A 57671-nucleotide genomic window follows, 5' to 3' on the forward strand; every position below is an offset into this window, starting at 1 on the left:
CTGATGCTGATGTACCTTCTAACCAAGGAATTCTCCTTCTTACTGGTGTGAAGTTTTCTTTCTAACCAGCCAGTACACACCACAGTTAACTGTGGTGTATTCTTGTCTGTTAGTGTTTATTTGTCGATCAAATAAACATATGGTGTCCTCTCTCCTGTCATCCCAGTGCGTGACACACAACTGTACGAACATTGTGATTTGAGGACACTCCACCAAGAAGGATGTCATCCCAGTGCCCAGACACTGGGATCCAGCTTTCCATGCAACTTCATCAAAAGCGTTTATTCAGCATAAGATCAGCCACTTTTTATGCTCACCAAATCAGTTTGCTTACTTATACCAATTCTCATTGTTGTCCAGTCAAATAGGAAACATTGCAGAGTTGTTTAATTGTGGAGCTGGCAAGAGAAGTAATAAATTTGCACAAAGCACCCTCAAGTAGAGCAATTGTATCGTATATTTTATTGCGCAAAATGTTCTGTTTTATATATAACCAAAGCCTCTCAACAGGATTTAGCTCAGGTGAGTATGGAGGTAGGTATATAATGTCGATATTTTTAGGTACCTTTAAATTTTTTGACCTATGCCAACTAGCACAGTCCATAACGAGAAAAGCCTCTCGTGTTTCTAGATATTGCGAAATTTGCTCAAGAAATATGTTCATGCAATCAGTGTTGACATTTGGTGCAAATAAGCTAGAACTCTCTCCATTTCTAGGATTAACTGCACTATAGAGATAGAAATTTTGCCTACCTAATTTTGTTTTAACCTGTGTTCTAATCCCCTTTTTAAACCACCCATGTCCAACTTTTGAATGTGTGCCAAACCGTGATTCATCAAAGAAAAATAGCTCTTTTTCTGGATACTTGCTAATAGCTCCATTGAGATTTTTTTTTGAATTCCTCTTGTTTGCTTTTATCTTGTCCATTATGAACTGGTCTTGGTGTAATATATGAGAATTTCATCTTTTGCATATGGCGGTGTACTGTAGATTTGCTGATATTTAATCCGAACTTTTCCTGGATTCTTATTCTCATTTCTTTAATGGTGATATTAGGATTTTCTTCTATCCACTCTTCAATTTGCTGTAGTTGAGCCTGATTTAATTTAGTTTTTCTACGACGTTGTGAAGGAGCAAACAGTTTTTCTTCTCTGCCAATTTTCAAGAGTTTTACCCACGAAGTTAGTGCGCTTCTTGAAATGCAATATATTTTTGCTACAGCCGTTATACTGTACTTTTTTGCTGCAATTACAGCATTTAGTTTTTTTGAAACATATGCATTATTCATTACTTTCTTCAGCATTTCTTTTGCTGATTCTACTACTTTTTCATCCAATAATTTTGATCTTAATGCCATTTAAACCTCGCTATTTTACTTACTTCAGTATGGCTTTTCTTCCATCATTGTCCATCTGTTTGCCCTGTAATGGGAATTGGTATTACAAGCAAAATTTCCTGGATTCCAGTGGGCTTTGTTGCATCGCTACTTATGAAAGGCTAAGAGGTTGTCCGGAAACTAGTAAATTCAAGCATATTCCCTCTTTAACATAACCCTACTCATAGCTAGGTATATGAAATTCTCAGTGGATGTTGTGAGTAAATCATACTCCTTCGATAGCCTTCTATTCCTATTAACCCAAGCAAAAGTCCTTTCTACAACCCATCTTCTTGGCTGTACTTTAAACCCTTGTTCTCTTGTTGGTAGTAGCTCAGGTGGCGTATCTTTGTGCACCCAAAATCTACATGGAGGCCTTGTAACAATTTCAATATCTATGTCATATTCTTCCTTTATGTGATTCTTTGAATTTCTTCCTTGGTATCCCATGTCAGCCCACATTTTTTTAACTTTAGTATATTTTGTTCTCATATTGTTTAATGCTATTTTAATACCATCTCTATCATTTTCGTTAGCAGCGCCTACGTAACAACCTAGTATAAAACCCTGAGTGTCTGTAATTATATGCCTTTTTCTACCCTTTACTTTTTTTACTTCCATCATAGCCTTTGATCCCCCCTTTTCTGTAGTCTTTACAGATTGACTATCTACTATACAGGCACTCGGCTGCTCATTCCTTCCTATTTTTCTTCTACTATATTTTGTAATTTCATAATTCATTTTCTCAAAAATTCCCTGCTTCTTCCATTGCCTGAACTGCTCATACACAGTCTTCCATAGCGGAAAATCATTTGGTAAATACCGCCATTGACACCCTGTACGCAATACATAGAAAATTGCTTCTAATATTTCTCTTTTGCTATACTTTGGCGGCCTTCCTCCTTTCTTGTATGATACTCTGAAGTGTTTTTCTATTCTTGCCCATTCCCTTTCGCTTAGATCTGTTGGATACTTTTTTCTCATCTTTACCCCGTACTAAAATTTCAGATATTATAGCCTTTTACTTGTTTCCGGACAACCTCTAAGTAAAATAGCGAGGTTTAAATGGCATTAAGATCAAAATTATTGGATGAAAAAGTAGTAGAATCAGCAAAAGAAATGCTGAAGAAAGTAATGAATAATGCATATGTTTCAAAAAAACTAAATGCTGTAATTGCAGCAAAAAAGTACAGTATAACGGCTGTAGCAAAAATATATTGCATTTCAAGAAGCGCACTAACTTCGTGGGTAAAACTCTTGAAAATTGGCAGAGAAGAAAAACTGTTTGCTCCTTCACAACGTCGTAGAAAAACTAAATTAAATCAGGCTCAACTACAGCAAATTGAAGAGTGGATAGAAGAAAATCCTAATATCACCATTAAAGAAATGAGAATAAGAATCCAGGAAAAGTTCGGATTAAATATCAGCAAATCTACAGTACACCGCCATATGCAAAAGATGAAATTCTCATATATTACACCAAGACCAGTTCATAATGGACAAGATAAAAGCAAACAAGAGGAATTCAAAAAAAAATCTCAATGGAGCTATTAGCAAGTATCCAGAAAAAGAGCTATTTTTCTTTGATGAATCACGGTTTGGCACACATTCAAAAGTTGGACATGGGTGGTTTAAAAAGGGGATTAGAACACAGGTTAAAACAAAATTAGGTAGGCAAAATTTCTATCTCTATAGTGCAGTTAATCCTAGAAATGGAGAGAGTTCTAGCTTATTTGCACCAAATGTCAACACTGATTGCATGAACATATTTCTTGAGCAAATTTCGCAATATCTAGAAACACGAGAGGCTTTTCTCGTTATGGACTGTGCTAGTTGGCATAGGTCAAAAAATTTAAAGGTACCTAAAAATATCGACATTATATACCTACCTCCATACTCACCTGAGCTAAATCCTGTTGAGAGGCTTTGGTTATATATAAAACAGAACATTTTGCGCAATAAAATATACGATACAATTGCTCTACTTGAGGGTGCTTTGTGCAAATTTATTACTTCTCTTGCCAGCTCCACAATTAAACAACTCTGCAATGTTTCCTATTTGACTGGACAACAATGAGAATTGGTATTACCACCGCTACGTGCTGGAAATTAAAGCTCGCAGGTGGAGAAGTAATGGGATTCACTGACTATGATGAAGATTTAAATATTGATAATATACTCTATAAATCTTCAAATGGATTTACAGCCAGTAGTATAATATTAAACAGCGATTTAAAAACTGATAATCTAGAAATTGAAGGGATATTAAATAGTGCTGATATTAAAGAAGAAGATGTTTTATCAGGAAAGTACGACTTTGCAAATATTGAAATATTTCTTGTGAATTATAAAGACTTGACCCAGGGAACAATGAATCTACATTCAGGAATTTTTGGTAAAGTGACATTAAGTAGTGGAAGATTTATTGTTGAAATTAGAGGGCTTTCAGCAAAGCTTGAGAGAAGCATAGCAGAATTATACTCTCCTGCATGCAGAGCACAATTTTGCGATGATAAATGTAAAGCCGATACTAAAAAATTTAGTAAAATAAGTACAATCACTAAAGTAATAGACGAAAGAAGATTTGAAGACACGAATTTAACTGAGAGTGATGAATATTATAAGCACGGAGTAGTAAAATTCTTTGGCTCAATAGCGTTTGAAGGTGTAGTAAAAGAATATAAAAATAAAGTAGTTACGTTGTTTACTTCGCCTCCATACCAAATTTTTGCTGGAGATAAATATTCAATACTCGCAGGTTGCGATAAAACATTTCCAACTTGCAGAAGCAAGTTTAACAATACTGTGAATTTTCGTGGTGAACCCTATATACCAGGTTTTTATATTGTTTAGCAGTACAATTTTCAATATTATGAATAAGCATGGAAAGGTGGCTGAGTGGTCTAAAGCACACGCTTGGAAAGCGTGCACATATGAAAATATGTCGGGGGTTCGAATCCCCCCTTTTCCGTATGTTACTTCTAGAATAGTATAAAACCCCCGGTCGCGCACACAACTGTACGAACATTGTAATATGGTACAATGTTACAACTATGCGGTGGTAATTTACGATAAATTCATGTAGCCATTTCAAATTTAGCCATACCAATGTCAGTAAATTGATTAAGCAAATAACACTTGAGTAGCAGTTCCTTCCCACGATTAATTTCAGATTTGTTCCGAAAATTAAACCCGAATGTTTGTTTCAGTCGCGAGAAAAAACTTTCTACATAAGATCTTTTTCCGTAGTTTGTTTGCCTTTTCCACCTCTTCATTCCATCTTCGCTGTATGACTTTATTAGTCTAATTGCAGCATTTCTCTCTGCCATACTTTGGATGCTCTGCTGCATTGTTTTTTTGGAGGAATTTTTGTCTTTATGCCGCATTCATCACACAATTTATAGAGTTTATGTCTGTCATATGCTCTGTCTGCATATAGTGCTTTTATGGCATGCTGAAAATTAACTCCTTTAAGTAAATCGCAAGCTCCATAGTGATCAGACCGTTACTGTATTCTGCAGCTATGGCTTTTTTGCTGTTTATATTCAACATTACATGCAATTTTCTTGTCTGTTCATAGCCACGATATTTTCTGTCAGCGCTATTTTCCTTGCTGTGTGTTGTTATAAATGCTGATGCTTGTGCTATCTATGGCAATTTCGATATCTTCCATATTATTTTTATCAATTCTGCAATCATTGATCTTAATATTAAGTTTTTTTTGAAGCTTGCGAATAGCTGATAACTGCCAAATCTCTTCCTATTTGTTGCAAATATCCTTTTATAAACCCGACTGTTTGTCTTAAGCCAATTCTAAAAAGATTAACGATTATATGCACTAAAATCACAACTTTATCACTATAAATATAGTTGCCGCCCTGCATTTTTGGACTATTTTCATACCAATTTTCGATAGCTTTATCGATGTAACGAAAAATATTTCCTCTTTTTTCTAGAAATTTGTTATATTCATGGCAGTTACTAACTCTCATTTTTTGTGGCATATTTTTCCTTAAGCGGTTAAATGGCTATTTTATAATGAATTTTGTCAGTAGCCACCAGATTTTTTCAGTTGCGATGCAACAGAGCCATCCCAGTGTCAAGCACTGGGATGACAGGAAAAGAGGCTATTTGGATGACATCTTTCTTCTTGGTATAAATTACTTTTATATCTCAATGTTCGTACAGCTATGCACGTTGCCGCATAGTGGATGAGGTGTACTACCTCTAAGAGTATACATTATCTCACATAATAATATAATATTTCGTTCATAAATCAACGTTTTTAACATGCAGCAAGAACATTTCCGTTGTAATTAAGGTTCTTAAGATGTATATTAATGAATCTTGTTTTCAATAAATAATGAAAGTAATAATTGTCATGATAATGTTATTGTGTAGCAGTTACACAATGGCAAGCGAGAGAATAAGTCTAGTGGATAAAAAACTATCTCAAGGATATGTAGCTCCAGTGCTTACAGAAAATAGCGTTATTTTATCAGACAAGCACGGCGCTTTATATTCCTTTGATATTGATAACTCAAAGGCTATGAATTGGAAATTACACCTCTCACACAGAAAAAAAATTAGTAACATGAGCCTATTGCGTCACAGAGGAAACGTTTTCTTTATAGTGGATAACGTTCTACACACAATAGATGCAAAAACCGGCAAGATTCAGTGGGAAAAAGAATTGAGAGCTCCAGTAAGAGAGAAAGCAGCAGTAATAAACAATAAATTGGTAGTATTGACTATTGATAATTATCTGTACGTGTTTGATATAAAAGATGGCAGCTTCGTTTGGGCTTATCAAAACGGTATCAATGAGGTTCGAGGTTTGTATTCCATATCGCCAGCAATTTCTAACGATAAAATAATAGCGCCATTTTCAAATGGTGAGTTAATAGCTTTTAATGAAGACGGTAAAAAATTGTGGAGCCAAAAATTGGCTACAAACCTTTTGGATACACAGCTCACAGATGTAACTACTACACCGAGAGTGCTTGGCGATACTTTAATAGCTACAAACAATTCTTATATTTATGGTATTGACGTAAAATCAGGGAATATTTTATGGTCAAAGTCACTGCAAGTAAAAAGTGTATCAGACATTGAATCATATTACAGTCCTCTTATTCCTCCAAAGGAGCAAAAAGAAGGCGGAAGAATTTTTATAGTTACTAAAGACGATAAAATAATTGGCCTGGATATAAAAAATGGAGAAACAGTCTGGGCATCTGATTTAATAGAAAATACGCAATTGTTTGCTCCAATTATGCATGCCCATACACTGTGGGTGACAAGCAATAAAGGTTCAATGTTTGCTTTTCCGGGATCTGAAAATGCAGGAAAGGTAGTCAAAGTACCTGGCAATGTGTTTCACACTCCAGTGTTTACTCACGATAAAATATATGTAACAACTGAGGGAAAAGGTGTTTATTCTTTAGAAAATAGGTTTGTTCTTTATGATTGATTATGACCTGATTGTTATAGGTGGTGGTCCAGGTGGTTATAAGTGTGCTATCGCTGCTGCAAAACTTGGATTGAAAGTTGCCTGCATAGATAAAAATAGCATTTTTGGTGGTACGTGCCTGCGGGTTGGGTGCATACCCTCCAAAGCATTGCTCCATTCTTCCTATCAGTATGCTCACACGAAAAATGATCTGTCGAAGTTTGGCATAAAAATTAAGGACGCAAGTTTCGACTTAAAAGAAATGCTAGGCTATAAGGATGCCAGAGTTCAGGAACTTGGAAAAGGTATAGAATATCTGTTTAACCTTCACAAAATCACTAAAGTCAATGGGCTTGGGGAAATTACTTCTTTTGACCAAGGTAATCTTGAAGTTTCAGTTGAAGGTAAGGTGCTGAAGACAAAAAATATAGTAATTGCAACCGGTTCTGACGTTATTTCTTTGCCAGGAATTAATATCGATGAGAAAAGTATTATTTCTTCCACCGGTGGACTATCTTTAACTGAAGTACCAAAAAAACTTGTCGTAATCGGAGCCGGGGCAATAGGGCTTGAAATGTCTTCTGTATGGAGGAGGCTAGGGTCTGAAGTCACTGTAGTAGAATTTTTTGACAGAATCGCTGCAGCAATGGATGGAGAATTAAGTAAGTCTCTATTTTCTAGTCTACAAAAACAAGGAATAAAATTTTTACTTAGCACTAAAGTTGAGGAGATAAAACAAAGTAGTAACTCTTTGACTGTGAAAGTTTGCTCTGCTCAAGATAACCAAACAAATACTATAGAAGCAGATAAGGTGCTGGTTGCAGTAGGTCGCAAACCATGCACTGAGAATCTTGGTATTGATGAAAAAATAGAAAAAGATAATCGCGGTTTCGTTCAAGTTAACAACAGATATGAAACTAATGTGAAAGGAATATTTGCTATTGGTGATGTGATCGGTGGAGCAATGCTTGCTCATAAAGCAGAGGAAGAAGGGGTAGCAGTTGCAGAGATAATCGCTGGGCAAGTACCTCACGTTGATTATGGAATCATACCATCTGTCATTTACACTCACCCTGCGGTTTCTTCGATTGGTAAAACCGAAGAGGAACTCAAAAATGCTGGCCGTGAATACAAAGTGGGTAAGTGTCAATTTGCTGCAAATGGCAGAGCAAAAATCACTGATGATGCTGAAGGATTCGTGAAAGTGCTGACTTGTAGCAGAGCAGATACAATACTAGGTGTACATATCATAGGAGCATACGCTGATACGCTAATCAACGAAGCAGCGGTTGCAATGGCATATGGCGCAGCAGCAGAGGATATATACAGAATTTGTCACTCTCATCCTGATATAAATGAAGCCTTTCGAGATGCGTGCATCGATGCTTTCTTTAAAAAATAATTGTGGACCTCGGTTCAATCATTGAAAAATGGTATGAGTGGCTGAGGTGCAACAGATCTTATTCACCAAACACTTTAGAGTCATACATGAGGGACTTGAAGGATCTTATAAGTTTCCTAAATACTCACATTGGTGGAGAAGTAAATGTCGGCACTTTGGAAAAATTGAGCGTACCTGAGTTAAGAAGTTGGCTTACCTCTCGTTACGCAAGAGGTGTGAATGCAAGATCTAACGCTCGTGCATTGTCAGTAATCAGAAATTTTTTCAAGTACATAAAAAACAACTACAATATAGACAATGAAGCTGTATTTTCCTTATCAAGGCCAATTCAGAGAAGAACTTTGCCCAAAGCATTATCAATACCTAATATAAAAACTTTATTGAAAGAAATGAAACTATCCGATCTGGGCGAATCTTGGGTGGTAAAAAGAGAAATTGCGATTATCGTCCTGCTATATAGTACAGGCTTAAGAATCAGTGAAGCGTTGAACCTTAGGGTTAGTGATATTAACAATGAAAGTTTAATAGTAACAGGTAAGGGAGATAAACAAAGGCAGGTATTCATTCTTCCGGTAGTAAAAAAATGTATACAGGAATATGTAAAAACCTGTCCTTATCTTGGCATTAATGATGAAGCACAATATCTTTTTTTAGGAGTAAGAGGAAAAAAATTGGGAAGAACTTATGTGGCTAATCGTTTGCAGAAAATAAGGAGAATATTAAATCTGCCAGAAATCTTATCTCCACATGCATTTCGTCATAGTTTTGCTACTCATTTGCTTCAGGAAGATATTGACATAAGATCAATACAACAACTGCTTGGTCATTCGAGTCTTGAGACCACTCAAGTTTACACTCACCTCAATTATCAAGATGTTTTTAATATGTATAAGAATTTCCAACAAAGTTTGGAGAAGAAGCCAAAACCCTTGTAACTCGAGGATTATCTGTGGCACTACCAGGTCCTATGTCTTTTTCATCTCCTTTGTATAAAAAATATCCTACTAAAAGAAGAACCAGTGCAACTGCTGTAAGACAAGCACCTATTACTGGATAATCGTATAAAACTGCTAAACATGCACCAACAGCAAACGCTCCAGATAATACAAAAGCAGCAGAAGCGTAGTTGCTTTGTTTTTTACCAGGAGAAATTGCTTGCGAGGGTTTTTCGTTTTTATTACTCAGACTTTCAGTACAGAGCCGTCTATTTTCTGATGAAAGCCTATCTCTTTCTTCAGTCAGTCGAGCTACTTGATTAGTAAGAGCGCTAATCCTTGCTTGCTGACTTAATTTCTCTTGCTTTGCACTATCCAGCTCTTGCTCTGTTTCTGCAAGTTGAGCTTTTATTTTTTCAAGCTCAATTACAACTTCTTGAAAAGCCCGCTCAAAACCTGCTGGTATATTATTCGTATTTGCCACAGGTTGTTCCACACTTGCAGGAAATTTTTCATTTAGATAATTTTTAATGGACTCGATTGGATTATCAACATTTCTCAATGCAGCAGTAACAATTGCACGATTTATGAAGCAATTATCCTTTACCAATTCTTTTACATCATCTAGATCTTTTCTATTAATAGTACCGGTTAATCGCTCTTTAATGGCTTGTTCAATTATTTGCTTCACCCATGGATTTTTCTCTATATCTTGTATTGGCTTTATTTGACTAAAATCTAGGTCTTTATGTTTTAAAAGTTTAGTCAATACTTCTTCGTTATCTTGTGTTATTCCTCGTAAACACGATTCGATAATTAAGCTAAGCGGTGTTTCTATTTCTTCATTGTAGGTTCTTTTCCAGCAATTAGGGTTAAGCTCTTGATTTAATAGTCTTTTCGCTTGGTAAATATTTCCGCTAGAAAGAGCATCTAATAATTCTTTTCCTTTTCGTGCTTTTGTTATTTCCATTGTAAGATGCGAAAAATCTTTCCTCTGCTCTCTCCCAATTTGTTCAATATATTCTTTAGGAGTATAACTTCTGTGTGTCCCATAACGATCTCCATAAGAATTTTCAGTGCCTAGACCTAATTCAGGATGTCTAAGTAACATCTGTACAAAATTCCTATTTTCCATGCGAAAGGCTAGATGTAGAGCTGTACTGCGTTCTTTAGTTTCTTGAGCATTAATATTTAAACTTTGATGTTGTAAAAGCAACATCATCATTTTTAAGCATATAGGGCTGTCATCACCATTCATGATAATAGTCATTAGTGGTGTATATCCCTCATCAAACGCATTAACATCCGCATCTCCTTCCAAAGCTTGTCTAAAATCTTCTAGATTTTCATCATCAATAGCTTTAAATAACTTTTGTGTCGGTGCATCTAGAGTTCTCTGATATCTGTAACCATTAGTATTTGTCCTATTCTCTCCATAAAGCATATTAAACCCATCTAATAATTTACTAACATAATTATGTAAAAGAAAAGGAAAATTGCAAGCAATTTATCTAAAATCCTAGAATTAACTACGACTCCAAAAACTTTTCTGCATCAAGCGCAGCCATGCATCCTGTTCCTGCTGCAACTACTGCCTGACGATATACCTTATCTTGAACATCACCTGCAGCAAACACTCCTGCTTTACTAGTTAAAGTTGTTCCAGGTTTTGTAATTATGTAACCCTGTTCACCCATTTCAACAAAGCCTTTAAAAATACCCGTATTTGGTGCATGCCCAATTGCAATGAACACTCCATCGACTTTCAATTCTTGAGCTTCCGTTGATTTAACTATAATACCAGTAACTTTCTTCGGATTTTCTTCTCCAAGAATCTGCTCTACGGTATGGTTCCACATTACTTTTATTTTATCATTTTTAAAGAGTCTATCTTGCATTACTTTTTCCGCTCTTAATTTATCACGCCTGTGTATTAATATCACTTCTTTGGCAAATCGAGTTAAAAATATTGCTTCTTCAACAGCAGTATTTCCACCACCAATCACGGCTACAACTTTATTCCTAAAAAATGCACCATCACAAGTTGCACAAGCCGAAACTCCGTAACCTTGAAATTCCTTTTCACTCTTGAGACCAAGCCATTTTGCTTGCGCACCGGATGCAATTATAATTGCATCCGAGTAGTAGTCATTGATATTACCCGAAGATCTAAATCTATACTCATTAGAATCCTCAAGTTGTTCAACGCTTTTTATCTCATCATCTATTATTTTTGCTCCAACCTTTTCTGCATGCAACCTCATCTGCTCCATTAGTTCTGGACCCTGTATTGAAACAAAACCAGGATAATTTTCAACATCTGTAGTAATTGTAAGCTGACCACCAGGCTGCATTCCCGTTACTACAATTGGCTCTAAGTTTGCACGTGCTGCATATATAGCGGCAGCATAACCCGCTGCCCCAGATCCAATAATAAGAACTTTTGTACTAAATTTATAATTCTTCACTGTATGAGTTTAGATAATCAGCTACTCCTTCATCGCTTGCCTGCATTGCTGGCTTACCTTTTTTCCACCCTGCTGGACATACTTCACCATGCTCTTCATTATGTTTAATTGCATCAACGATTCTAACGAATTCATCGATATTACGCCCTAAAGGCAAATCATTTATCGATTGATGACGTACAATAAATTTATCATCAATAACGAAAGTTGCTCTCAGCGCAATTGAGTCATCATATAAGACCCCATAGTCTCTTGATATAGACTTTTTGATATCAGACACTAAAGTGTAGCTAATCTCTCCAATACCACCATCATTAACTGGAGTGTTTCGCCATTTATAATGTGAAAATTTTGAATCTACACTTATTCCTATCACTTCAACACCACGCTTTGCAAACTCATTTATTCTATTATTGAGCGATATCAATTCAGTTGGGCAAACGAAAGTAAAATCAAGTGGATAGAAAAAAAGGACAGCATACTTATTTTTTATGCGCTTACTCAGACAGAAATCATCAACAATTTCTCCGTCAGAGAGAACAGATGAAGCAGTAAAATCGATAGCAGATTTTGTTACAAGATTCATAATTAACCTATTCTTTTAAAATAACTTCAATTTTACATCTTGATAAACTTATATGCAAGTTTTCTTTGGTTTTAGTCCTATAAAAACTTCCTAAAATAGCTCTTCTTTTTTACCGATAAGATACAATCCAGGTTGGAATACTGAGTTGGTGAGTATAAAATTCTACGTCATGCCAGCGCGAACCGTCATACCGCGATTCATTCGCGGTATCTCTAGATCCCGCTAACAAGTAGTGGGATGACGGTTGTCGTTTAGCTATAAATGTTAAAAAATTTACCAAACAAAAAAAAGGCAAAAGAAACCCTAGGGTAGCTAGTTATTCACTATCCATTTTTTAAGTTGGCGTTTTTTTATGTTTTAAATGCTTTATAAGCGCATTTTAGCTTATATTAGGTAAAAACCTAGAAGTTTTATAAAGACATAAGGTGCACATAGTGCAAAAAATTAAACATGGGACGCCAGATACGTGAGTTTTTTTGTCATTTAATCTGTACAGAGAAGATAAATAAATAGCTTCAGTTTCATGATAAGGGAGTTGGCGGAGTTTGTCAAGTAAGTTTTTCGCTTCTGCGGGCTACTTGAATAACGGCTACAATGTTCATACAGCTATGTACATAGCTGGAACCCAAAAAAAGAACCAAGTAGCCAAGGCTACTTGGATGACAAAAGGTAATACAAGAAATCTATTGGCTCTCGTATATCTTAGTGAAACTTAACAAGTTTATCTATAGTTTTAGTGATGATTCTTGGAGTATCCGGAGAAACTGCTGAGCTCAGCCTATTTAACCGCTCTATAGCGAACTCGCTATTCTCATTTGCTATGAAATCACATAAAATATTTTCTATATCCTTAGTAACACTTTCATGCTTTCTCAGAGGATGATTATGTGGATACCTACTGATGGTTTTGATACTGGAATACTCAACAAAAGCTTGATCCTTAAAAGCAAGTTGTCTCAATTTCTCTTTGAATTTTCCTTCTTCCTCTTTTGCTAAAAGGCGAGACTTTATCAGTGATTTTATAATCAAATTTATAGCTTGATGTATTTCAGAATGCACTATAACTTTAATGGTATTTTCTTCTACTATACAATCATAAATATTTTTTTCGCTCTGTAACGACTCTATTAATTTCTTGCTACTTTGTGAATTCAATTCCAAATTCTCCTCACTCATAGGAGTTATTATGAAGGTGTTCTTACTCACTCTGATGTTAAATTGTGGAGAGCCTTCAGAAAAGGAAAATGCTACATCCTTAAATTCAAGTGCATGATTGTATGCAGCAAAAAGGGTGTGTGCTATAACACTGCTGGGCACCTTCATTCCATGTTTACTCAGGTGGTTCAATACATTTTCAACCTCATGATATGTAAAGTCTGTATCTTTTAGCAATTCAACAACTTCTATGCCGTTGTGTTGTTTATACTCTATTCTCACTTCTTCTGTAAAAAGTGTTTTAGCTGCTATATGTTTATCAAGCACTGTGAAAATCTTGATGAAATTCTCTAAATCTTGTTTGTTAACTAATTCGATACTAATTAAGTTTCTGCTAATAATTGAAATATTTTTTGTCATTTTTTCCCACTAAAAAAACTCACTGAATGAATTGTATTTTTAATTCATTAAGAATTGTTTAAAGTGAGCATACTAGTTTTCATTTACGTATTACACGACAAAACAAGATAAAAAGTTACATAAAATCATCATGTGGTATAACACACTCTCCACATTCATCATTGCTGTTTGTGTAGGTTGTGACATCAGTGTGATTGTCATTATTATTTAGCATATCATCCAACTTTCCTTCTTTTTCAAGATCCATCAATTTGTCACACCCCCCAATGTGCTTATCGTTGATAAAAATCTGTGGAACTGTTCTAACGTTATACTTTGATTTTATGTCGTTAAATAGATCTGAGTTTTTGAGCACATCAATTTCTTCATACTTCACACCTTTTTTATCTAGTAAATCCTTTGCCCTTATGCAGTATGGACAGCCCTTCTTTACATATATCACAACATTTTTCACAATTTATCTCCGTAGCTTACTAAAATATAGTTATTATATATAAGAAACATGTAAAAACATCAAATTGTATGAAAATTATTTATAATTGTGAGCAAGGGATAGAAAATAATATAGCACTAACCTTCGGAAATTTCGATGGCATTCATTTAGGACACGAGTTTGCAATTTCTACTCTAAAGAAGGTAGCACAAGAAAGAGGATTACCCTCTGCAGTTTTAACTTTTGAGCCTCACCCATCAACTGTTTTATTTGGTAGAAACAATTTTAGGTTAATAGACCAAGAACAAAAAAAGGAACTAATCAGCAGCTATGGTATAGATTACTTATATATTATTAATTTTAATAGAGGTTTTTCTGAGGTTAGCTGCGATGACTTTATCAGTGAGATTTTAATAGATAAATATGGCGCTAAACACATAATTGTCGGAGAAAATTGCACTTTTGGTCATAAACGATTGGGTAATATATTAACTCTAGAGAAATATTCTGAAATATATGGATACTCTTTGACTAAATTAGAGCCATTAACAATTGACGGCAAAATTTGCTCTTCTTCTTCAATAAGGGAGTATGTACAAAGGGGCGAAATAGAAATTGCTAATAAATTGCTCGGCAGGCCTTATCAAGTTTCTGGTGTTGTGACAAAAGGTGCATGTAGAGGTAGAGAAATAGGATTTCCAACCATAAATATTCCTATAGAAGATTGCATGATAAAACCTAAGTTTGGCACATATTACGCTAGAGTGACTTTTCCTGATAGTAATCCAAATTGGTTATATGGAGTAGTCAATATTGGTATGAGACCTACTTTTAAGGATCTGAAAAAGCCTATAATAGAAATGCACATATTCGATTTTGATGAAGACGTATATAGTCATAAAGTCAATATACAACTTTTAAAATTCATAAGGTCAGAAAAAAAATTCCATAGTATTGAGGAGTTAACAAAACAGATAAATTATGATATACTTAAAGTTTATAGGTTAAAGGCAAATTTATGAAAAAGTTATGCTTAGTTGTTATATTAATTATAGTATTGATTGACCAAACGAGCAAATTGTACATAAACTCATTGATTGATGAAGGAGAATCAATTGAGATCGCTAGTTTTATAAAACTAGTTGAAGTTTGGAATTCAGGTATTAGTTTTGGAATGTGTAGCGCTTTACCACATGGCGGTTTCTTTTTTTCAGCATTTTCAATACTAATAATTGGTATACTTGCATATTTGATATACAAGTCTGACGATCAGTCAACTTACCTTGGTTTTTCTCTGATGATTGGTGGAGCAATCGGAAACGTAGTTGATAGGATCTATTGGGGAGCTGTATATGATTTCATATATTTTCATATTGATGATTGGTATTGGCCAGCCTTTAATTTAGCAGATTTATCTATAGTTTGTGGAATGTTTACATTGTTATATAAGTGGTATATATACGATATGCTTATTTCTAAACAAAATGAGGAATAAAATAATTGTTTTTATATTAGGTCGAAATAATGCTTCATAAGTTTTTTAGTTTTCTTATACTACCTGTACTTTTTTTTACTTACCCAATTTCTTCGAATGCTTTAAACATAGAGCACAACATAAAATATACTAAACTCAGTAACGGACTAGATGTTTATGTTGTTTCTAATCATCGGATTCCAGCCGTTTTACATGCAGTAATATACAAAGTTGGGGGAATGGATGATCCAATCGGCAAAGCAGGATTGGCTCACTACTTTGAACATTTAATGTTTGAAACTACAGGAAAGTTCACAGATATAGAAGCCACTATGAGTAGCATTGGGGCTCAATTTAACGCGTTTACCACTAAAGAGTATACTTGTTATTATGAGTTAGTCCCCAAAAAAGATTTACCACTGGCAATGGAAGTTGAAGCAGATAGAATGGGCAGCTTTAATGTTACTCAAGACAAAATAGATAGAGAAAAAAACATTGTACTGGAAGAAAGAAAAATGAGATTTGATAACCAACCTCATAACTTGTTGTGGGAAGAAATGGATAGTGCATTTTACCGTAATGGCTATGGTAGATCTGTTATTGGCTGGGAGAGCGATATCAAAACTTACAATCAGGATGACATAGTGAGGTTTCAGGATAGTTATTATCACCCTGGTAATGCAATATTGCTGATTGTGGGTGATGTGGAACTTGATGAAGTAGTGAAATTAGCAGAAGAAAAATATGGCGAAATTAAAGCTAAGCCTGTAATGAGAAATTACCCAAATCAGGATCCAGTGCATAATGCAGGTCTATCGGTGACCTTAGAGAGCACTGAAGTAAAAGAACCAGTTTTATATTTTCGTTATCGTGTACCCTTATTTGAGCATATAAATGAAGCTTCCGCTGCTCATTTAGCGGTTGAAATTTTAGGTGGCGGCAAATCCAGCAAACTGTATAATGATCTGGTTTTAGATGAAGATGTGGCAGTATCAGTGTTTGCTTATTATAATAGCCTAGCTTTTAGTGATGGCTACATTGATATTCAGGTCATTCCAAAAAGCGGAGTTAATTTAGATATTGTTGAAAGAGAGTTAGATAATGCTATTAATAACTTCATGTATAAAGGAATAACGGATGAGGAGTTGCAAAGCTCGAAATATAGATACAAAGCAGCACAGTTTGATAATCTATCTGACTTAACTCATATAGCGATGTTCTATGTGCCACACCTTGCACTTGGTATTCCACTTGATGAAATAGATATTTCATATAGCAAAATAGATGATGTTAATTTAGAGGATGTAAATAACAAAATTCGTACTATCTTTTCTTCCAATAAGTTAATTGGTCGTTTATTACCAAAAGGAGATAACAATGAGAATAAGTAAATTTGTACTTCTGTTTTTTTTCTGCCTAAGCTTTAATTTACAAGCAAGTGGTAGCTTAAATATAGAGGAGGTCACTACCCGTAAAGGATTTAAGTTTTTATTTGTCGAAAACTGTGCTTTACCAAAAGTTTCACTGAATATATCATTTAAAGATGCAGGTTATGTGTATGAGAGTGCAGAAAAACAGGGGCTTGCTTGGTTTACTTCTCTTGTAATCCAAGAAGGGGCAGGAGAAAATGACGCTAAGGATTTTGCAAAAAAACTGAAGATCAAAGGAATAAATTTACTTTTTTACCCCGATTTAGAAAGTTTCGGAGTGTCATTAGAAACTTTGTCTGAAAATTTAGAAGAAAGTATTTCACTACTTAGCGATGCTATAATACGTCCTAAAGTTGACCCTGAAGGGTTGAATAGAGTTTTCGAGAAAGCCAAAGTTGATTTTAATAATCTTGAAAAAAATCCTTATTTTGTTGCTGGAAAAGAATTAGATACGTTATTGTTTAAAAAACATCCTTACTCAAAAAGTGTGTACGGTACTCTTGATACTATAATGAGCATTACTAGAGACGATGTTTTAACATACATAAAGCGTAATTTTGCTAAAGATAACATAGTTATCAGTGTTGCTGGTTGTGCAAAAAAAGAAGAAATTATTACGCTATTAGATAAATATTTATCTAAATTGCCGTCAAAAAGATCAAAAGTGAGAAAAATACCTGTGAAAAATGATTTTGGTTCTGTAGAAAGTAAGAACATTTTTATGGATATACCACAAAGTGTGATACTTTTTGCTCAAAAAGGTATAGCTTATGAAGATCCAGACTACTATAATGCTCAAGTTTTGGTTAATGCGCTTGGTGGTATGGGGCTGAATTCAGTGCTGATGAAAGAGCTAAGGCAAAATCTTGGAATTACTTATGGTATTAGTGCCTCTATGGCTAGTTATACGCATGCAAATATTATAGCCGGAGGTTTAAGTACTGATAGCTCTACTGCCAGTCAATCCATATCTGCAATAAGAGATACATTGAGCAGGATAAAAAAGGAAGGAATTGATGAACAATTATTTAAAGATACAAAAATTAGTATGGTAAATAATTTTATCTTTTCCCTATCTAATAACGCAAACACAGCAGTGTTCTTGGCTAGTATGCAGGTACGTAATCGCGATATTAATCGTCTAAATAATTTTGTAAGTCTCATTAATGACGTAAAGCTAGAAAAAGTAAACGAGCTGGCAAGTTCTTTACTGGAACCCGAAAATTTATTTTTCGTTGAAGTTGGAAAAAACGCTCAGGGTCAATAATTAATACTTTCTGCTATTGATCTTACTGCTTTTACATAGCACTTATGCTCCTCAGCTAGAATGCGTTCTGAGAGGCTTTGAATATCATCAGCTAGTAACACTGGCACAGCAACTTGAGCAATTATGGCTCCAGCATCAACTTCAGGAGTGACATAATGTACAGTACAACCTGTAATTTTTACACCTGCTTTTAGAGCTTGCTCTTGAGCGTTTAGGCCTTTAAAAGACGGAAGTAAAGAGGGATGAATATTTATCACCTTGTTATGCCATTTACTCAGAAAATCAGCTTTGAGAATTCTCATAAACCCTGCAAGGCAAATTAAATCAACCTTATGTTGAACAAGTATTTCGTGAATTTTACCAGCATCAAGCGGTTTATCTTTAACAATAAACGCTGAGATTCCTGCTTGCTCTGCTATTTTCAGACCAGCAGCTTCGCTATTATTTGTGATAACACATGCAACTTCTGCGGAAAAATTCTGATCTTGACATGCTTCTATTAAGGCCTGCATATTCGACCCCCCACCTGAAATTAGTATTCCGAGTTTTATCTTTTTCATTATAGCACAGTTAGTTTATAATTTAGTTAATACTAACAAAACAGCTCAAAAGGAAAACTTATTTTATAGCAAAGAAGGCAGACTAAACTCTTTATATAAGTGGACCTCTAATTTTGGACCTCACTGGACAACACAAAATAACGAATAGCCCCATGTATCCAGCTAAAACTAGCTTTAATGCTTAGATATTGTGCTATTTTTGTATAATATACCACTATAAGTATATATTTTTGTAATCGCGTTATTATTTATTTAACAAAGTATTAGTATAATTTATTACACTGGATTAAATGGAGAAAGTTCAATGAGTAAATTACCGAACAATGCAAAAATAGGTAAATCTCAGGTTACTCAGTGGGAGGTAATAAAAAATTGTGAATATGCTGATAATTGCTTGTCAAAAATAGTAACTTTGTACGTTATTAGAATAACTCAGCTATCAGATTTTTATACGAGTGACGAACCTGAAATTAACACTGTTTTAGCAAGAATAAGCGTGACAAGTGAAAATGTATTTTTAAACAAGGCTACTACTATTGAAGTTATGGAAGGTATTTTTCCGTATAAATTTAACAGCAAGAAGAGAAATAACATATTAAGGTTAGAAGATTTATATAATTATTTATGTTCTATTGTTAATAATAGCCTTCCAAAAGAAATGCTTGAAAGTCTTGTAAGGGAATATAAGGATGCTGTTAACTTATTTAAAGCAATTACTTAACTGAACGTAGTATTTTTAAGATTTTGTTTTCTATTTCAGAAATGCCGCTTTCAAGGTTTTTATCTATCAAGCATATGGTAGACAAATACGTTTTTTGCTTGCTTTCAACATTGATAGTTAAAGTTCCGGGAGTGATTGTGACTGAATTGGCAAATAACGCAATGCTTTCGTCATTATGCCCTTTGCATTTTCTTAGGATAATAATCGGTTCAAGCTTAGATTTGAGTTGTAGCACCTTTTTTGTTACATAAACACTTGATAAAATGATTTGGTACATTAACCACGGTATATAACTTACTAACTTATAAAACGATAGTCTACTCGTACTATTTAAAATCTGGCTAAGAGCTCTTTCAGCGTTTATCAGCCTTCTAAAGATAAACGATGTGAATATAGAGGAAAACACTCCACAAAAAATAAAAAACGGCTCAAAATAACCAGACAATACAGTCCATAGAACAAATAAAATTATAAATGACAGAGAAAAAAACTTGATTTCCTTCCTAAAGTTGAGGTTTTTCATAGTCTGTAATATAACTTAAATGACTCTTTAAGGAAAGATAATAACGAATATTTAGGTTCTTGACTTCTATGTTGAAAGATATAACAACTAAGTTATGTTTTTTAAGTGAGGAAGTTATGAAATATGACAAATTTATGGAAATATTAAAAAAAATAAATGACCTTTCAGATTTGAGCAAGGACAATATAGTTGAAAAAATAAAAGCTAAGTTACAAGAAGAAGATCCAGATTTATGTCAAGAGTGGGAAAAGAGTAAACCTGACAACGATAGTGGATCTGACATAAATTACATATTTACTATATCTTGTGGTCAAAATTCTAAGAAAGTCAAATTGTTACATCTTGCTTCTTATTGGAACTATGCAAATGTAGCAAAAGCTCTGATTGAAAACGGGGCAGATATTAATGCAGAACATGATAATAAAATTACTCCTTTACATATTGCTGCTCACTATGGCCACAAAGATGTAGTAACCATTCTAACTGGAAAAGGAGCAATTGTTGATGCAAAAAATGGTGATGGATGGACTTCTTTACATTTTGCTGTTGAAAAGAACCACGAAAATGTAGTAAACACTCTAATTGGAAAAGGAGCAAATGTTAATGCAGAAAATGATAAAGGATGGGCTCCTTTACATCTTGCTATTACAAATGGCCACAAAGAGATAGTACAAGTTCTATCAAAAGCAGAAGGAATCAACGTTGATGCAAAAAATAGTGATGGGTGGACTCCTTTACATCTTGCTGCTGCAAATGGCCGCGAAGATATAGTAGAAACTCTAATTGAAAAAGGAGCAGATGTTAATGCGAAAGATCATTATAAATGGACTCCTTTAACATTTGCTTCTCAAAAAGGCCATGAAGTGGTAAAAGGAGCTCTATTAAAGGCACAAGAGAACATCAAAGCTTTGCTTTCAGCTGTTAAACATAATAATGAGGAGGAGGTGAAAAACCTATTAAATAAAGGAGTAAACGTTAATGCAAAAGATGATGATGGATGTACTCCTTTACATCTTGCTGCCAGAGAGGGCTGCGAAGATGTAGTAAAAATTCTCATTGCAAAAGGAGCAAATGTTAATGCAAAAGATGATGATGGATGTACTCCTTTACATCTTGCTGCTGAAAATAACCACATAGAGGTAGTAAAAATTCTAGTTGAGAAAGCAGATGTTAATGCAGAAGGTATTGTGGACGAGACTCCTTTACATCTTGCAGCCAGAGAGGGCCATAAAGATGTAGTAGACATTCTAATCAAAAAAGGAGCAAAGGTTAATGCAGAAAATGATGATAGATGTACTGCTTTACATCTTGCTGCTGAAAATAACCACATAGAGGTAGTAAAAATTCTAGTTGAGAAAGCAGATGTTAATATAAAGGATGCTGATAGATGGACTCCTTTGCATGTTGCTGCTGAAAATGGCCACGAAGATATAGTAAAAACTCTAATCGCAAAAGGAGCAAAGGTTAAGGCAAAAAATGGTGATAGACGTACTCCTTTACATCTTGCTGCTAAAAATGGCCACGAAGATGTAGTAAAAACTCTAATCGCAAAAGGAGCAGAGGTTAATGCAAACAATGGTGATAGACGTACTCCTTTACATCTTGCTGCTGAAAATGGCAAAATAAAAGTGGTGGAAGTTCTGCTACACACTGAAGCAGACCCTTCATTAAAAGATGTTGATGGAAAAACGCCAAGAGACCTTACTAAATATCAAGGTATAATTCAGCTTTTAGAGGAAGCGGAAAAAAAGCAAACGTTAAAAAATGAGAATAAAAAAACGCCAAAGGATCTTACTGAAAATAAAGATGTAATGCAGCTTCCAGAGAAAAAGGAAGAAAAACAGGTTGGAAAAAATGCAATTGTGAAAGAAAAAGAACAATCTGCAAAAAATGCAATTGTAAAAGGCGTTATTGTGTGTTTTGTAACTGCAGTGATAGTTGGTGTTGCACTTGCATTTGCTACTGCCCTATCTGTACCAGCAATAATTGGACTAGCTGCAGGATCTGCGCTCATAGTTGGTGCTGGTCAATATATAATGTCAAAGCCTAAAACTGAAATGAAAGGAGTAAAGCAGGAACTTGTATCTGGAAAGGCAAAAGAAGTACTTACTTGATTTTTGTTATCCTGTTGCTATCAGACTAGCCTGGCACCTTATATTTATTGGGATAACTGTTTTATTATGAATTAAGTCAAAAACTCTGTAATATATTGAAGCTTAAAGATATCTTTAAATATGGAAGTTATTGCAGAAAATAGGAAAGCAAGGTTTGAATATTTCATCTTAGAAGAATTTGAAGCGGGTATGGTCTTATTAAGCAGTGAAGTTAAATCGCTAAGAGAAAGAAAAGTAAATATTTCCGACGCCTATGTTGTTGAAAAGAATAGCGAAGTATGGCTGCACAATATGCATATTGCAGAATATAAAGCTGCGAACCGAAAAAATCATAAACCAAAAAGGGAACGTAAATTACTCTTGCATAAACAGGAGATAAATAAACTAATTGGTCAAATCAAGACTGCTGGGATAACTGTTGTGCCGCTTTCGGTCTATTTTAACGATAAAGGATTTGCAAAAACTAAAATTGCCATTGTAAAAGGAAAAAAACTCTACGATAAGAGAGCAACCATAAAACAGAGAGAGTGGGATCGTGAAAAAAGTAGATTGTCTAAGAATAATTTATAGCAAAATATGTCTTTAAATCCAGTAATTTTCAGCATCGGTCCTGTTTCTATATATTGGTATTCCTTAGCCTACGTTTTGGGTATAGTGTTTGCATATTGGTATTTACATAAGCTAGATGACCAAAAAATATTTACTAAGAATTTTTACGATTCGTTATTAACAGCCACTATTGTAGGTATTATCCTTGGAGGTAGACTTGGCTACGTATTGATATATGATCCAGTTCTTTATATAAGCAACCCTATTGAGATATTGAAGACCTGGGAAGGAGGGATGTCATTTCATGGTGGTGCTATAGGAGTTTTGCTTGCAGTAATAATTTCGTGTAAAAGACATAATATCCCTACATTTTATGCACTGGACCTAGTTTCTTGCGGAGTTCCCATAGGTTTATTTTTAGGTCGCATAGGCAATTTTATAAACGGAGAGTTATTTGGCAGAGTTACAACTATGCCATGGGGTATGGTATTTCCAGAGAGTGGTGATAATTTGCTGCATCATCCAAGCCAGCTTTATGAGGCACTTTTTGAAGGACTGCTACTTTTTGCAGTTGCAAATTCACTGTTTTTCTTAACTAGAATAAGACTGTATCACGGTGCGTTAACTGGTATTGCAGTTATGTGGTATGGAATAGCACGTTTTTTCGTTGAGTTTTTTCGCGAACCAGACTATCAAATTGGCTATTTGTGGCTTGATTTAACTATGGGGCAGTTGCTTTCTATACCTATGGTTTTGCTAGGAATGCTTGTATATCTAGGCGCATTAAATTTAAAATTTAATACGAAATCTGTCACATAGAGAAAAGGTGAGTTCAATAGAAAAATGTAGCCAGAAGCCCCACATTATGCACAATTGTACGAATTTTCTGCGTTGCAGTAGAATGAATCGGCGGGCTTTGTTGCATCGCTAGCTATGATGGGTTAAAGATAAAAAAGGTGGAGAATATCAGTAGCTTATTATTCTGGTATTTACAACAAGAACGGTCAGTGAATACCTAAATTTGAGTAAAAGAAATTTCACTACCACTCACTAATCCGGCTAAAATTCAAGAATTTCAATGCTTTAGCTATTTTCAATAGAATTAAATTTATTAATATAAATAACAAATTACTATTCTTAAATTTGATCAGATTGATTGCAAAAAAACAAGATTTTCAATAAGTTGCTTATAATCCTAATTATAGTTAGCCTTTCATAAGTAGCGATGCAACAAAGCCATCCCAGTGTCAGCTACTTTCATGACACCATTTGCTGTGCAGTTTACCTTCAAAAATGAATGTTCGTACAGCTATGGAATGAATCGCGGTATGACGTAGCTTCGCTATAGGCAATGAAGGAAATATTAACTATACTTCTTTTTACCATTGTTTATATTTCCTATTCACATATATTAATATTTTACTCACTTAAAGTAAGCTAACTACCGTTATTAATATTTTTGTAATAAAAATTGTATATGGTGCATGTAATCAAATTAAGAGGAAGATTGTGGAAATTACGCCATCAATAAAAAAAGAATTGAAGCAAAGTACTCTATATATTTGCCTAGAAAAATGCAAAAGTGCATTTTGGTTTATCTTTTGGTTTAGTGCGGGAATCAATTTATTAATGTTATTCCTACCACTTTATACCTCTCAAGTGCTTGATCGGGTGATATCGAGCGAAAGTGTATCAACACTAACTATGCTGACAATTATCACTTTATCTGCATTTGCATGTTCTGCAATGCTTGAAACTTGTCGATATTTAGCCATGGCAAAAATAGGTGATTGGATCGATAAAACTGCAACACCAGATCTGATAGTAAGGTCAATCAGGCTAACGTCAGTGCAGAGCTCAACTTCAAGTGGTGAAGCAATACGAGATCTCGGAGTGATAAAAAATTTCATTACAGGAAATGGTATATTCTCACTGTTTGATACTCCATGGTCGTTAATTTACCTTGTTGTGATTTTCATGATACATACCTCCACGGGGTTTATAGCTATTACTGGAATTATTATATTAGTCTCTATGGCAATATGGAATGAACTTGCCACTAAACGAATATTACAAGAAACCAACGAAGAAACTATACGGAATATCAATGCTATAGATGTTGCAACAAGAAATGCAGAAGTGGTTGAAGCTATGGGCATGTCAGAATTCATAGTCTCTGATTGGTGTAAACGAAATGATCAGAACCGAGCAATGCAAATTAAAGCACAAAATCGCTCTAATGTAATTACTGGAATCACTAAATTTTTGCGCTCAACTCTGCAAATATCAGTGATTGGAACAGGTGCATTACTTGCAATCACAGCTCATAAGACTGCCGGTAGCATCATCGCTGCTTCAATTTTAATGGGTAGAGTATTAGCACCATTTGATGCTGCGGTTCATACTTGGAAGTTTTTAAATCAGGCTAGAATGTCATATGGAAGGCTACAAAGACTTATATTAACATCGCCAAAAAGAGAGCAAACGATGGCTCTACCAGAACCTGAAGGAAAATTGGAATTTGATAGAGTATTTTTTACTCCTTATGGAAGCAATAAGCCGACAGTAAAAGGAATATCATTCATTATAGATCCTGGAGATGTAGTTGGTGTTATTGGTGCAAGTGCTTCTGGTAAATCCACTATCGCAAAATTAACTGTTGGTGTATGGAAGCCAATATCTGGTGTAGTCAGACTAGATGGCGCTGATGTATATACTTGGAATCGAGAAAATTTTGGTAATTATGTTGGCTACTTACCTCAGGATATTGAGTTATTTAACACTAGTGTCAAAGCTAATATTGCTCGCATGAGGCCAGATCCAAATCCTGAAGAAATAATCAAAGCAGCAAAAATTGCAGGAATACATGAACTAATACTAAGCTTACCAAATGGATATGATACAACAATAGGAGGTCCTGGAGGAGTAACGCTCTCTGGCGGCCAAAAACAGCTTCTTGGACTTGCCAGAGCTTTTTATGGTCACACAAAACTTTTAGTACTTGATGAACCAAACGCTAACTTAGATAGCAATGGAGAGGCATGCTTAATTAATGCAATTGGCATTGCAAGAAAACAAAATACTACTACTGTTATCATCACTCACAAGCTACCGTTATTGTCCGTAGTTGATAAGGTGATCCTCATGTCAGATGGTGTCATTTACGCTATGGGACCAAAAGATGAGATTTTGAGCAAATTAGTTGCTCCATCATCAAGTACCACAGAAGATGAGCGCTCTTCAGCAAATGGTTAGTTTACTTACAATAAATTCTGTATCTGAAATAACAACTGTTCCAGAAAAATATATATTTCTTTACCATTAGAAATAATATCACAAGAATAGTAAATAGATTAATAACTCTTATTAATTAAAGTCAATCGGCAGATATAGCTAAAGTGGCTTAGGTTTACCTACAATTTGAAAAACAACAAATTCGTCTTAATGAGTTTTCTTAATTTGTTATCTAAACAACTTAATATTAGTGGTAATTTTATAAAAAATTATAATATAAATAATGTTGCTGCGAAAATTTATAACAATATTTCCCTCTAACGTTTAATGAATTTCAATAAATTGCCTTTTTAATTCTAGATAAGTATATGCTTTGTTAATATGTTTAGTTCAAAATCCAAAAGTAAGTTTATGCTTTCTATTGGAGAAGAAGGCATAATGTTACTATATTTTAAAAATAATACTTTAAATAAAAGGTATTTTGTTAAGGGCAAAAACGATAAAGCAGTTTCCGATTTAATTTCATGTCTTTCGTCAGATAAAAAAGCACCTTTATACCTGGTGCTTAATCATGCAGATCAAAATTACTCGCTACAGTTTATTACAAGGGCAAACAAGATTAGTGCCTATCTATCAGCAAAAACAAAGATGGAGCATTTTTCTCGTAATAATGACATAAGTTCAGTTTTTTTGGTTGAGAAGCCAAACAAATTCAATCAAAACTGGTGCTATCTTCTTGTTTCATCAAAAGCAAAGCATTTAGTAGAATATTGGTTGAATGTGTTTATTGAGATAGGCTCCAACTTTAAGGGAATATTAATGTTTCCTATAGAAATAAGTAATATAACAAAAAAGATTCTACATAAAGATCCTAATAATTGGAAAATTATAGTTGCTGCAACTAAAACGGGAGGCTATAGACAAGTGGTTCTTAAAGAGAATAAAATGGTATTTACGCGCTTAACATCATTTACTAATGATAATTTACCAGGAATTATCGCTGGTGGAATATATCAGGAAGTGCAAGATACTATTCGATCCTTAACTAAGTTTGGGTTTGAAAAAAATAACCCTATCGACCTTTGTATCATAGTGTCAGAAGATATCAAAGCTAGTTTATCAGTCATAAATTTTTCAGAGAACAGTGTGAACATATTAACTCCATATGAGTTAGGCAAACTATTAGGAGCAGAACTAGCTATAAGTGAAAAAGATAACTTTTGCGATACCATAATTTTGTTTCATAGCTTTAAGAATAAATTAGCAGCTATTTTTAATACAAAGGAAACTAAAGAATTTTATCTATTCAATTACCTTTATTTAAACTCTCCTCGAATTTTTCTATACTTCGCCCTGGTTTTAGTTATAACAAACACCCTTTGTTTGCTAAATTTGTATTCAAATTTCAATGTCGCTGATAATTTATCAGCAAAGCAGAACACCTTAAATAACCAATTAACAAAACTTAGCCAAAGCTATAATGTAAAAAAAATAGATGAAATTTATGATTTTATTAATATCAATAATATTTTATCAAAAATAGAATACTCTCCTCTTACACAAGTTAAGTATGTAGAAAAGTTAAAAATACCAGGTATAGAGCTTCGATCATTTGAATGGAATTATAATGAGGCAAAAAGTTATATTACCACAACTTTAAAGTTTAATTTTCAATCCGGTAAAAATATTTCTCATCAATACGAGAAACTACGAAAAAATTTAAACGATAATTTTCGTACCTATGACATTAATATTTCTAGCTTACCTGCTGCTAAAGAGCAAAATCTATCTATTGATGTTGAAATAGGAGAGGCAATGTAGATTAATGACTATCTCTCAATTAAAAAGAAAAGCTACAATTCAGTTTATATCGTATTTGTTATTATCTGTTGGATTAATAGGGTTATTAACATATGTTGTTATCTATAACGAAAAGATTTATAATAAAAACCAAATTGCGATTGATAAAATACGTTCTATTAATTTACAGATTACTGGAATTCAAAAAAAGGAAGTTGTTCTAAATAAAAACCTAGATTTATGGAAAAAAATTTCTTCTTCAAATTTACATAGTAGCAGATACATTGCAAATTTAAATTTCGAGCTTAGCAAGTTATATAAAAAGCACTATATATTAGAACCTGAAATATCAATTTCTATACCCGAAGAAGTTGAGCTCCACAACAAAAGTGAACGCACAAAAGTAATAAAAAGTGAAGTGGTCCTAAATTTAAGCTCAATCAGCGATAAGCATATTTTTTTATTTCTACAGTCTATTCCAAATCTGCCCGGTTATGTTATGATCAAATCTCTTATTTTAAATAAGCAGAGAAATATTGATGCTGCAACTATGAATCAGATTTTGAATGGTAATATGATAGAGATAGTGAGAGCTAATATAGTCTTTGATTGGTATACTATATTAAGTAGATAAGGTGATGAACATAAAGCTGTTTTTTATTTTTACGCTACTCATTTCCAATGTTAATGCATATTGCAGTTGTGAAGATATCATAGAAAGCATAGAAATTTGTAAGGAGTATTCTTGCCGACAATATATTGGCAATGAAGATTTTATTGAGCATAAAATATTAGGATTAAATAGTGGAAATTTATGCGTATATATAGAAAAACAAGGTAATGATGAAATGGTTTGTCATCATTCTCAGTATGGAATGATGATAGAAAAAAGATATTTTGAAAGTATTCTTAAAGTTGGTAATCAAGAAATCGACGATTTTATTGATATAGCAAATTTGCGTGCAAAAGAGTGTTTCTTTATCAACAATCAAAAACTAAGCTATACAGATCGGGACGATATAATAAGAGAAGCAGTGGAAAGTGACTTTGACGTTTTGTCACAATATAGTAACGTAAAAAGCATTTTTTTTGATGAAGAGCCAGTTAATAGAATGGTCAATGAAATGGAAAAGTTCAATTTACGATCTTCAAGAGCTGTAAAAGAGGAGGTATCAGATAATTTCAACTGTAAGGTAGTGAGTTTAGACTCAATTTTATATCTTTCTCCCGATACATGGAAAATATGGGTAAATGGAAAACTGTTTATAAATACCAAGGATTTAAAAGTGCACTCAGTCACTGAAAATTATGTAACTTTTGTATGGACCGTAGATCAAAAAGCAATAAAAAAGCATGCGAATGATTCTCAAAATGTATATTTTGGATATGGGAGTATTATGTTTACGCTTTATCCAAAACAAAAATTTGACTTGGATGGCTTATCTATTAAATAACTTAAATATATATGCGCTTGTAGCTCAGTTGGATAGAGCGTTGCCCTCCGGAGGCAAAGGCCGTGGGTTCGAATCCCTCCAAGCGCACTTTTAATTAAATTTGACAATAGTATTTTCACATAAGATAATAAAAGGATTTATTTAGAGCATAATTATGTCTGGTGGTACCATAAACAAAGTCATACTAGTTGGTAATTTAGGAAAAGATCCTGAAATTAGGACTACACAAAATGGAAAAGAAATGGCAAGTTTTTCAATAGCCACGTCTGAAAGTTGGACTGACAAACTTTCCGGTATGCGCTCTGAAAAGACAGAGTGGCATAATATCGTAATTTTTAGTGAAGGATTAGTAAAAATCGTCAAAGATTTTGCACGCAAAGGCAGTAAAGTTTATGTTGAAGGTTCTTTGAGAACTAGAAAATGGACTGACCAAAACGGTGGTGAAAGATACACAACAGAGGTGGTTCTATATAATTTTAATAGCGCTCTTACTCTCCTCGATTCACGACCAAACTCTGATTACAAGCCGAGTGAATACAAACAAGGTGAAACAGGACAAAAAGATAAACACGAAAGTTTTGACAACGATATAAAAGATGAACTACTCGACGATGAAATACCATTTTAACAATTTAAATTGAAATCTACATTTTTATGGACTGCTTGTGTTACTCCTTTTAATTGCAATGGAGATAGTATAGATTATAGCAGTTTGCAGCGTTTACTGACAATGCAAGTTAAAGCTGAAAATGGCGTAGTGTTGCTGGGTAGTACAGGTGAGAGCCTATCGCTTACTGATTCTGAAAAGCGTACATTAGTTGAATTCGTATGTAAGCTAAAATTAAATACGAAAATTATAATTGGCGTACCAGGAGTGAATCTATATCAGACTCTTGAATGGCTTGATTTTTGCAAGGGTATGCCTATTCATGGCTATCTAATGACAACTCCCATTTATGCAAAGCCCGGAATTATGGGGCAGACTTTATGGTTTGAAAAGCTGCTTGAGAAAGCACATGTGCCGGTTATGTTTTACAATATTCCATCAAGAGCAGGAATAAATCTTCACGCTGAAACTGTACGCAACTTATCCAGCCACGAAAAATTTTGGGCTATCAAAGATTCAAGTGGCACTGTTGATACTTTAGCTCAGTATAAGAAAGTTGCACCAAATATTGAGGTCTTTTGTGGAGATGATAATATGATATCCGATATGGCCGCTTATGGTGCGGCTGGCCTGGTTTCCGTTGCTTCCAATGTTTGGCCATATGTAGCACATGAATATGTTAAGAAGTGCCTCAATGGCAGGAACCCTCAGGCAGATATCTGGCAACAGGCTTGCGAAGCGTTATTTACTGCCAGCAACCCAATACCTACTAAAGCACTTTTGCATGATATTGGTCTTATAGAACATCAAACTGTCCGCCTACCGCTCAGCACAGAAGACTTGCCTTCTGTTGAAAAATTGAGGCAAGTCAATAAAATGATTCTTGGATGGAAAGAATTGGCTACTCTCTAAATAGTCTTGCAACTTTGATTTAATATACAATCCAAGTTTCATTTGAACACTCCCAAACTTATCACTTTATGCCACTGGTCTTCATCTAAAATTTCTACACCTAATTCCACTGCCTTTTTATATTTGGATCCTGGTTTTTCTCCTGCAATTAGGTAGTCAGTTTTAGCAGAAAGATGTGAGCTGACCTTTGCTCCTAGAGTTTTGGCTCTTACTTTTGCCTCTCCTCTACTCATAGCAAGTAGCTTACCAGTAAACACTATAATTTTATTATTTAAAACAGAGTTACTAGAGTTGGAGCTCACAGGAAGAATTTGAAGACAAGCAGTAAGATCATTTAACATTTTGATGTTATGTTCCTTAGAAAAAAATGATTCCAAAGATTCAGCTACTTTTTTTCCTATGCCGTCTATACCTACTAGCTCAGTATTATCTGATGACAGTTCAATCATCGAATTATACCAATTATCATAAGAAACATAATAATCTGCAAGCAATTCTGCTGCAACTTGGCCAATAAATCTAATACCTAAAGAAAATATAAACCTATCTAGAGTTATTACCCTTCTGCTTTGTATAGCATTTAATAAATGAGCTATTGATTTCTTGCCCCAACCAGACTGTTCTTCCAGATTAAATTCATCCAATCTTTCTTCTAAAGTAAAAATATCGGGAATTTGTTTTATCAGACCAAGGTCGTAAAAAAACTCTATCTGCTTATCACCAAGGCCAACAATGTCAAATGCATCTTTCGATACAAAATGCTTTAGTTTTTCTATTATTTGAGCTTTACAGGCAAATTCCTCAGGACATCTTACTGCAGCCTCTCCCTCAACCTGACGTACTTTACTACCACATTCAGGGCATACTTCAGGAAACACAAATTCAGGTGTATTTGGAAGACGAGAATCTCTGCTTACTTCAACGATCTGGGGAATTACATCCCCTGCCCTTTTGATTGTTACAATATCTCCCTCTCTTATGTCTTTACGTTTTATCTCATCTTGGTTATGCAGACTTGCTCTACTAACTAGCACCCCACCAACATTGACTGGCACTAAATCTGCAACTGGAGTTAAAACCCCTGTTCTGCCCACCTGTATAAATATCTTGTTTAACTTTGTTTTTGCATAAACCGCAGAAAACTTGTATGCAAGTGCTGAGCGCGGTGCTTTGTGAGTATTCCCTAGACGATTTTGTAGTACCAAATCATTTACTTTATAGACTATTCCATCAATATCATAATCCAAGTTATAGCGACAGTTATAGACTTCATTATAGAACTTCAGCATTCCATCTAAACTACTCGTTAAGGACTGATGCTCATTTACGCAAAAACCAAGTGCCTCAAGCTTATTTAGTACCTCACTTTGACTTTTCTCTGCTCCACCAATCAAAGAATAAGCAAAATATCTAAGAGGTCTGCTTGCTGTAATGTTTGCATCCAATTGCTTTAGAGAACCAGCGGCTGCATTTCGAGGATTGGCAAATTCATCGTTTTCATTTAACTTTAAAAAGTCGCTGTTACTGATGTATATTTCACCTCTTACTTCTAGTCTTCCTTGCACACCTTGCAAAAACTTAGGAAAGCCTTTTATTGTTGCAACATTGTGAGTGACATCTTCCCCTACAAAACCATCACCTCGAGTTGCAGCTTTAACAAATCTTCCATCCTCATAAATTGCAGAAAACGACAACCCATCAATTTTTGGTTCACATAATATCTCTATTTTGTCCTCAATTAAAAACCTCTTTATTTTAGACAAAAATTTCTCTACACCTTGTTCATCATAAGCATTCTCAAGGGAAAGCATAGGTTCTTGATGTTCCACCTTAGAAAACCTCTCATCAGGTGGAGCACCAACACTATCTTGTGTTGCATAAATTTCTGGCTCTATTTCAGCTAACTTTTTCTTCAGTTCATCATATTCAGCATCACTTATTTCTGGCTTATTTTTTTGGTGATACAAAACATTATGATAATTTATTTGATCTTGCAGTTTTTCTCTCATCTTTTCTAAGTTAGTCATGATACCAATATAATGCTACATTAGCCTTTGTCGTCAAGCTGTGAATTTTCTTGAATTTATCATATGGTCTTAATCCATCAAATATCAAAGGTGCCACAATGCTATAGCCATACTTATTCTTCTCTTGCTCAATTGTATTAGCAGATCTCGCTTGCTCTAGCCATATATTTATATAAAATTAAAATAAATTAGAGTAAACAATATTGCTATTTAAATGCTAACAAGATTCGCTCCAAGCCCAACTGGCTACCTCCACGTAGGAAACGTACGAACTGCCTTGGTTTGTTGGATGTACACACGCAATCAAAATGGAAAATTTTTACTCCGTTTTGATGATACTGACCTTCAGCGTTCAGATGTCAAATATATAAATGATATCATACAAGATTTGAAATGGATTGGTATCAATTGGAATGCAAGTTTCAAGCAATCAGAGCGCTTTGAGCGTTACAATGAGGTGTTTTTGCAGTTAATAAAAGAAGGGCATATTTATGCATGCTATGAAACAAGAGAAGAGTTAGAAATTAAACGAAAATTGCAGTTAAAACAAGGACTTCCCCCGGTATATAACAGAAGCGCGTTACTTCTAACTGAGCAAGAGAAAATTCGTTATGAGCAAGAAGGAAGAAGACCACATTTTAGATTTAAGTTGGATAGAAATGAAGTTGTTAAATGGAATGATGAAGTTAAAGGTGAAATAAATATTGCAACCAGTAGCATAAGTGACCCCGTGGTAAAGAGAGAAGATGGAATGTACACATACATGTTACCTTCTGCTATCGATGATGTTGACTTTAATGTAACCCATATTGTACGCGGGGAAGATCATGTAACTAATACCGCAGTGCAAATTCAAATGATTAAAGCATTAAAAGCGAAAATCCCTACATTTGCTCACCTTTCTCTGCTACATTTTGATGATAGCAAGATATCCAAGCGAGTCGGTGGGCTGGATATCAAATCTATAAAAGAAGATGAAATTGAACCGATGGCACTAGTTAGTTATTTAGTGAAGCTTGGAACATCCAATCCAATTGAAGCTTGCGCCTGTATGCAATCTTTGATTGATTCATTCGACATTAAAAAATTTAGCTCAGCATGTACGCAATTTAGCTTGAGTGAAGCATACAAGCTAAATAGCAAAGTGCTGCAACAAATGCCATTTGAAATGGTGCAAGACCGTTTAAGTCAAATTGGAGTGGACTCCTCAGAGTTTTGGTATTTTATAAGGAACAATATAGAAAGGTTTTCTGAGGTGGCCAAGTGGTGGAAAATATGCAAATCCGATATAGAGCCTGTGATTCTTGATAAGGAGCTTATAAAAATTGCGTTCAATGCATTGCCCCAAGGTGATTGTAATGAAAACACGTTGTCAGAATGGGTCAAAACTATTCGACAAACAGTGGATATAAAGGCAAAAGACCTATTTACGCAGTTGCGCTTAGCTTTAACAGGAACAGAAACAGGCCCAGAGCTCGCTAAACTATTAATTTTTATCGGCAAAGAAAATATCATTGCAAGGTTAAAAGAAAAGTGAAAACTAAAGAATTATAGCTAATGCAATCCCTACGTCATACCGCGATTCATTCGCGGTATCCCTTAGCCGCTAACAAGCAGCGGGATGACGATTGTCAGGGTGTCATCCAAGTAGCCTCTTTCTTGTCATCCCAGTGCCCAGACACTGGGATCCAGCCTTTCCATAATCATTAAAACATTGTATTTTAACTAAAACAGCTATTTTTATGCTCACCAACTTAATAAAATTCCTGGATCCCAGTGTCTGGGCACTGGGATGACAAAAAAAGGAGCACTGACCTCTCTTGGGCTCTTTTAGCTACAAACGTTAAGAAATTTACCAAATGAAAAAAAAGGCAAAAGAAGCCCCGTGGTTATTATCCGCTTTAAAATATTGGCGTTTTTTATGTTTTAAACGCTTGACAAGCGAGATTCAGCCGCTTTTAATTGCAACTAACTTACGCTGCAAATGTTTAAGAAATTTACTAAGCAGAAAAAAAGACAAAGAATCCCCGAGTTAGCTAGTCTTTTACTATCTCTGTCGAGTATTGGCATTTTTTGATGTCTTGTAACGCTTTATAAGCGCGTTCAGCTTATTTAGATAAAAATCTAGATGTAGATGAAGTTTTGTAAAGACATACAGTATCTATATACTGCAAAAAATTGAACATAAGACGCCGATACATTAAGTAATCCTTACCTTTTAATCTGCAGATTGGCGAAAGCAAATACAATAGCTTCACTATCATGATAAGGGAGCTGGCGGAGTTTGTCAAGTAAGTTTTTGTATTTTAATTTTAGAATTTTATAGGCTTTTGTTCTCATGAAAATTATGTTCTCATGAGTAAATTAATGTTATCCTTTTTTGTTGATCTGAAGTTTCTTATGTTCATACACTTACGTGTTCATAGTGTTTATTCGCTGCTTGAAAGCTCGGTTAAAATTGAGGAGCTGATCGGCCTTTGTTTGCGAAATAAAATGCCAGCGGTTGCAATTACTGATTCAGGTAACTTGTTTGGCTCACTTGAATTTGCAGAATATGCGGCAAGTAGGGGAATACAGCTAATAATAGGATGCAATATTATAGTTAAACATTCAGAACAAAATTTACCTATATTATTGCTTGCAAAAAATGAGCAAGGGTACACTAATTTAGTCACTTTGGTGAGTGAGTCTTTTAGAAAGCGCAAGAATAACAGCGATATTCCTTACGTTGATTTTGATGAGCTATTGAATTTAAGTACGGGTCTGATCGCTTTAACCGGTGGATGTTTGGCTCAACTATTGTTGGGGCAAGATAAAGAAACGGTTGAAAAACTGCTTTCAGCATTCAATGGTCATTTATATGTTGAATTGCAGCGTCATGGGTTGAATAAAGAGCTAGAGCTTGAAGAAGCTTTGATAGACTTTGCTTATCAGCGCAATATACCACTAGTTGCAACGAACGATGTGTTTTTTCCAAATAGGTCTGACTATGAGGCTTATGATATATTAACGTGTATATCGGAGGGGAGTTATGCTCTGGAGAATAACAGAAAGAAGTTAACTACCGAGCATTACTTCAAGTCTGTGGCAGAAATGGAGGGGCTGTTCAGCGACATTCCCGAAGCAATTCATAACACTTTAGTGATAGCTAAGCGGTGCTCTTACATGCCAAGAAGCAGGCAGCCTATTTTGCCTAAATTTCCTTGTCGAGAAAATAAAACTGAGAATGAAGAACTGAGGGAGCAGGCAGTTGCAGGATTAGAATTCCGTATTGCGAATGAGACAGACATAGACCTTAAACAATACTACGATCGGCTGAATTACGAACTGAGTGTGATAACTTCGATGAACTACGCTGGCTACTTTTTGATAGTTTCTGATTTCATTCGTTGGAGCAAAGCAAATGGCATTCCAGTTGGTCCAGGAAGAGGCTCTGGTGCTGGATCAATTGTTGCTTGGGGCTTGCAGATTACAGACCTTGATCCAATAAAGTTTGGCCTAATATTTGAAAGATTTTTGAATCCTGATCGTGTATCGATGCCTGACTTTGATATCGATTTCTGCCAAGAGAAAAGGGACCTGGTTATTGATTATGTTCAGAAAAAGTACGGTTATGTTGCTCAAATAATCACTTTTGGTAAATTGCAGGCAAGGGCAGTATTGCGTGATGTTGGTAGAGTATTGCAAATGCCTTACTCTCAAGTGGATAAAATATCTAAAATGGTTCCATTTAATCCAGTAAATCCTGTAACTTTATCACAAGCGATAGAGTTTGATCAAAACCTGCAGAAAGAGCGGGATAGTGATGAGGTAATTGCAAAGCTTCTTGATATATCTCTTAAGCTTGAAGGAATATATCGTCACGTTTCAACCCATGCTGCTGGAATTGTAATATGTGATCAAAAGTTGGAAAATTTTGTTCCTGTGTATTATGATCCAAATTCAGCTTTGCCAATCACTCAATACAGCATGAAATATGTGGAGAAAGCTGGGCTAATAAAATTTGATTTTCTTGGGCTTGGTACGCTAACGCTAATAGATCATGTATGTCGTTTAATTAATCGTGATGGAAAAAAGATTGATATTTCTTCAGTTCCTTTAAATGACCAAAAAACCTATGAGATACTCTCAAGCGGTGATTCAATTGGAGTGTTTCAGCTTGAAAGTTCGGGAATGAGAGAAGCTTTAATTAAACTAAAACCGGACTGCATTGAAGATATTATCGCTTTAATTTCCCTTTATCGTCCAGGACCTATGGATAACATTCCAACTTATGTTGCAAGAAAACACGGACTTGAAAAGCCAGATTATATTCACCCGTTACTTGAGGAAGTATTAAAAGAGACATTTGGGGTAATAATTTACCAAGAACAAGTGATGGAAATAGCCCGTATTCTTTCCGGGTATAGCTTAGCGGAAGCAGATCTGCTGAGACGTGCCATGGGTAAGAAAATCAAGGAAGAGATGGATAAACAACGTGAACTTTTCATCCAAGGGGCAACGAAGAATGGCGTTGATTATGACAGGGCAAGTTATATTTTTGACCTTGTTGCAAAATTTGCTGGTTATGGGTTCAATAAATCTCATGCTGCAGCATATGCGGTGATATCTTATCAAACGGCTTACCTTAAAGCTAATTATCCATTAGAATTTTTTACAGCACTAATGAATCTGAATATTGATGATAGAGATAAACTGAATTTATTTTATCATGCAGCAAAGTTTAGTGGCGTTACCGTTCTTTCACCTGATATAAACAAGTCTCAAGCTGAATTCTCAATAGAGGATGAACGCATACGTTATGGTATTGCTGCCTTGAGGAATGTTGGTTTTTCTATAGCGGAAGGAATAGTGAACGTACATTCAAGCGCTTGTAAGGACATATGGGAATTCATTCAAAATTCAGGTCATACAATAAATAAGAGAGCGCTAGAAAGCCTGATTAAATCCGGAGCATTCGATAGCGTGCATAAGAACAGAAAGCAGCTATATGAGTCAATGGACACGCTGATTTACTTTGCAAATAAAAACAAACAGGATAGAGAATCAAGTCAAGCTGCTTTGTTTGGTAGTCTTGATGTCCTCAAACCGAAACTTGAGAATGTGGAAGATTTTGATGAAGAGGAAAAATTAGAACATGAGTTATTTTCACTAGGATTTTATTTAACTAATCATCCGCTTGAAAAATTTAGAACTCTTCTGGAAAAGTTAAATATTGGGTTTATCGGAGAAAATAGAACAGCAAAAACTGCTGGGGTAATATTAAATGCACGTATGAGAACTTCAGAGCGTGGAAGGTTTGTTATCCTCACACTTTCTGATCCCCATAACGTTTCTGAAATAGCATTCTATAATAATGAAATAATAGAAGAAAAAAGAGATTTATTTTCACCAGGAACATTTGTGATAATTGGTCTTGAAGCTTCGGAAAATACAACAAGATTGGCAGGCAAAGATATATCTGAGTTTACAAAAAGAATCACTTCTACAATAAAAGAATTAGTTCTCACCACTGAGTGCACGGATTCGCAAAAAGCCGCTATGGAATTAAACGCAATATTGAAAGATGAAGGCAGAACCAAAATAATGCTAAAACTTCTTCTCGAAAAACATAAAGTGAGCATCTTATTACCAGGTGCATACTCAATTGCTCCTCAAGTAATTTATGAAATATCTAACTTAAGCTGGATTAAAGGCGTAGAAATTAATACAAATAACTTGCTTATATAAAAAAGCTTTATATAATGAAATATTTAATCGGTATTAAAGGAAGATATAGTGAATCTTTATGAATTTACTTTTATAACACAACAAGGATTATTACAGCAAGAAGTAGAGGAGATGGTCCAAGAGCTAGCTGTTTCATTGAAAAATATTAAAGCAGATGTTATGTTCCAGCAAATCAGGGATATTCTGAAAAAAGGAAATGACAAGCTTACAACACAAGAGTTAGAAGTGCGTGCTGAAAACATTAAAGAAGGTCTAGTTGCTTACTCTGATTTCTTGGAAGATCTTACAAAAATTTTATGGGTTGAATTGGAAGAAGATCTTTCAAATTTGAAAGAAGTGAAGTCAAAAATCGATAAAGAGTTGAAAGATGACCTAAAAGATTTAGGAATGACGCAAGATTTTACAAAATTTCTAGGAGGCAGTACTAAAAGTGCGTTTATCCATAACGCAGTAAATGCTTTGAAGAGAAATATTTCAGAACATCTAATAAAGATTTTTCAAGATATTTTGAAAGATTTTAGAATAAACGGTCCAACTCAATCGAGCAAAGCGTTGGAAATGCTTTTGAAAAACATTGAAGCATCAGGATTAATCAAGTATGAACATTGGGGTCTTTTGGATTTTGCATATCACAAAAATAAAATGAAGAGCGGTCATTATTGTATAATGTGCATAAGTTCTACTGCAAGCATTCTGGATGAATTTATGCGTAGAATGAAACTTAATGAGAACGTTATTCGCCACTTTCCTGTGCAGGTTGATAAAATTTTTGAAGGTAAATCTCATATGATGAATAAACAAATTGAGGAGCAAAGCGCATAATGATGAAAAGACGAAATAGTTTTAATAATTCATACGTATCTGTAAATAATAGGACTGGCTTTAGGCGTTCTAAAGTTTGCCCTCTTGCTGCGTCTAAAGATGAAGACATAGATTATAAGAATATAGATTTATTATCCAAGTTTACCTCTGACTATGGTAGGATATTACCTAGAAGATTAACAGGCGTATGTGCAAAAAAACAAAGGAAGTTACGCTTAGCGATCATAAGGGCACGTTTTTTAGCTCTTATTCCTTACTGTACTAAAAAAGTTTAGGTAATTTATGTTGATAATTTTAAAGGAAAATATAAGGACTTTAGGTAAGCTTGGTGAAGTTGTCAAAGTTAAGCCAGGTTATGCACGTAATTTTCTTTTTCCACAAAGAAAAGCGGTGAAAGCTACCAAGGAAAATTTAACAAAGCTAGAGGAGCAACGTTTATTACTGGAAGAAGAGAATATAAAAAGATTAAATGTAGCAAAAGAGCTTGCATTGTCACTACATGATAAGTTTGTGATATTGATAAAGCAAGCTTCAGAGGATGGTAAAATTTTTGGTTCTGTAACAACACGTGAAATTGCGAAAATTTTACTACAAGAAGGACATGTGATAGATCACCGTAGTTTATCTTTTGGTGGAGTAAGCATCAAAAACTTGGGTGAATACCAAGTAAACGTAGAATTATATAGTGAAGTAGTAGTACCAATTACTATATACGTCGTGAAATCCGAAACAGATGCAAATGAGCTAAGGCAAGTAAAATTGCAAAATCAGAAGTCTGAGCAACAAGAGGCAGAGCAAGATGCGAATAAAGAAGCTACTGATGGTGATGATAGCTGATCAAAGATGATCCCTTGTTATAGTCGTAAAGAAATGTCTGCCATGGCTAAGCTGGTGTCATCCCAGTGCTTCCCTCATGTCATCCCAGTGCGTGACACTGGGATCCAGTTTATTTCATCATGGACATTATTTTATGCTTCTAGAATCCGTTGTCCATTGAATAATTTGCAAATACTTTTATACCTGGATTCCAGTGTCACGCACTGGAATGACACCATTATTGGAATAAATCAAAAATGATTCCCCGCTATAGCAGAAAAGAAATGTCTTCCATTTGGGAGGAAAATAATAAATTTAATATATGGCTTAAAATAGAAAAATTAGCGTGTGAAGCTCAAGCAAAGTTAGGAGTGATTCCGAATAATATTGCTGAGAACCTCTCTGGTGCTATTGAATTTGATGTTGAATGTATCAACGAAATTGAATCCATTGTAAAACATGATGTTATAGCTTTTCTGACATATATTGCTAAAAAAGCGGGAGTTGATGTTCGTTATCTTCATTATGGAATGACAAGTTCTGATGTTTTGGATACATGCCTTGCGGTGCAACTGAAAGATTCCTGTGATATTTTGCTCGAGAATCTAAAAAATTTACTTGCAGCATTGAAAAAAAAAGCTGAGGACTATAAAGATATTGTTTGTGTTGGACGCAGTCACGGAATGCATGCAGAACCAACAACTCTTGGAATAAAATTTGCCAGATTTTATGCTGAATTTAAACGCAATTATCAGAGATTAATTAGCGCGCAAAAAGAGATCTCAATTTGTAAAATATCAGGTGCAGTAGGCAATTTTGCAAATGTTGATCCGTTTGTTGAAGAATATGTAGCGAAAGAAATAGGACTCATACCTGAAATCATATCGTCTCAAGTCATTCCTCGTGATAGACATGCTATGTTCTTTTCAGTTTTGGGAGTGATTGCAAGCTCAATAGAAAATGTTGCTGTTGAAATTCGTCATTTGCAAAGAACTGAAATCGGCGAAATTTCTGAGCATTTTTCCACTGGGCAGAAGGGAAGCTCTGCTATGCCACACAAATGTAATCCTATTTTAAGTGAAAATCTGACTGGACTCTCACGTTTAATACGCAGTTATGTTTTTCCTGCGTTAGAAAATGTTGCATTGTGGCACGAACGTGATATATCACACTCGTCTGTGGAAAGATGCATTGCTCCTGATGCTTGTATAACAATGGATTTTGCTTTAGTGCGATTAACAGATTTGATAGATAAATTGGTGATCAATAAGGAAAACATTGAAAAGAACTTAAATTCTTCAAAAGGTTTAGTTTTCTCACAGCGTGTATTGCTTGAGTTAGTAAATAGTGGTTTGGCGAGGGAAGAGGCGTATAAAATTGTTCAGAGCAATGCAATGAAAGTGAAACAAAACAACAGTGATTTTCTGGCCGAATTGAAACAAGATAAACCCTTACTTAAGGTTATTAACTCGGAAAAACTTGAATCTTTGTTTGATTTGAAGTATTATACGAAACATATAGATCGTGTATATAATAAGGTTTTTAATTAGGCTGAGTAGCTCAGTTGGTAGAGCAGGAGGATCATAATCTCTTGGTCGGGGGTTCAAGTCCCTCCTCAGCCACTCGAACTAAACTATGTTTAGCAAAGCAGTGCTATTGGTGAAACCCAGTGTCAGTTACTTGGAATGAGTTGTATATCCACTCAGGTGAGGAGACAATGGATAAGAGATTGTGAAAAGGGTTTAGCTTTTGGCCTATGATCTCTTTAAATGACAGAATTTCACTACAAAACTTAACTTTCTTCTATGCAGTTAGCTAAGTCAAGAAAGGTGAATCTATCTCTTGTTGTAAACGCAAGATCGACCACTTTACAATATTGTTCTTTATTCCAACTGAGGTGCTCTGGTAAGTGTGGAATTGATAGATCTTCAAATATTTTTTGCAGGTGTTTTGCAGGTAGTAAATTTTGCTTAATTAAACTGGAAATATTATGCCATTCTTTACAAATAATCTCTTGGATTTTTTGCTGCATAATTTGCTTCTGTTCAAAAGTTCTTACAAATTCGATATTATCAAAGCACTGAGTTATATGTTTTACATCTAAAGTGGTCGGTTTGATAATCGGGTTTTGTATTGATAATATCTTTTCCTGCAAATTAGCCATGGTAATCGTCGTAACAGCAATTTTTTCGCCATGTAGTAAGGAATGATCTCTTGTTACCATTTCCATTGCGTGAGCTATCATATGCTCTCCTTGGCTTGCAGAATAGCTGCCTTTTGATATTACCATTCCAAGTCCTGAAATTAGTAGAACTTCCATAAGTAATAGGACCACTTTTCTACTTCTTTTAGTAAGCGCCGTATACTCTCTTAGCAAAATTTGCTCCAAATCGCGAACAAGTGTAAAAGGTAATTCATTGTATTCTGTGCCAAGCAACAAATGAGATAGTAGCCAGTCAGCCTGAACTGTTGAACGACAAATGAAATCTGCAAATCCGCTTAATGTGAGACGCAGTGGTGCATTGGCAAGTATGTCTATATCTATATATACTGCTCTTGGAAGATGTGCTTTGAACGATTTTTTATATCCATTTACTAATATTGAAGCATTTGCAGAGGTATATCCATTCATAGAAGCGGCTGTTGGGAACGATATATAATCTTTTTTCTCGAGGTAGCTTGCATATTTGCAGATATCGTTAACAGTGCCGCTACCAAATGCAACTATTAAGTCACTGTCTTTTGCTTTGTTTCTAACTAGATTTACGGTTTCAAGAGAGGCAGCTCTGCTTGGTGTCATGCAAGTAGCTGACACTGGGATCCAGGAAAACAACTTATGGATTCCAGTGTCACGCGCTGGAATGACAGGTGGAGCTGGAATAATTAAGTTAGGAATTTTATTAAGTACGTTTTTGTTTAAAAGTTTTGCTGTATTTTTATCTGCAACTAGAAAGACGTCATTTCCGTGTCGTGTGCATATTTCATAGATATCATCAGCAAGGTAGTAATCTGTTATTACTTCCCTTAGAAAAGTTTGTTCGGTTTGATGTAATATTTGTTTTAAATAGTGCATAGAGTGTTTACAATATAGCAGTATAAGTATTTTAAGATTGACATGAAAATTGACCCTGTAGAGCTAACTAGGAAATTGATCTCTTTTGAGAGTATAACACCAGAAGACAGCGGGGCAATAGAGTATATAGCAACAATCTTCAAGAAGAGCGGCTTTGATTGTGAGATTTTAGAATTTGGTGATAAAGTTAAAAATCTTTATGCGAAATATATAAATGGAGTACCAAATTTGTGCTTTGCTGGGCACGTTGATGTTGTACCACCGGGTCAGTTAAAAGATTGGGCATTTGGTCCATTTAATCCAGAAGTGAGGGATGGAATGCTATATGGAAGAGGGGCCGCTGATATGAAAAGCGGAGTAGCTGCATTTATTGCTGCTATGGTAAATTTGATTGCAGAGAAGTTTCAATTTAATGGTTCGATAAGTGCATTGATTACCAGTGCTGAAGAAAGCATGGAAGAATATGGAACAAAGGCAGTTTTGGAATGGATGAAAAATAAGCAGAAAAAGATAGATTTTTGTGTGGTTGGCGAACCAACCAGTAGTAAGAAATTAGGTGATACCATAAAAATAGGCAGAAGAGGTTCTGTAACATTTGAATTAATTTGCCATGGAAAACAAGGGCACGTTGCCTACCCAGACCTAGCAGACAATCCAATATATAAGGTAATATCGATATTGAGTAAGGTAAAAAATACTACTTTTGATCATGGTAATAAATATTTTCAGCCTTCACATTGCGAAGTTACTACTATCGATGTTGGAAATAATACTAGCAATCTAATACCTGGCTCAGCAACTACACGTTTTAACATTCGATATAACAATGAACAAACACCGGGTGGCTTATATAAGCTGATTGATGAAATATGCTCTAGTGTAACTAACGATTATAAGCTTTTTATGCATAGCAGCAGGGACGTTTTCCTCTCTACTCCCGATAGGAATACTGATATTATGCTTGATGCAATAAATAAAGTTACCAGTATTGATGCTGCGTTGAGCACAAGTGGTGGCACATCTGACGCTGCGTTTATCAAAGATGTTTGTCCAGTGATTGAATTTGGTATAATCAACAAAACTGCACATCAGATAAACGAATGCGTATCAGTAAACGATATACACAAGTTAACAGCTATATATAAGGAATTTATAGAAAATTATTTCAATCCCACTAATAAAATATTGAATCAGGTCAACGTGGTTAGTAATATATCTAGTGGTCCATTGTTAGCTTAGATGTAATCAGATCTCTTGCATAACTGTTGTTTGAATAATAACTTGGTATCCGTTCAGCGGAGTGGCAGAATAAGGTAGACAAGGTGATCTAAAAAGATAATCATAGAGCAAAAGTGAAATAATATGGTAAACCTTTTAGAACTTTGCAAAAATTTACAGCAAAAAATAGAAAGGTTAGAAGCAAAAATAGAAAGATTGGAAAAAGAGAATGAAAGTTTAAAAGCAGAAAATAAGGCTTTAAAGATAGAAAATGCTGAGTTAAGAGAAAGACTCGGTTTAAGCTCAAAAAATTCATCAATACCAAGTTCCAAAGAGTTGTATAAAATAAAAAAGAATAAGCCGAAAAGCGAAAGGAATATTGGCGGTCAGGTTGGTCATAAAGGAAGTTTTCGCGCCAACATGGATGCAGATAAAGTAGTAAAGATAGAGTTGCCTAATACTTGCGAATGCGGAGGAGAAATTGCAATATGTGAAAAACCATATATTCATCAGAAAGTTGATCTTCCAGAAATCAAGCCTTATGTAGTGGAATATCAGTTAGAACATGGCCGTTGTCGGAGATGCGGAAAGAGAAGAAGTAGCAAGTTACCGGAAGGTGTTACGCCAGATACATTTGGTCCAAGGGTTAAGTCAATAATTGCAGCGTTCAGCGGATTCTACAAAAATTCAAAACGCGAAATAGCGAGTGTCGTAAATGATATCTTCAATTTGAACATAAGCGTCGGTAGCATATCAAATAGTGAACATAGAGTTGCTTCAAAATGCAAAAAAATGTATGAGCAGATCGAACAAGAGATAAGTAGGAGTAAAGTTCTACATATTGATGAAACGAGCCATTATAACAAAGGTAAACTCGCTTGGTGTTGGATGTTTGCAAGCAATACGGCAAGTTTTGTAAAATTTACAGAGTCAAGAGGAATGAAAGTTTTACAAAATAGTAAATTCTGCAATCGCAATAGCTTGGTAATAACTGACAGGTATGCAGCATAGAATTATTTTGCCGATAAAAACAGGCAAATCTGTTGGGCACATTTATCAAGAGATTTTGAAAGATTAGCACATAGTTGGAATATTGAAGTTAAAGTTCTGGGTTGTTACTTGAGAAACGTGGCCACTGAATTATTTGCACTAAAAAAAGCTTTACTAAAAAGTGAGATAGATGTTTTGAGGTTTGTCAGACGTGCCAGAAAATTAAGAAAACGTACAAAGTATTACTTGAAGGAGATATCTCGTTTACCTGAAGCAATTGGAGCCTCTCGAGTTGCAAAAAATGTTCTGAGATCTGAAAGAATGATGTGGAAATTTTTAGATGACCCAGAAAATATTCCGCTGACAAATAACCACGCTGAACGGCAAATTCGGCATTATGTCGTTTATCGCAAAAACTCATATTTTACACAATCAAAGCGGGGAAATACATTCCTTGAGCGGATAATTTCATTATACTTAACTTGGAAACAAAGGGGTCTCAATCCTTTCCAAAATCTCCTATCTATTGTTTCTTAAACCACTCTCCTGAACGGATACCTTTTTCTACCTATTTGTTAATTCACACAACTCTAAAGAGGAATTTTCTAACTCGGCGATAGTGTTGTTAATTTCATTCAAGTCATTGCCTTGTAAAGCGTTTTTTGCATTTTGTAATAGGTTTTTCAACTTTTGATCAGTGAAAAGGTTATTATTGTTTTCAACCAAGTGTATGAGTTTATTTCCATTAATTTTAGCACCTGCAAGGGAACGAGCCTTCATATCTTCATCAAAGCTGTTTATTGACTGGTTAACCATATTTTGAACATCAGCTTCACTCAAGCCAAAATTTGAATTTACTTCAACTGTCTGCTCAATTCCAGTAGCTTTTTCTCTTGCAGTAACAGTCAAGATTCCGTCAACATTAACTGTAAATTCTATTTCAATTCTTGCAGAACCTGCAGGCAGTGGCGGTATACCTTTTAGTTCAAACTGCGCTAGAGATTTGTTATCCTCTATCATTTCACGTTCTCCCTGACAAACGTGAATTTTCATTGCTAGTTGCCCATCAACATAAGTTGTAAACTCTTTTATCTCTGAAACTGGTAGTGGTGTATTTCTTGGTATGATTTTTTCAACTATGCCTCCCATAGTTTCTATGCCAAGTGATAAAGGTAGAACATCCAGGAGAATATTCCTATCTTTTGAGCTCGAAGTTAAATCATGAGCCTGCAGAGCTGCCCCAATGGCAACTGCTTTATCCGGATCCACGTCATTTAGTACTTTATTTCCAAAAAGTTCGACTAGTGAATTTTGAACCAATGGTGTTCTAGTTGCACCACCAACTAAAATTACTCCTTTTATATCATCAATTTTAAGATCTATATCACTTATAGTACGAGTGACTATATTGATAGTCCTATTGACCAAAGAACCGATTGCATGTTCAAATTCTTCTCTGGTAATTTCGCATTCAAATAATTCACCGTTAATATTGAATTCAAAAGTGCCTACGGTGTTTTCGCTCAGGTATTCTTTTACAATACGTGATTCAATAAGTGTTGTCATGCAAGTAGCTGACACTGGAATCCAGTTCTTATTATATAACTTTCTAGTGTGTTCATTTGTAATCAAACTTTCTGGATCCCAGACTGGGATGACACTAGAGCATTCTTTGTTTAAACCTACCTTTTCTCTATACTTATCAAGCACAATAAGGTTAAGCAAATGATCAAAATCATCTCCACCGAGTTTAGTGTCACCACCAACTGCAAGAACTTGAAACACTCCTTGATGCAATTTCAATATCGAAATATCAAATGTTCCACCACCAAGGTCATAAACTGCATATATTCCACTGTTATTGTTCTTTTCAATGGAGTAAGAAAGCGCTGCAGCGGTTGGCTCGTTAACGAGGCGAAGAACTTCTATTCCAGCTAATTTTGCCGCATATTTAGTTGCGTTACGTGCTGAATCGTCAAAGTAAGCTGGCACAGTAATCACTGCTTTTTTTACTTTCATCTCTGTAGACTCTTCTACCCTCTTGCATAAAGCTTTTAATATCTCAGCAGAAATCTCAACAGGAGTAAGATACTTTTCCTCTGCGCATTTTATTCTAATAACTTTTTCGCTTTCATGATCTATTTCAAAATTGACGCCTTCTTTATTTAATTCTTCAACACTTTTACCCATTAAACGCTTTATTGAGTAGATTGCATTTTGACCGACGTCACAGCCAGTTTTCAATGTATTATTTTCATATGAAAGAGCAGAAGGCAGTAGCTCTCTTCCCTGCTCATCTTTAAATATCTCCACGTTGCCAGCTTTATTTACCATGGCAATTAAAGAATTGGTGGTACCAAGATCTATACCAAAAACTACTTCACTTGAATTTGGTTCAGAAATTTGAATTGGTTGCATTCTTTTTCACCTCCTCAAGTGACTTATATAAATATTTCAATCTTAAGACTTGTGTAGCAGCTCCATCAAAATTCTTTACAGCAAAAGTGTTAATTAGGTTTTTAACGCAATCTTTTATTTTTTCATCAATCATCCTGCTTGCAAATTGTAGATCATCGCAGTCTAGTAAGTACTCTCTTATTTCCATTGATTCATTTAATATTTCAGAATTTGGATGATCCTTTGGGCTTCCCACACCAAAAAGATTCAACAAATGCTCAGCACGTTCTAGTGGTGACTTTAGCACTTGATAAGCTTTGTTGATATTTTCCATGTTTTTGGACTGTCTTTCATTTATATCAGTCTTGCTTAGCTCAATATATTTTTTCTCTAACTCATCAAAGCTGATATTGAAAGTTGGTTCAATTTCAAACAATGTAAAATAGCTGCTAGACATGAAAACTCTCTCCACAACCACATTTTCCTTTCTCATTAGGATTTTTGAAAACAAAACCCGATGAAAATTTTTCTTCTACATAATCCATTTCAGAGCCAAGAATAAACATGACGGATTTTGGATCGATCAACACTTTAACTTTTTGGTCATCACCGCAGTTTTCCTCAATTATCGACTCTAAAGGACGAGTATCATACGCATATTCAATATCATATTTTAAACCAGAACATCCTTTTTGTTTAATTAGCACTCTTATTCCTATTGCTTCTTCTGATTTCTCAAGGTTAGTATGCTTCTTTTGGTCCAATAAATACTTTATCCTTTCTACTGCTTTCGCAGTTATAGTAATAAGTTTTTTATCTTTCTTTATAGCGTTTACTCCTTGATATTCACTCATGCTTTAGTTCTCAATGTCCACCTTTATTTTGTTTACTTTGATAGTCATGAATAGCAGCCTTTATAGCATCTTCAGCAAGTACCGAACAGTGTATCTTCACTGGAGGTAAAGACAACTCTTCCACTATTTGAGTATTCTTTATCTGTGTAACGTCACTGATGGTTCTCCCCTTTATCATCTCTGTTAACAAGGAACTTGAAGCAATGGCAGAACCACAACCAAAAGTTTTAAATTTTGCATCTTCAATAACACCTTTGCCATTGACCTTTATCTGCAATTTCATTACATCACCGCACGATGGTGCACCAACTAAACCAGTACCAACATTTGGATCATTTTTATCCAGAGAGCCAACATTTCTTGGATTTTCGTAATGATCTAAAATTTTCTCATTATAACTCATAAAATTACCTGTGAACTGCTATTCTACATTATAACATATTTAGGTTAAAAACTAAAGAAAAATGCACTAGCAAACAGTATATTTTACTCACAAAATATATGGGTTACGAGTGTATTTACTTTACAAATACATGTAGTGCATGTCATTCTCTATATTGTAATTAAAAAGGAGTATTCTCTTGAGTTTATTTGGTAACCTTTATAAAGGCTTGTTAAAAACTTCTTCTCGCTTTAGCAACGGAGTAAAAAGTATTTTCTCTAACAAAAAAAAATTAGATCAGTCGCTTTTAGATGAGCTAGAAGAATTGCTAATTAGCATGGATATTGGTCATAAAACTTCCAAGTTGATTATTGACAGGCTCACAAGCATCAAGTTTGACAAGGAAGTTGAGTATAATATTATCTCGCAGCAGTTAATGAACGAAATAGAAGCTATATTGAGCCCAGTTGTGCAACCGTTAATTTTGAACAAAAAACCACATATAATAATGGTATGCGGAGTAAACGGTAATGGTAAAACCACAACTATAGGTAAGCTTGCATATAAATATAAGGAAATGGGAAAATCCGTTATGCTTGTTGCATGCGACACATTTAGAGCTGCTGCTAGTGAGCAATTAAACATTTGGGCAGAACGTTCTGATTGCTTGATTGTTACTGGAGAGTACGGTAGCGACTCTGCAAGTGTGGCATATAGAGCTGTAAGTCAAGCTATAAAAGACAACGTTGATGTTGTTCTAATTGACACAGCAGGAAGGCTGCAAAATAATGTGAACCTTATGGAGGAGTTATCAAAAATATATAGAACGATAAAGAAATTGGATGATACTGCCCCTCATGACGTTATTTTAGTTCTTGATGCAACTACCGGCCAAAATGCTTATAGCCAATTAGAAGCATTTAGCAAAATGGTTAATGTTACCGGGCTAATCGTAACAAAGTTAGATGGCACTGCTAGGGGCGGAGTGGTAATTGGACTTGCAGAAGCTTATAAGATAAAGTTACATGCTATAGGAATTGGCGAAAATATAGAGGACTTAAGGGAGTTTACTAGTAAAGAATTTGCTGAAGCGTTATTTAATTGTAATTAAAGACTTCTCTTAATTCCCTTACGTGACCAAGCTTGATTATTTCAATATCATGAGAAGAATAATTGCCATTTTTAGGCATAATTGCTTTTTTGAATCCTAACTTTTGTGCTTCTTTTAGTCTGAGATCAGCATGCGAGATGTTCCTAATTTCTCCTGAAAGTGCAACTTCACCGCAGATTATTGAAGAAGTTGGCAGCGGTAAATTTACTACACTTGAAATAAGGGAAGCAGCAACAGCAAGATCAGCCGATGGTTCCTGTATTTTGAGTCCCCCTGCAATGTTTAGGTATACCTCTTTATCATGCAAAAACATTTTGCAACGAGCATTTAGCACCGCAATGATCATAGCCAATCGATTAATATCCCACCCAACTACTGCCCTTCTTGGGGTTGCCATATTAGTCCCTGCTATTAATGCTTGCACTTCCATTAAAATTGGTCTTGAACCTTCAATTCCTGCAAATACGGCGCTGCCAACTACTTCTCTGTCATGGGCCATCAGAAACAATGATGATGGGTTATCAACAGGCACAAGTCCTGCTTCAGACATCTCAAAAACACCAATTTCATTTGCAGGGCCAAATCTATTCTTAATAGTACGCAAAATGCGGTATTGATTGCTATTTTCACCTTCAAAATATAATACCGTATCCACCATATGCTCCAAAGTTTTAGGTCCAGCTATTTGTCCATCCTTAGTTATATGGCCAACTATTAAGAGGGAAATACCATATTGTTTCGCAAGAATGGTTAATTCATGTGCGCAAGTGCGGACCTGAGTTACAGTTCCTGGTGCTGATATAATTCTGCTATCATACATTGTTTGTATAGAGTCAATTACTAAGAATTTAATACTTTTGTTGTATCCGTTCAGGAGAGTGGTTTAAGAGGTTGTCCGGAAACAAGTAAAAGGCTATAATATCTGAAATTTTAGTACGGGGTAAAGATGAGAAAAAAGTATCCAACAGATCTAAGCGAAAGGGAATGGGCAAGAATAGAAAAACACTTCAGAGTATCATACAAGAAAGGAGGAAGGCCGCCAAAGTATAGCAAAAGAGAAATATTAGAAGCAATTTTCTATGTATTGCGTACAGGGTGTCAATGGCGGTATTTACCAAATGATTTTCCGCTATGGAAGACTGTGTATGAGCAGTTCAGGCAATGGAAGAAGCAGGGAATTTTTGAGAAAATGAATTATGAAATTACAAAATATAGTAGAAGAAAAATAGGAAGGAATGAGCAGCCGAGTGCCTGTATAGTAGATAGTCAATCTGTAAAGACTACAGAAAAGGGGGGATCAAAGGCTATGATGGAAGTAAAAAAGTAAAGGGTAGAAAAAGGCATATAATTACAGACACTCAGGGTTTTATACTAGGTTGTTACGTAGGCGCTGCTAACGAAAATGATAGAGATGGTATTAAAATAGCATTAAACAATATGAGAACAAAATATACTAAAGTTAAAAAAATGTGGGCTGACATGGGATACCAAGGAAGAAATTCAAAGAATCACATAAAGGAAGAATATGACATAGATATTGAAATTGTTACAAGGCCTCCATGTAGATTTTGGGTGCACAAAGATACGCCACCTGAGCTACTACCAACAAGAGAACAAGGGTTTAAAGTACAGCCAAGAAGATGGGTTGTAGAAAGGACTTTTGCTTGGGTTAATAGGAATAGAAGGCTATCGAAGGAGTATGATTTACTCACAACATCCACTGAGAATTTCATATACCTAGCTATGAGTAGGGTTATGTTAAAGAGGGAATATGCTTGAATTTACTAGTTTCCGGACAACCTCTAAGAAACAATAGATAGGAGATTTTGGAAAGGATTGAGACCCCTTTGTTTCCAAGTTAAGTATAATGAAATTATCCGCTCAAGGAATGTATTTCCCCGCTTTGATTGTGTAAAATATGAGTTTTTGCGATAAACGACATAATGCCGAATTTGCCGTTCAGCGTGGTTATTTGTCAGCGGAATATTTTCTGGGTCATCTAAAAATTTCCACATCATTCTTTCAGATCTCAGAACATTTTTTGCAACTCGAGAGGCTCCAATTGCTTCAGGTAAACGAGATATCTCCTTCAAGTAATACTTTGTACGTTTTCTTAATTTTCTGGCACGTCTGACAAACCTCAAAACATCTATCTCACTTTTTAGTAAAGCTTTTTTTAGTGCAAATAATTCAGTGGCCACGTTTCTCAAGTAACAACCCAGAACTTTAACTTCAATATTCCAACTATGTGCTAATCTTTCAAAATCTCTTGATAAATGTGCCCAACAGATTTGCCTGTTTTTATCGGCAAAATAATTCTATGCTGCATACCTGTCAGTTATTACCAAGCTATTGCGATTGCAGAATTTACTATTTTGTAAAACTTTCATTCCTCTTGACTCTGTAAATTTTACAAAACTTGCCGTATTGCTTGCAAACATCCAACACCAAGCGAGTTTACCTTTGTTATAATGGCTCGTTTCATCAATATGTAGAACTTTACTCCTACTTATCTCTTGTTCGATCTGCTCATACATTTTTTTGCATTTTGAAGCAACTCTATGTTCACTATTTGATATGCTACCGACGCTTATGTTCAAATTGAAGATATCATTTACGACACTCGCTATTTCGCGTTTTGAATTTTTGTAGAATCCGCTGAACGCTGCAATTATTGACTTAACCCTTGGACCAAATGTATCTGGCGTAACACCTTCCGGTAACTTGCTACTTCTTCTCTTTCCGCATCTCCGACAACGGCCATGTTCTAACTGATATTCCACTACATAAGGCTTGATTTCTGGAAGATCAACTTTCTGATGAATATATGGTTTTTCACATATTGCAATTTCTCCTCCGCATTCGCAAGTATTAGGCAACTCTATCTTTACTACTTTATCTGCATCCATGTTGGCGCGAAAACTTCCTTTATGACCAACCTGACCGCCAATATTCCTTTCGCTTTTCGGCTTATTCTTTTTTATTTTATACAACTCTTTGGAACTTGGTATTGATGAATTTTTTGAGCTTAAACCGAGTCTTTCTCTTAACTCAGCATTTTCTATCTTTAAAGCCTTATTTTCTGCTTTTAAACTTTCATTCTCTTTTTCCAATCTTTCTATTTTTGCTTCTAACCTTTCTATTTTTTGCTGTAAATTTTTGCAAAGTTCTAAAAGGTTTACCATATTATTTCACTTTTGCTCTATGATTATCTTTTTAGATCACCTTGTCTACCTTATTCTGCCACTCCGCTGAACGGATACAAAAAATGAATACTACAGTAGAAAAAAATAATCCAAAAATTTTTCCTCAAAATGAAGGAAAGATTAACTCAAAAGGCATGGTTGCCCCACCTGTTCCTCCGAAATCTTCCCAAGCTAAATTTGCTGGAATAAAAGCAATTTTTGAGCGAAATGTACCTCATTCTCAAGCAAATGATAGTAATAAAACAGTGAGTAGCAATCTTGGAAGAACATTTGGCCCAACAATGCAAAAACTCATGGAAGACAACATTCATAGCACTCCTAACAAACAACGCCGCAATTCAGGGGATAGTGGTATCAGTGATATTAGTAGCAGCACTTCTGATGATGAGGATAGAACAATAAAAGATAAAATGATGGAAAATGTTAAGCAGGATAACCATCAAAAAAGCTTTGATTTACATAAAGTACAAGCAACTGATGAATTAGAAACCGTAAAATTTCTCAAAACGCTAAGCAAGAAAGAAAGAGAAAAACTTGGTTTTTCTCCTAAACAGCAAAATAACCAAAAGGTTGAGACTAGCAAAAAAACTTATAATCCACTTGATTGGAATCCAATCTATCAAGGTAAAAAGCTCTTTAGCTTAGGCAATATGTCGAGTAATTCGTCTTCATGTAGTGAAAAAAGCAATATTTCAGATGTAAGCGATAAGTCTAATAATTCAAACATTGTTAGATGTAATATTACTAGGAGTAACAGTAAGGAAGACCTTCGTAAACCTGATGCTTCACATAATGACAAATCTGCAGGTAAAAAATTATCTAATGTCAATGTAAGCGAATTAATCAGAAAGTTTGAACAAGGTAATGACATAGTAAAAGGGCGTTAATCAAATGTTACCCTATCTTTGTATATGTAAAGGTAGGGTATCTTTTCAAAATAGTATATCCTTTATAGCTTTGTTAATTTTTGACTCCCTCTCTGCAAAAGCAGTTTCTAGAGAGGTTTTAAGTTTTTCCCATTCTTCTTGACCATTTAGAACTAAAGATTTATATTCATTTTCAATTTTTTCCAATGCTCTTTGATATGAAAAACCTAATTCCTCATATATATCAATATTTATCGATTGCAGTATTACCAAAAATGAAAACAAATTCGGATCAGGTAATTCTTCTCTTGTGTGATTCAGAAGACACAGCTTTATTTTTTTTACGCAGTATTCTATTGTTTTTAACGATAGTGACAGGCTTTCTGTATAAAATATAAAACTATCTACAATCAAATTTTTTGACTTTTTCGGTAATTTAATATTTTCAAATAGTTCTTTTGTAAATTTTTCTATCGGTTGTTTTGGCAAATGTAAAGAGAGATCAGTAAAAGATTTTAGGTCAAAATTTGGTCCAAGTATTGTGCTGATTGCTCTTTGTACATTACTCTTATCTTTACTTACAGAAATAATGAAAACCAGCCCCTCCACATCAAGCATATACTTTATAGATTCCAAAAAATCGACAACGAATTTAGGACGGCACACATCAAGATTATCCACCATTATATAAATGTTTTTGTCTTTTCTGATTTTATTAACCACATCCGCTAACTGTGTTTTAAAATCTCTAGTACTCTCTTTTCTTCTTTGGAGAAGACTTAATTCACTCAAGACAAAACCTATGTCTTTTTTATCAGCCTCTTTTGCAGCATCAAGAAATACTGAAAGCATAGCAAGTGGAGATTTACTGATCAGCTTTCCTAGTGTGTTTAGAGAAAATAGCTCTTGGTTTATGTTCTTGAACTGTTGTATAACACTTCTTTTTACTTTATACGATACAAATAAATCTTCAAATAGGAAATTTAAAAAAGAAGGCAGTGGTTGGTCCAATGCATTGATATCCCATGCACTATAATAAGCTGCAATTTCATTTTGCTGTTTTAACTCTTTTACCCATTCTTTCAAAAAAAACGTCTTGCCCCATCCATCATATACTTCCAAAGATATTATTGTAAAAGACTGATCAATTGTTTTAATTATAGTGTTGAATTTACCTGAAAATTGCTTATAGTTTAGGTGGTCATTTTCCCAAGCCACCACTTTAAGTGGTGGCACTATTTTTTTCTTTTTGAATGTTATTAGCGATATAAGTTTTTTTAAGCACATGTCTTATTTTATATTTAACTCATATTCTTGTCTTGAAGTAAGTGCTATCCTCAGCGTTCCTTCATCAAGATAGTCAATTTCTCCGCCCATTGGTATGCCGCAAGCAAGGCGTGATATTTTCACATCCAAATTTTTTAGCAATTCAATTATATATTGTGCAGTAACTTGGCCCTCTAATGTCGGATTAATTGCGATAATTATCTCTTCAATTTTAGACTCTGTCACTCTTTTCAGAATAGTGTCAAGGTTGAGTTCTTTTGGACCTATGCCATTTATTGCAGACAATCTGCCACCCAAAACATGGTATAAACCTGAATATATATTTCCTTTTTCAAACGCCCATAGATCACCTAATTCTTCTACTACACACAGTAACTTAGTGTCACGTTTTGGGTTAGTACAAATAGAACAAGGTGACTTAGTATCTAGATTTCCGCAAACTTCACACTCTATTATAAGATCTGCTAGCTCTTTAATCAAAGATGCAAGTGGTAGCATAACTTTTTCTTTGTTTTGGAGTAAATGTATAACTAACCTGCGTGATGATGATGGCCCTAAACTTGGCAATTTAGAGAAAGCATGAACTAGATTCTTTATGTTAACGTTCATTCAATAAATTCAGAATAGGCAGTCAAATGGTAACATCAAACCCTTTGTAAAGAAAGTGGTAAGTTTCTCTTGATCCCACTTTGATCAGCTATAGAAAAAATTTTTTACTTTAACGAAAAAAATTACTTCCGCACACTTAAAGCCTGATTATAATAGACTTCTTGCATAACCCAAACTAAGTAGAAAAAAGGTATCATCCAAGTAGCTGACACTGGTTCCTTTATGACGGCAGTACCTTCTCCTGTCATCCGAGTAGCCGACTACTTGGATCCAGGAAATTTAACTCTACCAAGTATAGCTCTTTCCATAAAAGTCCGGATGTGATAGGATAAGGGTAGATGATGATAAGGAGGTTGAATGCCAGCAGCATATAGTTATGATTTAAGAAAAAAAGCAATGGAAGCTCTAGACGAAGGAGAAAGCAGAGAAACAGTGGCAGCAAGATTTAAGATTGGACGAACTACTTTATGGGAGTGGCAGCAAAGAAGAAAAGAAACAGGAGACTTTCAATCAAAAAAACTTGGAAATGGGGGTTACAATCACAAAATTACCGACTGGGGTACCTTTGCCAAATTTGCCAGAGAACACGGAGGAAAGACTCTATCGGAAATGGCTAAACTTTGGAACAACGTTAGTATCCAAACGATCTATCGAGCCCTTAAAAAAATTGGATTTACGCGCAAAAAAAGACATATGGATACAAGGAAAGAAACGAAGAAAAACGTGCTGAATTTTTGAAAATTATAGCGACAAAAGAACCTAAAAACTTAGTGTATATAGATGAGTCTGGCATTGATAACACCGAAGACTACCCCTACGGATATTGCCAGAAAGGACAGCGGTTTTATGCCTTAAAATCTGGAAAGAAAACTCAACGAATCAGTATGGTTGCAGCCTTAAGTGGAAGAAAGATAGTTGTTCCGTTAACCTTTGAAGGCCACTGTAATATGGATGTTTTTAATGGATGGTTTGAGCAATTTTTGACACCGATCTTGGAACCTGGACAGACTGTCATTCTTGACAATGCTACTTTTCATAAGTCTGATAAAGCTTGCTAAAGGGGTTGGTGCAGAAATTTTGTATCTGCCGCCTTATTCTCCAGATTTCAACAAAATTGAGCATCATTGGTTTGCTATAAAAAACAGAGCCAGGAAAAACATTCCTCTATTCGAATCCTTTCGTCGTGCTGTTGATTCTGCCTTCCTATGACCTGTTCGGACTATTATGAGAAATGCTATAAGAGGTTGTCCGGAAACAAGTAAAAGGCTATAATATCTGAAATTTTAGTACGGGGTAAAGATGAGAAAAAAGTATCCAACAGATCTAAGCGAAAGGGAATGGGCAAGAATAGAAAAACACTTCAGAGTATCATACAAGAAAGGAGGAAGGCCGCCAAAGTATAGCAAAAGAG

52 protein-coding genes, 3 tRNA genes and 4 pseudogenes (2 of these 59 cut by a window edge) are annotated in these 57671 nt (G+C 34.9%); 37 read left to right on the forward strand and 22 right to left on the reverse strand.

The features are described 5' to 3' along the window. Positions 1-65, forward strand: the final stretch of a protein-coding gene (locus ABWU31_RS06035; RefSeq protein ID WP_353271194.1) for a porin. 1903 nt of this gene lie to the left of the window's left edge; the window shows 65 of its 1968 coding nt (coding positions 1904-1968); its start codon lies off the left edge, out of view; the stop codon is at positions 63-65. Positions 66-346: 281 nt separating this feature from the next. Here the strand turns inward: ABWU31_RS06035 and ABWU31_RS06040 are convergent. Beyond that, a protein-coding gene (locus ABWU31_RS06040; RefSeq protein ID WP_353271144.1) for an IS630 family transposase occupies positions 347-1358 on the reverse strand; the annotation gives its coding sequence in 2 pieces (ribosomal slippage) (positions 347-895 and positions 897-1358; 1011 coding nt in all). 168 nt (positions 1359-1526) lie between these two features. After that, the gene (locus ABWU31_RS06045) at positions 1527-2360 is read right to left on the reverse strand and encodes an IS5-like element ISWpi1 family transposase (protein WP_353271068.1); all 834 of its coding nucleotides are present in this window, start codon (positions 2358-2360) and stop codon (positions 1527-1529) included. Positions 2361-2441: 81 nt separating this feature from the next. Between ABWU31_RS06045 and ABWU31_RS06050 the strand changes: the two genes are divergently transcribed. The 3 genes from ABWU31_RS06050 to ABWU31_RS06060 all read left to right on the forward strand — a co-directional run bounded on the left by ABWU31_RS06050 (position 2442) and on the right by ABWU31_RS06060 (position 4347). Then, positions 2442-3453 (forward strand): IS630 family transposase gene (locus ABWU31_RS06050; RefSeq protein WP_353271144.1). Its coding sequence is split into 2 segments (ribosomal slippage): positions 2442-2903 and positions 2905-3453, totalling 1011 coding nucleotides; the frame shifts between segments, so codons are not numbered across the junction. Continuing rightward, positions 3450-4229, forward strand: a complete 780-nt coding sequence (locus ABWU31_RS06055; protein WP_353271195.1) for a DUF2163 domain-containing protein — start codon at positions 3450-3452, stop codon at positions 4227-4229. The genes ABWU31_RS06050 and ABWU31_RS06055 overlap by 4 nt, the downstream gene beginning before the upstream one ends. Before the next feature lie 31 nt (positions 4230-4260). Further along, positions 4261-4347 (forward strand) — tRNA-Ser (locus ABWU31_RS06060). Positions 4348-4453: 106 nt separating this feature from the next. On the opposite strand, the gene ABWU31_RS06065 is transcribed toward ABWU31_RS06060, so the two are convergent. From ABWU31_RS06065 to ABWU31_RS06075, 3 genes are all read right to left on the reverse strand, one after another. Further along, entirely contained in the window at positions 4454-4705 is a 252-nt protein-coding gene (locus ABWU31_RS06065) for a hypothetical protein (RefSeq protein ID WP_022626339.1), read from the reverse strand. After that, entirely contained in the window at positions 4675-4824 is a 150-nt protein-coding gene (locus ABWU31_RS06070; RefSeq protein WP_285520262.1) for a hypothetical protein, read from the reverse strand. Before ABWU31_RS06070 ends, ABWU31_RS06065 begins: the two co-directional genes overlap by 31 nt. Before the next feature lie 262 nt (positions 4825-5086). Beyond that, the gene (locus tag ABWU31_RS06075) at positions 5087-5380 is read right to left on the reverse strand and encodes a transposase (RefSeq protein WP_080717625.1); all 294 of its coding nucleotides are present in this window, start codon (positions 5378-5380) and stop codon (positions 5087-5089) included. A 359-nt stretch (positions 5381-5739) separates the two neighbouring features. Here ABWU31_RS06075 and ABWU31_RS06080 point away from each other — a divergent pair, with 359 nt between their 5' ends. Genes ABWU31_RS06080 through ABWU31_RS06090 form a run of 3 tightly spaced genes read left to right on the forward strand, consistent with a single transcriptional unit; the run spans position 5740 to position 9165 of the window. After that, on the forward strand, positions 5740-6849 hold the full coding sequence (locus ABWU31_RS06080) for a PQQ-binding-like beta-propeller repeat protein (protein WP_077188230.1): 1110 nt from the start codon (positions 5740-5742) through the stop codon (positions 6847-6849). Next, a complete protein-coding gene (lpdA, locus tag ABWU31_RS06085; protein ID WP_353271196.1) occupies positions 6842-8230 on the forward strand; it encodes a dihydrolipoyl dehydrogenase in 1389 nt (462 codons plus the stop codon). The genes ABWU31_RS06080 and lpdA overlap by 8 nt, the downstream gene beginning before the upstream one ends. 2 nt (positions 8231-8232) lie before the next feature. Next, the gene (locus ABWU31_RS06090) at positions 8233-9165 is read left to right on the forward strand and encodes a tyrosine recombinase XerC (RefSeq protein WP_006279615.1); all 933 of its coding nucleotides are present in this window, start codon (positions 8233-8235) and stop codon (positions 9163-9165) included. Here ABWU31_RS06090 and ABWU31_RS06095 read toward each other — a convergent pair. The 5 genes from ABWU31_RS06095 to grxC all read right to left on the reverse strand — a co-directional run bounded on the left by ABWU31_RS06095 (position 9110) and on the right by grxC (position 14248). After that, complete coding sequence (locus ABWU31_RS06095) at positions 9110-10609, reverse strand: ankyrin repeat domain-containing protein (RefSeq protein ID WP_353271197.1); 1500 nt, start codon at positions 10607-10609, stop codon at positions 9110-9112. The genes ABWU31_RS06090 and ABWU31_RS06095 overlap by 56 nt on opposite strands. A gap of 85 nt (positions 10610-10694) precedes the next feature. Further along, complete coding sequence (trxB, locus tag ABWU31_RS06100) at positions 10695-11633, reverse strand: thioredoxin-disulfide reductase (RefSeq protein WP_077188227.1); 939 nt, start codon at positions 11631-11633, stop codon at positions 10695-10697. Beyond that, positions 11620-12219 carry a peroxiredoxin gene (locus ABWU31_RS06105; RefSeq protein WP_012673206.1) on the reverse strand — a complete coding sequence of 200 codons (600 nt, stop codon included), beginning with the start codon at positions 12217-12219 and terminating at the stop codon, positions 11620-11622. The genes trxB and ABWU31_RS06105 overlap by 14 nt, the downstream gene beginning before the upstream one ends. 702 nt (positions 12220-12921) lie before the next feature. Continuing rightward, positions 12922-13794, reverse strand: coding sequence for a hypothetical protein (locus tag ABWU31_RS06110; RefSeq protein ID WP_007550039.1), 873 nt, complete (start codon positions 13792-13794; stop codon positions 12922-12924). A 115-nt stretch (positions 13795-13909) separates the two neighbouring features. Next, positions 13910-14248 (reverse strand): glutaredoxin 3, encoded by a 339-nt coding sequence (grxC, locus tag ABWU31_RS06115; RefSeq protein WP_007550037.1) that lies wholly within the window; start codon positions 14246-14248, stop codon positions 13910-13912. 68 nt (positions 14249-14316) lie between these two features. Between grxC and ribF the strand changes: the two genes are divergently transcribed. The 4 genes from ribF to ABWU31_RS06135 are packed head-to-tail and all read left to right on the forward strand — an operon-like array spanning position 14317 to position 18398. Beyond that, the gene (ribF, locus tag ABWU31_RS06120) at positions 14317-15249 is read left to right on the forward strand and encodes a riboflavin biosynthesis protein RibF (RefSeq protein WP_010082493.1); all 933 of its coding nucleotides are present in this window, start codon (positions 14317-14319) and stop codon (positions 15247-15249) included. Continuing rightward, positions 15246-15722, forward strand: a complete 477-nt coding sequence (gene lspA / locus ABWU31_RS06125) for a signal peptidase II (RefSeq protein WP_006279329.1) — start codon at positions 15246-15248, stop codon at positions 15720-15722. The genes ribF and lspA overlap by 4 nt, the downstream gene beginning before the upstream one ends. Before the next feature lie 29 nt (positions 15723-15751). Beyond that, positions 15752-17092: a M16 family metallopeptidase gene (locus tag ABWU31_RS06130; protein WP_353271198.1), complete on the forward strand. Its 1341-nt coding sequence runs from the start codon at positions 15752-15754 to the stop codon at positions 17090-17092. Continuing rightward, on the forward strand, positions 17079-18398 hold the full coding sequence (locus tag ABWU31_RS06135) for a M16 family metallopeptidase (protein ID WP_353271199.1): 1320 nt from the start codon (positions 17079-17081) through the stop codon (positions 18396-18398). Before ABWU31_RS06130 ends, ABWU31_RS06135 begins: the two co-directional genes overlap by 14 nt. On the opposite strand, the gene purN is transcribed toward ABWU31_RS06135, so the two are convergent. Continuing rightward, on the reverse strand, positions 18392-18958 hold the full coding sequence (purN, locus tag ABWU31_RS06140; protein WP_338976849.1) for a phosphoribosylglycinamide formyltransferase: 567 nt from the start codon (positions 18956-18958) through the stop codon (positions 18392-18394). The two genes, ABWU31_RS06135 and purN, sit on opposite strands and share 7 nt — an antisense overlap. 304 nt (positions 18959-19262) lie before the next feature. Here purN and ABWU31_RS06145 point away from each other — a divergent pair, with 304 nt between their 5' ends. Further along, complete coding sequence (locus ABWU31_RS06145) at positions 19263-19679, forward strand: hypothetical protein (protein ID WP_006279382.1); 417 nt, start codon at positions 19263-19265, stop codon at positions 19677-19679. Here ABWU31_RS06145 and ABWU31_RS06150 read toward each other — a convergent pair. Continuing rightward, on the reverse strand, positions 19672-20202 hold the full coding sequence (locus ABWU31_RS06150; protein WP_077188223.1) for a Na+/H+ antiporter subunit E: 531 nt from the start codon (positions 20200-20202) through the stop codon (positions 19672-19674). The genes ABWU31_RS06145 and ABWU31_RS06150 overlap by 8 nt on opposite strands. A 116-nt stretch (positions 20203-20318) precedes the next feature. Here ABWU31_RS06150 and ABWU31_RS06155 point away from each other — a divergent pair, with 116 nt between their 5' ends. The 10 genes from ABWU31_RS06155 to dapA all read left to right on the forward strand — a co-directional run bounded on the left by ABWU31_RS06155 (position 20319) and on the right by dapA (position 30872). Further along, positions 20319-22316, forward strand: a complete 1998-nt coding sequence (locus ABWU31_RS06155) for an ankyrin repeat domain-containing protein (protein ID WP_353271200.1) — start codon at positions 20319-20321, stop codon at positions 22314-22316. Positions 22317-22436: 120 nt separating this feature from the next. Further along, positions 22437-22886, forward strand: a complete 450-nt coding sequence (smpB, locus tag ABWU31_RS06160) for an SsrA-binding protein SmpB (RefSeq protein ID WP_006279384.1) — start codon at positions 22437-22439, stop codon at positions 22884-22886. A gap of 6 nt (positions 22887-22892) precedes the next feature. Further along, positions 22893-23684 carry a prolipoprotein diacylglyceryl transferase gene (gene lgt, locus ABWU31_RS06165; RefSeq protein ID WP_010962823.1) on the forward strand — a complete coding sequence of 264 codons (792 nt, stop codon included), beginning with the start codon at positions 22893-22895 and terminating at the stop codon, positions 23682-23684. Positions 23685-24374: 690 nt separating this feature from the next. Then, a complete protein-coding gene (locus ABWU31_RS06170; protein ID WP_065094799.1) occupies positions 24375-26120 on the forward strand; it encodes a type I secretion system permease/ATPase in 1746 nt (581 codons plus the stop codon). A gap of 360 nt (positions 26121-26480) precedes the next feature. Then, the gene (locus tag ABWU31_RS06175; RefSeq protein WP_015589193.1) at positions 26481-27920 is read left to right on the forward strand and encodes a hypothetical protein; all 1440 of its coding nucleotides are present in this window, start codon (positions 26481-26483) and stop codon (positions 27918-27920) included. A gap of 4 nt (positions 27921-27924) precedes the next feature. After that, positions 27925-28533, forward strand: a complete 609-nt coding sequence (locus ABWU31_RS06180) for a hypothetical protein (RefSeq protein WP_015589194.1) — start codon at positions 27925-27927, stop codon at positions 28531-28533. Between the two features lie 4 nt (positions 28534-28537). After that, entirely contained in the window at positions 28538-29353 is an 816-nt protein-coding gene (locus ABWU31_RS06185; RefSeq protein WP_065094808.1) for a hypothetical protein, read from the forward strand. A gap of 13 nt (positions 29354-29366) precedes the next feature. Further along, positions 29367-29440, forward strand: a tRNA-Arg gene (locus ABWU31_RS06190). 67 nt (positions 29441-29507) lie between these two features. Beyond that, positions 29508-29981, forward strand: a complete 474-nt coding sequence (gene ssb / locus ABWU31_RS06195; RefSeq protein WP_006279368.1) for a single-stranded DNA-binding protein — start codon at positions 29508-29510, stop codon at positions 29979-29981. Between the two features lie 9 nt (positions 29982-29990). Continuing rightward, positions 29991-30872, forward strand: coding sequence for a 4-hydroxy-tetrahydrodipicolinate synthase (gene dapA, locus ABWU31_RS06200; RefSeq protein WP_077188220.1), 882 nt, complete (start codon positions 29991-29993; stop codon positions 30870-30872). A 38-nt stretch (positions 30873-30910) separates the two neighbouring features. On the opposite strand, the gene ligA is transcribed toward dapA, so the two are convergent. Further along, positions 30911-32899, reverse strand: coding sequence for an NAD-dependent DNA ligase LigA (gene ligA, locus ABWU31_RS06205; RefSeq protein ID WP_077188219.1), 1989 nt, complete (start codon positions 32897-32899; stop codon positions 30911-30913). 214 nt (positions 32900-33113) lie between these two features. Between ligA and gltX the strand changes: the two genes are divergently transcribed. The 8 genes from gltX (at position 33114) to ABWU31_RS06245 (ending at position 41889) form a co-directional block, all read left to right on the forward strand. After that, positions 33114-34436 carry a glutamate--tRNA ligase gene (gltX, locus tag ABWU31_RS06210; protein WP_077188218.1) on the forward strand — a complete coding sequence of 441 codons (1323 nt, stop codon included), beginning with the start codon at positions 33114-33116 and terminating at the stop codon, positions 34434-34436. A gap of 322 nt (positions 34437-34758) precedes the next feature. Continuing rightward, positions 34759-34935, forward strand: a complete 177-nt coding sequence (locus ABWU31_RS06215) for a hypothetical protein (protein ID WP_155968519.1) — start codon at positions 34759-34761, stop codon at positions 34933-34935. Between the two features lie 364 nt (positions 34936-35299). Next, positions 35300-38629, forward strand: coding sequence for a DNA polymerase III subunit alpha (dnaE, locus tag ABWU31_RS06220; RefSeq protein ID WP_353271394.1), 3330 nt, complete (start codon positions 35300-35302; stop codon positions 38627-38629). Between the two features lie 48 nt (positions 38630-38677). Then, positions 38678-39451 (forward strand): 30S ribosomal protein S6, encoded by a 774-nt coding sequence (locus ABWU31_RS06225; protein WP_353271201.1) that lies wholly within the window; start codon positions 38678-38680, stop codon positions 39449-39451. Continuing rightward, complete coding sequence (gene rpsR / locus ABWU31_RS06230) at positions 39451-39726, forward strand: 30S ribosomal protein S18 (RefSeq protein ID WP_007548890.1); 276 nt, start codon at positions 39451-39453, stop codon at positions 39724-39726. The genes ABWU31_RS06225 and rpsR overlap by 1 nt, the downstream gene beginning before the upstream one ends. Before the next feature lie 7 nt (positions 39727-39733). Next, on the forward strand, positions 39734-40288 hold the full coding sequence (gene rplI / locus ABWU31_RS06235; RefSeq protein WP_353271202.1) for a 50S ribosomal protein L9: 555 nt from the start codon (positions 39734-39736) through the stop codon (positions 40286-40288). Between the two features lie 236 nt (positions 40289-40524). Continuing rightward, positions 40525-41817, forward strand: a complete 1293-nt coding sequence (gene purB, locus ABWU31_RS06240) for an adenylosuccinate lyase (protein ID WP_353271203.1) — start codon at positions 40525-40527, stop codon at positions 41815-41817. Continuing rightward, positions 41817-41889 (forward strand) — tRNA-Met (locus ABWU31_RS06245). The genes purB and ABWU31_RS06245 overlap by 1 nt, the downstream gene beginning before the upstream one ends. 170 nt (positions 41890-42059) lie before the next feature. Here the strand turns inward: ABWU31_RS06245 and ABWU31_RS06250 are convergent. After that, a complete protein-coding gene (locus tag ABWU31_RS06250; RefSeq protein ID WP_006279794.1) occupies positions 42060-43340 on the reverse strand; it encodes an iron-containing alcohol dehydrogenase in 1281 nt (426 codons plus the stop codon). 42 nt (positions 43341-43382) lie between these two features. Here ABWU31_RS06250 and dapE point away from each other — a divergent pair, with 42 nt between their 5' ends. Next, a complete protein-coding gene (gene dapE, locus ABWU31_RS06255) occupies positions 43383-44579 on the forward strand; it encodes a succinyl-diaminopimelate desuccinylase (RefSeq protein WP_182320691.1) in 1197 nt (398 codons plus the stop codon). Between the two features lie 123 nt (positions 44580-44702). Beyond that, positions 44703-46085: pseudogene (locus tag ABWU31_RS06260) on the forward strand (IS66-like element ISWen3 family transposase). 27 nt (positions 46086-46112) lie between these two features. Here ABWU31_RS06260 and ABWU31_RS06265 read toward each other — a convergent pair. The 4 genes from ABWU31_RS06265 to iscU are packed head-to-tail and all read right to left on the reverse strand — an operon-like array spanning position 46113 to position 49202. Next, positions 46113-47966, reverse strand: coding sequence for an Hsp70 family protein (locus ABWU31_RS06265; protein ID WP_353271204.1), 1854 nt, complete (start codon positions 47964-47966; stop codon positions 46113-46115). Beyond that, a complete protein-coding gene (locus tag ABWU31_RS06270; RefSeq protein ID WP_353271395.1) occupies positions 47944-48402 on the reverse strand; it encodes an iron-sulfur cluster co-chaperone HscB C-terminal domain-containing protein in 459 nt (152 codons plus the stop codon). The genes ABWU31_RS06265 and ABWU31_RS06270 overlap by 23 nt, the downstream gene beginning before the upstream one ends. Beyond that, a complete protein-coding gene (locus ABWU31_RS06275; RefSeq protein ID WP_353271205.1) occupies positions 48395-48799 on the reverse strand; it encodes a HesB/IscA family protein in 405 nt (134 codons plus the stop codon). Before ABWU31_RS06275 ends, ABWU31_RS06270 begins: the two co-directional genes overlap by 8 nt. Before the next feature lie 10 nt (positions 48800-48809). Further along, positions 48810-49202 carry a Fe-S cluster assembly scaffold IscU gene (gene iscU, locus ABWU31_RS06280; RefSeq protein ID WP_353271206.1) on the reverse strand — a complete coding sequence of 131 codons (393 nt, stop codon included), beginning with the start codon at positions 49200-49202 and terminating at the stop codon, positions 48810-48812. A gap of 178 nt (positions 49203-49380) precedes the next feature. Between iscU and ftsY the strand changes: the two genes are divergently transcribed. Beyond that, a complete protein-coding gene (gene ftsY, locus ABWU31_RS06285) occupies positions 49381-50292 on the forward strand; it encodes a signal recognition particle-docking protein FtsY (protein ID WP_338482545.1) in 912 nt (303 codons plus the stop codon). Here the strand turns inward: ftsY and ABWU31_RS06290 are convergent. Further along, positions 50279-51148, reverse strand: a pseudogene (locus tag ABWU31_RS06290) (magnesium chelatase domain-containing protein); the annotation flags it as partial. The gene ftsY and the pseudogene ABWU31_RS06290 overlap by 14 nt on opposite strands. Positions 51149-51238: 90 nt before the next feature. Between ABWU31_RS06290 and ABWU31_RS06295 the strand changes: the two are divergent. Then, positions 51239-52071 (forward strand): IS5-like element ISWpi1 family transposase gene (locus ABWU31_RS06295; protein ID WP_353271062.1). Its coding sequence is split into 2 segments (ribosomal slippage): positions 51239-51608 and positions 51608-52071, totalling 834 coding nucleotides; the frame shifts between segments, so codons are not numbered across the junction. Positions 52072-52094: 23 nt separating this feature from the next. On the opposite strand, the pseudogene ABWU31_RS06300 reads toward ABWU31_RS06295, so the two are convergent. Then, positions 52095-53477: pseudogene (locus ABWU31_RS06300) on the reverse strand (IS66-like element ISWen3 family transposase). Positions 53478-53560: 83 nt separating this feature from the next. On the opposite strand from ABWU31_RS06300, the gene ABWU31_RS06305 reads away from it, so the two are divergent. Beyond that, on the forward strand, positions 53561-54385 hold the full coding sequence (locus tag ABWU31_RS06305; protein WP_007550761.1) for a hypothetical protein: 825 nt from the start codon (positions 53561-53563) through the stop codon (positions 54383-54385). 45 nt (positions 54386-54430) lie between these two features. On the opposite strand, the gene ABWU31_RS06310 is transcribed toward ABWU31_RS06305, so the two are convergent. Both ABWU31_RS06310 and recR read right to left on the reverse strand, forming a co-directional pair. Continuing rightward, positions 54431-55651: a P-loop NTPase fold protein gene (locus ABWU31_RS06310; protein WP_353271207.1), complete on the reverse strand. Its 1221-nt coding sequence runs from the start codon at positions 55649-55651 to the stop codon at positions 54431-54433. 3 nt (positions 55652-55654) lie between these two features. Then, complete coding sequence (recR, locus tag ABWU31_RS06315) at positions 55655-56260, reverse strand: recombination mediator RecR (protein WP_010963080.1); 606 nt, start codon at positions 56258-56260, stop codon at positions 55655-55657. A gap of 357 nt (positions 56261-56617) precedes the next feature. On the opposite strand from recR, the pseudogene ABWU31_RS06320 reads away from it, so the two are divergent. Further along, positions 56618-57469: pseudogene (locus ABWU31_RS06320) on the forward strand (IS630 family transposase). 90 nt (positions 57470-57559) lie between these two features. Beyond that, on the forward strand, positions 57560-57671 hold the beginning of the coding sequence (locus tag ABWU31_RS06325) for an IS5-like element ISWpi1 family transposase (protein WP_353271068.1). It continues 722 nt past the right edge of the window; only the first 112 of its 834 coding nucleotides appear in the window; its start codon is at positions 57560-57562; its stop codon lies beyond the right edge, outside the window.

This window comes from Wolbachia endosymbiont (group A) of Alloplasta piceator, assembly GCF_964028505.1.
GTDB lineage: Bacteria > Pseudomonadota > Alphaproteobacteria > Rickettsiales > Anaplasmataceae > Wolbachia > Wolbachia pipientis.

Coding starts and splice junctions, on each gene's coding strand:
- ABWU31_RS06105 (WP_012673206.1), bottom strand. CDS start 12,219: ATGAATCTTGTAACAAAATCTGCTATCGATTTTACTGCTTCATCTGTT.
- ABWU31_RS06080 (WP_077188230.1), top strand. CDS start 5,740: ATGAAAGTAATAATTGTCATGATAATGTTATTGTGTAGCAGTTACACA.
- ABWU31_RS06135 (WP_353271199.1), top strand. CDS start 17,079: ATGAGAATAAGTAAATTTGTACTTCTGTTTTTTTTCTGCCTAAGCTTT.
- ABWU31_RS06305 (WP_007550761.1), top strand. CDS start 53,561: ATGAATACTACAGTAGAAAAAAATAATCCAAAAATTTTTCCTCAAAAT.
- dnaE (WP_353271394.1), top strand. CDS start 35,300: ATGTTCATACACTTACGTGTTCATAGTGTTTATTCGCTGCTTGAAAGC.
- ABWU31_RS06270 (WP_353271395.1), bottom strand. CDS start 48,402: ATGTCTAGCAGCTATTTTACATTGTTTGAAATTGAACCAACTTTCAAT.
- ABWU31_RS06045 (WP_353271068.1), bottom strand. CDS start 2,360: ATGAGAAAAAAGTATCCAACAGATCTAAGCGAAAGGGAATGGGCAAGA.
- rplI (WP_353271202.1), top strand. CDS start 39,734: ATGTTGATAATTTTAAAGGAAAATATAAGGACTTTAGGTAAGCTTGGT.
- dapE (WP_182320691.1), top strand. CDS start 43,383: ATGAAAATTGACCCTGTAGAGCTAACTAGGAAATTGATCTCTTTTGAG.
- ABWU31_RS06095 (WP_353271197.1), bottom strand. CDS start 10,609: ATGCTTTATGGAGAGAATAGGACAAATACTAATGGTTACAGATATCAG.
- ABWU31_RS06065 (WP_022626339.1), bottom strand. CDS start 4,705: ATGGCAGAGAGAAATGCTGCAATTAGACTAATAAAGTCATACAGCGAA.
- purB (WP_353271203.1), top strand. CDS start 40,525: ATGATTCCCCGCTATAGCAGAAAAGAAATGTCTTCCATTTGGGAGGAA.
- recR (WP_010963080.1), bottom strand. CDS start 56,260: ATGAACGTTAACATAAAGAATCTAGTTCATGCTTTCTCTAAATTGCCA.
- lpdA (WP_353271196.1), top strand. CDS start 6,842: ATGATTGATTATGACCTGATTGTTATAGGTGGTGGTCCAGGTGGTTAT.
- purN (WP_338976849.1), bottom strand. CDS start 18,958: ATGAAAAAGATAAAACTCGGAATACTAATTTCAGGTGGGGGGTCGAAT.
- ABWU31_RS06145 (WP_006279382.1), top strand. CDS start 19,263: ATGAGTAAATTACCGAACAATGCAAAAATAGGTAAATCTCAGGTTACT.
- ABWU31_RS06265 (WP_353271204.1), bottom strand. CDS start 47,966: ATGCAACCAATTCAAATTTCTGAACCAAATTCAAGTGAAGTAGTTTTT.
- ABWU31_RS06155 (WP_353271200.1), top strand. CDS start 20,319: ATGAAATATGACAAATTTATGGAAATATTAAAAAAAATAAATGACCTT.
- ABWU31_RS06310 (WP_353271207.1), bottom strand. CDS start 55,651: ATGTGCTTAAAAAAACTTATATCGCTAATAACATTCAAAAAGAAAAAA.
- ssb (WP_006279368.1), top strand. CDS start 29,508: ATGTCTGGTGGTACCATAAACAAAGTCATACTAGTTGGTAATTTAGGA.
- lgt (WP_010962823.1), top strand. CDS start 22,893: ATGTCTTTAAATCCAGTAATTTTCAGCATCGGTCCTGTTTCTATATAT.
- ABWU31_RS06130 (WP_353271198.1), top strand. CDS start 15,752: ATGCTTCATAAGTTTTTTAGTTTTCTTATACTACCTGTACTTTTTTTT.
- gltX (WP_077188218.1), top strand. CDS start 33,114: ATGCTAACAAGATTCGCTCCAAGCCCAACTGGCTACCTCCACGTAGGA.
- rpsR (WP_007548890.1), top strand. CDS start 39,451: ATGATGAAAAGACGAAATAGTTTTAATAATTCATACGTATCTGTAAAT.
- smpB (WP_006279384.1), top strand. CDS start 22,437: ATGGAAGTTATTGCAGAAAATAGGAAAGCAAGGTTTGAATATTTCATC.
- ABWU31_RS06250 (WP_006279794.1), bottom strand. CDS start 43,340: ATGCACTATTTAAAACAAATATTACATCAAACCGAACAAACTTTTCTA.
- ABWU31_RS06055 (WP_353271195.1), top strand. CDS start 3,450: ATGAGAATTGGTATTACCACCGCTACGTGCTGGAAATTAAAGCTCGCA.
- iscU (WP_353271206.1), bottom strand. CDS start 49,202: ATGAGTTATAATGAGAAAATTTTAGATCATTACGAAAATCCAAGAAAT.
- lspA (WP_006279329.1), top strand. CDS start 15,246: ATGAAAAAGTTATGCTTAGTTGTTATATTAATTATAGTATTGATTGAC.
- ribF (WP_010082493.1), top strand. CDS start 14,317: ATGAAAATTATTTATAATTGTGAGCAAGGGATAGAAAATAATATAGCA.
- ABWU31_RS06175 (WP_015589193.1), top strand. CDS start 26,481: ATGTTTAGTTCAAAATCCAAAAGTAAGTTTATGCTTTCTATTGGAGAA.
- ligA (WP_077188219.1), bottom strand. CDS start 32,899: ATGACTAACTTAGAAAAGATGAGAGAAAAACTGCAAGATCAAATAAAT.
- ABWU31_RS06075 (WP_080717625.1), bottom strand. CDS start 5,380: ATGCCACAAAAAATGAGAGTTAGTAACTGCCATGAATATAACAAATTT.
- ABWU31_RS06215 (WP_155968519.1), top strand. CDS start 34,759: ATGAAAAAAAAGGCAAAAGAAGCCCCGTGGTTATTATCCGCTTTAAAA.
- ABWU31_RS06275 (WP_353271205.1), bottom strand. CDS start 48,799: ATGAGTGAATATCAAGGAGTAAACGCTATAAAGAAAGATAAAAAACTT.
- ABWU31_RS06180 (WP_015589194.1), top strand. CDS start 27,925: ATGACTATCTCTCAATTAAAAAGAAAAGCTACAATTCAGTTTATATCG.
- ABWU31_RS06150 (WP_077188223.1), bottom strand. CDS start 20,202: ATGAAAAACCTCAACTTTAGGAAGGAAATCAAGTTTTTTTCTCTGTCA.
- ABWU31_RS06185 (WP_065094808.1), top strand. CDS start 28,538: ATGAACATAAAGCTGTTTTTTATTTTTACGCTACTCATTTCCAATGTT.
- ABWU31_RS06110 (WP_007550039.1), bottom strand. CDS start 13,794: ATGACAAAAAATATTTCAATTATTAGCAGAAACTTAATTAGTATCGAA.